The following is a 57,671-nucleotide window of genomic DNA, read 5'->3' as shown; positions in this document are numbered from 1 at the left end:
TGGAAGTCTGCTTCTTAAACTCAATCAGGAACTTGATATGACCTTGGTGGTTGTGACTCACAACTTAGAGCTTGCTTCAAGCATGAACCTCAACTACGAACTTAAAGCAGGTAAACTAAATGCTTTATAAAAAAAACTTACATGCATTGGCTACAGGCGTAATCAGTCTTTTTATTTTTACAGCATTCGTGCTGATTCTTCCAGGCAAATCCTCAGCTTCTGACAGTGTCGCAGTTCTCCCTTTTGAAATCAATGCTCCGTCTGATTTTGACTACCTTGATACCGGGCTTCCCACCATGCTTATGAATGCTTTGTCTGATCGGGGAATTAATACAGCTGATTTTGAGCGTCTTACAAGTATCATTGCCAGAGATGAAATCAGACATCTTGATATTCAGTCTTCAGCAAGGCTGGCTCTAACCGTGGAAAGCAGATATGCTGTCTATGGGAGCTTCAGCCTGGTGGATGAGTTTATCAGCTTAGATGCGCGACTTGTTGACGGGTTTGGCGAAAAGGAGACAGTACCATTTTATATTGTCAAGCAGGGGGTGATCAATATCCTGCCTGCTGTGGAGGATCTGGCTGATCGGATCCAGCAGGAGCTGATCAGGGAGGATCGCATAGCCTCCATTGATGTTCAGGGCGTCAGGACACTTGATCCGGATGTTATATTGATCCGGCTCAGGGTGCAGGAAGGAGATATTTTTGATCCCGCAATCCTTAATGACGAGCTGAGAAGGATCTTTGAGCTTGGATATTTCGATGATGTCCGATTTGAGGTCAATGATACTCCTCAAGGCAAAGAACTGATGATTATCGTGGAAGAAAAACCTCTTATTCAAAATATTAATATTCAGGGTGCAGAAAAAATTAGAGAAAAGGATGTGCGGGAAGCTCTGACTACAAGAACAGGGTCTGTGGTAAATCCGGGGATAATCAGTCAGGACCTGGCCAGGATCAGGGAGCTTTATCGAGGTAAGGGCTATTACAACGCCAGCGTGGATTATGTTGTAGCTTCTGTTGATGATCGAAGAGCCAACCTCAATATTCGTATTGACGAAGGTAACCGCCTGTTTATTCAGGGCATCGAAATACTGGGCGCAGAAAATATCAGTCAGCGTGAATTGCGCAAAGAAATGGCCACCAAGAGGCGCGGCCCGTTTTCATGGCTAACCGGACGCGGCGTATTGCGCGAAGAGTTGTTAGACCGAGATGCGGCTGCCATTGAAGCTCACTATGCCAACCAGGGCTTTATTGATGCCAGGGTTGGACAACCTCAAGTTGATTTTCAGGAAGACGGCATATACCTTACTTTTTTTGTGGAAGAAGGCCCCAGATACAGAACAGGTGAAGTCCACTTTGCAGGAGACCTCCTGGTCAGCATTGATGAGCTGTTTGAGGTTATTCAAATGGATGATCTTTCAGCGAGTGAAGATTATTTCAACCGCTCCATCATGCGTGAAGACATGAACAGTCTTGCTGATTTTTATACTGACTTCGGCTATGCGTTTGCTGACGCTGATGTGGAGATGGATATTGATCGGGAAAACAGGCTGGTCAATGTTACATATTATTTGGAAAAAAATCGCAAGATATATATTCGCAGAGTCAGCATAGAAGGCAACCACAGAACAAGAGACAACGTTATCCGCAGAGAAATGCGGCTTTCAGACGGAGATCTATTCAGCGGAACGCATTTGCGCCGTTCCAATGAAAGGCTGAATCGGTTAGACTTTTTTGAATCAGTAGAGATTGAACCAGTGCAGACTGCCAGCCCGGATGAAATTGATCTTGTGGTCAGGGTCCAGGAGCAGCCAACCGGCATTCTCTCCGCCGGTGCCGGCTACTCATCCTATGACCGTATTTTTTTCACAGGCATGATTCAGCAGCGCAACCTTTTTGGAAAGGCCTATGACTTAAGTTTTTCAGGGTCATTTGGCAGAAGGACGACCAGCTTTGATCTCGGGTTCTGGAATCCTTACTTCAGGGACAGCAACCTTGGGCTGGGAACAAATCTATACTGGATTGATGATGAATTTTTTACTTATGACAAGGAGACCAGGGGCGGCAGGTTGCGTTTTTCATACCCCCTTGGAGAATATACAACATTGTTCTGGCATTACCGGTTAGACAAGTATACTATCAGTAACCTGTCCAGCAGAGCACACCGGGATATAGTTGATCTTGAAGGCGATAACTGGTCCAGTGCTGCTTATGTCGCAGCCACACGGGATACTACTGACCGGCGCATCAACCCAACCAGAGGTACGATCAACACACTTTCTGCTGAATATGCAGGCGGTATTATTGGTGGAGATGATAATTTTATCAAATATGTCTACAGAACAGATTATTACCGTCCTCTTTTCTGGCGGACTGTATTTCACTGGAGGGCTCAGGCTGGCTATATTATGAAAAATACCAGTGAGGACATACCAAACTTTGAACTCTTTGCCCTTGGTGGAATCAATAGTGTGCGTGGTTATTCTGCCAGAAAGATTGCTCCAAGATATGAAGACAATGAGGTAAAAGGCGGAGATAAACACTTTTTTACCAACTTTGAAATCATCTTCCCACTTAACGAAGAACTGGGGCTCATGGGAGTGACTTTCTTTGATGCAGGTGAAGTCTGGGATAAAGGTGAGAAAGTAGACTTTGATCTTTATAAAAGCATTGGGGCTGGAATACGCTGGTATTCACCATTAGGGCCTTTAAGGGTTGAGTATGGTTACGGTCTGGACAGACTTTATGGCAAAAGAGAAAGTAAGGTTGAGTTCAGTATGGGGCATATTTTTTAGGGTGAAAACTGAAGACTGAAGGCTGAAGGCTGGAGGCTGAAGGCTGAAGGTGGAAAACGCAGAACATCTGGTTTTCATGTTATTGATGGCAGGGATTAAAGAATAAGACACTAAATTCTCAATGTACGAGGAGTATTAACAGATGAGAAAAACAATCATTATTTTATCAGCCATGCTGCTTCTGTTTTGTAATGCTGCGGCAGCAGAAAAGTTTGCATATGTGGAAGTGCAAAGAGTGCTTGAAACATCCAAGCCGGGTGAAGAAGCTCTAAATAAGCTGTCCAAAAGGTTTGAGGATATGCGGGCAGAGCTTGACCAGGAGCGGGCAAAGCTTGAAGAAATGCGTGAAGAAATGGAAAAACAAAGTCTGGTGCTTAGTCAGGACGCTCAGGAGGACCTTGAAACCGAGCTTCGCCGCAAAGTAAGAGAGTTCCAGGAAATGTTTCAGGGTTACCAGGCAAGAATGCAGCAGGAAGAGCAGGCACTGTCGGATCCCATCATAGATTTGCTCTTTGATGTCATAAATGAATACGGTGCAGCCAACAACTATACTATGATTTTTGATGCTCAGGGCAGCGGCATCATTTATGCCAGTGATGCCTTAAATTTGACCGATACTCTTATTGAAGAGCTGAATAAAGCCTGGGAAGCAAAAAATTAAGGTTCAACAATGCTGCTATCTGAAATCGCATCTCAATTAGGCTTGGAGCTGACAGGCCAGGATATGGAGATTAAAGGGGTCAGCACTCTGGAAGAGGCAGGCCCGGATCAGATTTCTTTTCTGGCCAACCCCAAATATATCCCCATGCTCAAGACTACTCGGGCAGGTTGCGTACTGGTTGAACCTGAACACGCTCACAAAGTAAAGATTGCCTTGATCAGCCAGAATCCTTATCTGGATTTCGCAAGAGTTATGCAGATATTTGCCGTACCCCAGGGCTTTGCTCAGGATGCCAGAGATGCTGCCTGTATACATCCGTCTGCTAATATTCATGCTTCAGCAAATATTCATCCCATGGCTTTTATTGGTTCCGGGGCGAGTATTGGCTCAGGTACGCTTGTTTTTCCTTTTGTGTACATTGGCGAGAATGTTTCTGTGGGCAGCGATTGTGTGATTTATCCCAACGTAAGTATAATGGCAGGATGCTCCATTGGAGACAGGGTTATAGTTCATTCCGGAGCTGTTATTGGCTCTGACGGTTTTGGATTTGTGGAAACACCCCAGGGCAGAAAAAAAATACCTCAGCTTGGTAATGTTGTTATTGAAAATGATGTAGAGATAGGGGCCAACACCACTATTGACAGAGCAACTCTTGGCAGAACAGTTATTGGACAGGGGGTGAAAATTGATAACCTTGTGCAGGTGGCGCACAATGTCCAGGTGGGTGAGCATAGCGTTCTGGTCTCTCAGGTTGGCATCTCAGGAAGCTCCATACTGGAAGATCACGTTATCTTAGGGGGCCAGGCAGGTGTTGCTGGGCACCTGAAAATTGGTCGAAAGTCCCGTGTTGCTGCCAAGTCCGGGGTGGGCAAGGATATTCCCCCGGAAACAGATTGTGGAGGGATACCGGCCATGAATCATACCACTTTTTTAAAAAATGCCGTGCTAATGCCCAAACTTCCTCAGGCATTTAAGCGCATTAAACAGTTAGAAAATCAGATGAAGGCTATGCAGGAACAACTCAAACAAGGAGAAAGCAAGTGAAGCCTCCAGTGCAGGGAGAGATTGTAAGTAAGGATATACTGGACCTTTTGCCCCACCGCTATCCTTTTTTGCTGGTGGACAGGGTGCTTGACTTTGAGCCTTTTAAATTTATCAGGGCCGTAAAAAATATAACCTTGAACGAACCTCATTTTCAGGGGCACTTCCCCATGTATCCGGTTATGCCTGGTGTTCTTATCCTGGAATCCATGGCCCAAACCGGCGGGATTATGGTCATAAAAAGCATCAAGGATAAAATGGATGGTAAAATTTTTCTTTTTGCCGGTCTGGATAAAGTCAGATTTCGACGTCCTGTGTTTCCAGGCGATCAGTTGATAATCGAAGTGGAGTACGGACAGCACAAAATGAATTTATGGAAAATGGAGGCTAAAGCCTTTGTTGAAGATAAAGTGGCTGCTCAAGGTATATTTTCAGCAGCAATTGTTGACAGGGAAGATGGCTGATGGGAAGTCATATTCATCCAACAGCCATTATTGATCCAGATTGCAGGCTGGGTGATAACGTTGATATTGGACCGTACGTTATTATTGAAGGCAACACCATGCTGGGTGATGGAACCCGGGTGGATGCTTTTGCCCAAATTAAAAATTATACTTCTCTGGGAAAAAACAATCATATTTACTCCTATGCCTGTATTGGAGAGGGGCCCCAGGATATAAAATATCAGGGTGAAGAAACCTGGCTTAAAATCGGGGATAACAACAAAATTCGGGAGTACAGCACTCTAAACCGCGGTACCCCCGGGGGTACGGGAGTCACCACCATAGGTTCCAATTGTTTTCTGATGGCTTACTGCCACGTCGCCCATGATTGTGTTCTTGAAGACCACGTTATCATGGCCAATGGGGCTACGCTGGCCGGTCATGTTCATCTCGGCCGCAATGCGGTTATTGGCGGGTTATGCGCTGTACATCAGTTTGTGCGTATCGGTGAATTTGCATTTATAGGTGGAAAAAGCGGAGTTGCCCAGGACGTACCTCCTTATATTCTTGCTGCAGGCGAACGTGCCAGAACTTATGGACCCAACCTTATCGGCATGCGCAGGGCAGGGTTTCATCGCAAGGAAATAGCAGCGATAAAAAAGGCCTTTCATATCATCTGGGCCAACGGCGCAAAGAGATCAGAAGCTCTTGAAAAAATTCGACAGGAGTGCTCGGGATTTCAAGCTATAGACAAGTTCGTGCAATTTATTGAATCAACTTCACGCGGTATTATCTCAAAGGAGCGTTCTGAGGAAAATAATGCCGAAGGATAATACTCTTGGCATTGTAGCAGGAGGAGGGCAATTTCCATTTATTGTTGCAAAAGGTGCTCTTGACAAGGGGATGCGGGTGGCCGTTATCGGGTTTGATAATGATACAGATCCGGCCATCAGTGAACTTGCTCATGCCATGAAATGGATTAAGCTGGGACAGCTTGGCAGACTTATATCCTTTATGCGTGATCAGCATGTGCGGGAAATAGTTTTTGCCGGACCTGTAAACAAGCCAAGAGCCCTGAGCCTGCGTCCTGATATGAAAGCACTCAAGCTGCTATTCAAATTATCCAGCCGCAATGACAACGCTCTACTCACAGCAGTCATCAATGAACTGGAGGCAGAAGGATTCAAAGTTGTTTCCGCTCTGCAATATACCCCGCAACTGCAAGCACCCGCCGGCAACCTCACTAAGCGCAAGCCTGATGATAGAGAGTGGGAGGATATTCATTTTGGATGGCCCATTGTTAGACAGATTGGAGCCTTAGACATCGGACAGTGCATTGTGGTCAGAGAAAAAGCCGTAATAGCGGTGGAGGCCATTGAGGGCACAGACGCGACCATACTGCGTGCAGGATCATTGATAAAAGAAGGTTTCACTGTAATCAAAACATTCAAGCCTGATCAGGATAATCGCATTGACCTGCCTGCCATGGGGCTCGCAACCATTGAAACCATGATAAAGGCAGGTGCGCGCTGTCTGGCCTATGAAGCTGGTAAGAGTCTTTTTTTTGATCGTGATAAGGCTGCAAGGCTGGCTGATAAGCATAAAATTACAATAGTGGGACTTGCTGAGGATTTCAAGCCATTATGACGTTGGCATCATGGTATATGGTTTTCGGGAATATCAGGAACAGGTGTATCTTCTCGTGATTGCGCACTGTCAGGATTATTGCCCTGCTGCCATTTTGAATTTGAAGTCTGAAGCAAAGCCCTTTTGGTCCAGAACTGGCATTTAAGCAGTTCTTTTTTCAGCAGGTTCAGTTCTTCATGTAACTTGTCTTCCAACTGCTTTTGCTGCTGATCAAGCATTGTCAGCCTCTTTTCCATGGCATCAAGTCGTTCATGGAAATTTTTTTCAGAAAGGTTATTTCTGGCTTTCTGCTGCTGACGCCATACAATCTGCAATCCTTTTTTTAATTTGCTGTAACCTTCACGCATCTGCATAATTTCCAGGCGTATTCCTCTTTCCAACTGCAGGCTTCTGGACATCCTGTCCAGAGCACCGGCCTGTGTGGACAAAATATTCTGGTACATGCTCGTCGACATGTTGGAATTCGAGGGAACTGGCAGATTATCTGACCCTTGCTGAAAGACATTTGCGGATTTATGTGGATATTTGCTGGACAGCATGTGCTCAATGTGCTGGCGAGGTACTTTTTGACGCATTGCCTGTGCAATATCCTGAAAGATTTGCAAAGATTCAGGTTTGAAGCGCTTCATTCTGCCTGATCCTACAGAGGGCAAAAAATGTTCGTACTGGTCTCGGTAATAACGAATGTTGCTTTCAGGGAGTTTAAGTCTTCGCGCAATTTCTTTTATGGACAAAAGCTCATGTGACATAAAAATATCCGTATATGATCAATGATTATAAAATACTGCCGACTTTCTGGAACATTGACAGCTCAGCTCTGTTGGAAATCTATTCTGAGAAAAAAATCTTTACTTGCCACAATTTGTAATTAGATTTATCCTTGAAAGCAATGTTAATGTACGGTGACCTTTTAAAATATTTGGAACACTATAAGGCCTATGCATTAAGGATGGGGGATGGCTGTCACGTGTATCTCCTGCCTCAAAACAAGATTTTGGAGGTTACCTGATTATTGCCTGAGTAGGTTCTGGAGTGCCTGCCACTATTTTCTTTAAAATGGGATAGACTGGCACACATATTTAACAGTAAAAAACTACCCTTCAGACCAGGGAGGTAGAAATGTCAATAGCAGTAAGTGCTGGAGCCATGAGTTCTTTTGGGTTGTCCCAGAATATAACTGCTCATAATGTGGCCAATATCAACACTGACGAGTTCAAGTCTCAACGGTTAGATCTTGAAACCGGACCTCAGGGTCAAGGGGTGCGACCGGCTCAGATAGTTGAAGATCAAAGCATGGGTCCTCTTGTGCAGCGTCAGCAGGCTGTAGAAAATGAACAGGGGCTAATGGTACAGCAGGAAGTTGCGGTTGAGGCCAGCAATACAGATCTGGCAAGAGAAATTACCGGGATGATCCGTGATGAACGGGCTTTTGAAAGCAATGCGCAAGCAATCCGTTCGCAGGAAAATCTAATAGGCGTTTTTCTTGATAAGACAGTCTGACTTCCGCACCCTGTCTTACGACTTCTGCCCCCTGACTTCTGACTTCTGACTTCTGATGTCTGTTCTCTGATCTCTGACTTCTGACCTCAAACCTCTGCCCTAATCGGCATCTTTTCATGGTCTGTAGCTATCCGGATCAATATCAAGCCTTTTGACGATCTTCTGTAAAGCCACCCTGCTCAGGCCTGCTGTCTTGGCCGCCTGAGAAATATTGCCGTTGGTCCTGGAAAAAACTTCCCGCACATAACTTTCAGTAAACTCGTTTATTACTCTGTTCTTTGCATCAGAATACAATTCAGGCCCATACTCTAAGCAGACCACCGAACCTGGACTCTTAGAATGTTCCTTGTTGTCCACTGCATTTAAGGTATCTATATTTATTTCCGGACCGGAAGAAAAAACAACCATCCTGCGGATGAAATTTTGCAGTTCACGAACATTACCCGGCCAGTCACGCCGGGAAAGAGCTTCCATGACATCTCCAGACAGTTTTTTGGGTTCCCCTCCAAGTTCTGAAGCCACCTGGCGATTAAAATGATGCACAATCAGAGGGATATCTTCTTTAATCTCCCGCAATGAAGGTGTAGAGACTGTGACAACATTGAGTCTGTAAAAAAGATCCTCTCTGAAACTCTTTTCCCTGATTTTTTCTTCAAGGTCCTGGTTGGTTGTAGACAGGATGCGGACATCAACCCTGATGTTTTTGCTGCTTCCGAGAGGTCTGACTTCCTGCTCCTGCAGAGCACGCAAAAGTTTGGTCTGGATACTCACAGGAATATCGGCAATCTCATCAAGCAGCAGACTGGAACGGTCTGCCTCAATAAAAAGACCTTTATGATCCTTGAGGGCACCGGTAAATGAGCCTTTTTTATGGCCAAACAGTTCACTTTCCAGAAGATGCTCAGGAATGGCCGGACAGTTAATAGTAACAAGAGGTTTATGTTTTCTTTTACTCAGCCCGTGGATGGCTCTGGCCACAAGCTCCTTTCCCGTACCAGATTCTCCCCGGATAAGAACAGAATAATCTGTCTGAGCCAGTGATTGAATGGTCTCATATAACCTCTGCATGGGCTGACTTTGTCCCACAAAATCTTCAAACACTGACTGTTGGGAGATTTGCTGCTTGAGGCACATATTTTCACGGATTAAAGAATTTCTTTCAATACCTTTCTTAATATTTCTTACCAGGTCGGGTATGTCAAAAGGTTTGGTAATAAAATCATATGCTCCCATTTTGATGGCCTGTACAGCGATTTCAATACTGCCGTAAGCGGTCATCATAATCACAGTAGATCCTGGATCAACCTGCAAAACACGTTCAAGAAGCTCAATGCCATCCATTTCCGGCATGCGCACGTCCATTAAAATAAGATCCATGGTATTATGACGTACATACTCCAGAGAGCTGACAGGATTGGAGAAAACTGTGACGTTGCATTGTTTCAGCTCATAGGGAAGGATTCTCTTCAAACCTTCAAGCATATCCTTTTCATCATCAACTATCATTATTTTCATATTAATTACCGTCGGGTTAGCGCTGTGTGTTAACCTTGCTGCAGCCTGTCTGAATGAATCTGTTAATTACCGGCAACAGGCATGATTATTGTAAACTCAGTCCACTCAGATGGTTGACTGCTGACATATATTTCCCCACCATGATCCTGAATGATGCCATAGCTTACAGATAAACCCAGACCTGTGCTCTCCCCTGTCTTTTTGGTACTGAAAAATGGATCAAAAATCTTTTTTCTGATCTCAGGGTCCATCCCCTGACCGCTGTCACGAACGGTCAATCTCACTTGAGATGATTCATTTTCAAACCTGGAATGGATGGATATAGTCCCATTTTTCTGGATTGCCTGACATGCATTCATAACAAGGTTTACAAAAACCTGCTTGATTTTATTTTCGTCAAAATTTACATGGGGCATATCTGGCTCAAGATTAAGCGATACATCAATTTTCTGCTTCTTGAACTGATGCCTGAACATCTGAATAACGTCCTCAATGGTATGATTTATTGATGCAAATGCCTTGGTGCTTTCCTGGCCTCTGGAAAACTGCAGCAGGTCTGTAACTATTTGTTTGCAGTTAAGAGTTTGTTTTTCAATTATGTTCAGATCTTTAAGTCCCTGAGGGAAGTCTGCAAGCTGTCTTTTGAGCAGATCAATATAGCACAATATAATGCCGAGAGGGTTGTTTATCTCATGAGCAACTCCTGCAGCCAGCTGACCCATAGCCACAAGTTTTTCAGTATGTTGAATCCTGCTTTCTACTTTTTTCTGGTCTGTGATATCTCTTGCATAGCGAATTATACTTTCCAACTCGCCGTTCTCGTCTAAGACAGGATAGAAGTGCACGAGATATATTTCTCCTGTTCCGCATCGTGACTCGCTGACATAAGGTTCTTTAGTCTGGACAACCTTGTTCAAGCCACAATGCGGGCAGGCGGTCTTGAGTCCGGAGTGTGCCTCATAGCACGGTATATCGTAAACGTCTTCCGGCTCAACCTTAAACTTGTCAATATATCCTTTATTAACCATTTTGATGCGGAAGTTTTTATCCATGAGTATGACCAGGTCAGTAATGCCGTCAAAAACCGACTGCAACAGTTCTTTGCTTTGGATAAGTTTCTGCAGTCCATTGAGACTTTCCACGGCAATGCCCATTTGCCGGCCAATGGACAGTAGCAATTCTTTTTGCTCAGGTAATATTTCCGCATAATTCACTCGAACAAAACTCATAATTCCCAGAACCTTGCCTCTGCAATAGAGAGGAACATTCAAGCAGTGACCATACCCGGCAGCTTTGAAGCTGTGCATGTTTCCTTTCAGAGCGCTACAGACTGATTTTTTCATGTTGCTGCTGGCGGAGCTTAAGTCAATGGACTTCAATTCTCTGTCAGGCTGTAAGCATTGAACATGCACAGGCAAGTCCTGGGCTTGCTGTTGAAACTTCAGCCGCAGGTTTCCAGTAGATTCATCAAGAAGGTAAATACCAACCCCCCTGGCCGGCATCATTTTCAAGATCTGACCCAGTGCGCCAGGCCAGATGTCAGCAAGTCCTCTAGCCTGAGTGGTCAACTCAGCAATACTGTTTAATGTATACAATTCCTTATTTCTTATGATCACCTTCTCTTTGAGTAGCTCTTCAGATTTCTTCAAAGCACTCGTCCTGTCCTCTACTTTAAGTTCCAAATTCTGTGCATACTTTTTTAATTCTTCACGGGTGTGCTTAAGGTGAGAGGCCATGGACTGGGCAGCGGCGGATAGAACTTCAATCTCATCATTTGAGTCCTGGTCATCAAAAATTTCAGGCAGGCTGTCATCATCAACCTCTTCTCTAAAAATATTAAGTACTCCACGTATATTACTGACAACTGTCCAGTTGAAATAAACAATGAGAGTCAGATAAAAAAGAGATACACCAAAAAAAACTACAAGAAAGACTGAGGTTGCCTTTTCCTGTATGGCTGCCAGCGCACTCTGCACGGGTATGCCTACAGCGATGACTCCTGCCAGTTCCCCTGGATAATGTCCAAATCCTCTTTCAGTTCCATAAAGGCTTAAAAGTTCTGCAGGAGCGTCTTCCGGGCTTCCATGGCAACTCATGCAGGAATGTTCAAAGTATACTGGCTTAAAGCGCATGTAAAAGGCATCCCCCTTGTTTTCCAGCAGACCCTGCCAGTTTTTCTGATTCTGATTATCCTGAAAGTATGCCAGCATGCCCCTTTCCATGGCATTTGCTTCTGAATCTGGATTGCGGGCATTGATGGAAACACGGCGATAGCTGTGTTCAGGAAGGTTGCGCTTCAGATTGTCCATGACAGCCCTGCCCACATAAGACGTAGACATGGCCTCAAGCATGAAAAAGTCTTCTCCAAATCTTTCAATCATTTTGGGCCTGAGCTCATCCCTGATATACATCCTGCTGGCTTCAATGGAAGCCATGACCAATTCAGTTTTGGAGTAGGCAGAATCTTCAAGCAGGCTCTTTTCTCTGTAGTAAATTACAAACGCGCTTACAAAACAGACCAGAAGCAGTATCAGGCCTGTACCAACGAGAAAGCGCGAACGAAACCCCATGGACAGCTTGAAAAATTTAGAATTTCTGCTCTCACTCCTTAATTCAGTGGTTGACGACGTGTTTTTGTATTCCTGCACTGCAGCCTCCTTCCCATGAAGTGTAGCTCCGAGTTTGCACCATTGCAAATAAAAGTTTACATTTGTCGCTGATTTTCATATTTTTACAATTAATCGCTTGCAAGTAACTTCTAAACTTCAGACAATTGGCTTAAAATCGTTTTGGAGAAAAACATGAAAGATTACCTGCCCTTGAATGATAAAGATTTTGAAATGATTCTGGAAAAGGCCAGAGTTCCTGAACATTCAGTGAGGTTTATGGCTGCAATGTCTGGAGGCCAACCCTTCCTCGAAGGTCCGTACCTTTTTTTTCATGCTGAAGACTGGCTTCTCGCTGTCGGATATCCCATTCAAGACCCTGAAAGTTCATACTGCCCTGATGAATTTGACAAGGCTTTGATCAAAGCCAGGCGCAAGGCAAAAGCCCAGGCTTGCTGGGCCATTTGTCCCAGCCTGCCGGAAAGAATCCAGGAATTCCTTGTTGATAAGGATCAATTTTATACTCTGACTGTTGGTGAATCTGTCCCCTCCAAGCTTTCAAGGCTTTGTGAAAAAGGTGCTGCACAGCTGACCTTTGAAACAGGCAAAGAGTTTACTTCTGCTCATCGTCGTTTATGGGCTGAATTTACTGGCCGGGTTCCGCTTAAACCCAATGTTCGTGAGCTTTATGCACGAACTGAAGATGTGCTTGCAAAATGTCCCAGCCTAATGCTCCTCAACGCCTGGGACCAGCAGGGCAATCTTTCTGCCTGCCTGCTTCTCGATACTGGCCCTAAAGATTTTGTAAGTTACCTTTTGGGGGCGCATTCCAAAGAATACTATCTTCCTTATGCTTCTGACATGCTTTTTGGAGAAATGATCAAGCTTAGTGCTGAATATAATAAAAAGTATATTCATCTTGGGCTTGGAGTTAATGAGGGAATAACCAGGTTTAAAACCAAGTGGGGAGGCCAGCCTGACCTTTCCTATGAGATGGCAGAATGGACTGAGCCAGCAAATTTTACTGATGATTTAAGCGACATGATGCGCAGCGTGGCCCAGATGCCGCATGTGAGCATGACCAGGGAGCAATTCTGGGATTCACTGCCTCCTCAGCGCCCTTTTACACTTGTCTGGGAACTGGAAAAGGACGGACGAAAATCATGGATTGGCGGAACAGCTCATTTCTTTTGCTATAGCTTTGCTTCTTCGTTAAGCAGACTTTTTGAAAAGGTTGATACTGTAATTTTTGAAGGGCCATTAGACCAGGACAGTCTGGACGGGGTAGCCCAGACAGGAAAGTCCCCTGACCAGGATTCTCCTCGATTAATTAAATTTATGACTCCTGATGAAATAAAAAAACTGGACCGGGTGGTCTGCGGCCCCCGGGGTTTCTGGGCCAGAATGCTGGGCACGGAAGACCCGAACCCTGCTGATGCTGGCTATTATCTCGCAGATACCAGACACTGGTTTGCCTTTTTTTCCCTGTGGACCCATTTTTTGCGCCGCCATGACTGGAAACAGTCAGTTGATCTCGAGGCCTGGCATGTGGCTCACGAAATGGGCAAGGAAGTACTTAGTATGGAAACTATCAAAGAACAGCTTGAAACCTTAGAAAGCATTCCAGTAGAAAGAATTACTGATTTTTTCCGGCAATGCGGGCACTGGAAAAAATATATCAACAAAAATATGAAAGCCTATCTCAAAGGCGACCTGGATGCCATGATGGGAACCAGTGTTGAATTTCCTTCCAGGACAGACACAGTCATTGATCGGAGGGATAAGGTGTTCTTAGAGCGGATGCTTCCACATATCAGAAATGGCAGGTGCGCTGTTTTTGTAGGGTCTGCACACATGTTTAATCTGCAGGGTATGCTGTCGCAGGCTGGATTTAAAGTCACCAAGCTTAAAAAGGTCTGATGATGGTACCGGACAAGCATAGCCAGGCTTCGGCATGGGCAGTCGTACCCGAACAACTGACCTGCTATGTGCGCTCAACGACCCAGGCTGTCCCTGTCCGCTTTAAATCCTGCCTGGCTTATGAAGCAGCAGACAACCTCATACTAATCGGCTACCCTTTGCAAGATCCCCTTAATCACCAGGCGGTTCAGGATTCCCTGACCATGGCCATGAAAAGCACCAGAGCTGACAAAATTACTCTGTTGGCCGCCTGCAGACTCGGCCGGGATGTTGTACCCGACGGCTGGGTTTTGGAAAACGCAGAACAATCAGAGGCAGCATCAATGCAGGATGAGTTCCTGACCCTGTCCTTTCCCTGTGGTACATTGCCTCAAAAGGTGCGTAATATGATTCGAAGAGCAGCCCGCGAGGTGAGCATACGCCAGGCTTCGAATCTGGAAAAAGATCATATTAATCTTGTTCAGTTATATCTTAAGCACAGAATTTTAGACTCAGGCACAAGGCTGATTTTTCGAAATTTAGAAAGATACACTGAAGAATGTCCAGGATCGCTGGTGGTATCAGCCTGGACCGCTGACAAAAAGCTGGCCGGTTTTTCCATTGGAGATTTTACAGGACTGGAAACAGCCTTTTATATGTTTTCTTTTCGCGACCCGGATGCAGCGCCACCCGGTACAGCTGATCTGCTGTTACATGAACTGCTGGCAGAAGGAGCAAAGCGGGGGCACAGGCGAATGAATCTGGGGCTAAGCGTAAATCCGGCCATTGCTTTTTTTAAAAAGAAGTGGAAGGCACAGGCCTTTCTGCCATATGTGGAAACCACCTGGATCCGCCAGAAACGCGGCAGGCTTTCTAAGCTCTGGCAGCGGATTACATCATAGCTCGACAATTGAGACTGAAGGATTTAGAAGTGGATTGATCCATCCATTTTCAAGACACCCCTTACCTCCCCGGCCTTCTCAACCAGCCTCCCCGGTTCCTTGTACTTCCCGCCCATCCAGCGCGATCAGGTTACGTTCGGCCTTGCTGAAAATCATCCCCAACTCGTGCAAGGACATCCCGGCCCGGCCCTTGTACTTCTCGCTGTAGCCCTTGACCCGGATCTGCTCCAGGGCCGGATTGCCTTTGATTTCCGCGGCCTGGACCAGCTTGATCTCCATCACAAAGATCCTGTTCTCCAGGATAACGGTCAGATCGGCCTGGCCCTTGTTGGTTACATCCTCAGGGATGATCCGCGCATCCAGTGAGGCGAAAAAGGCATACAGCACCGATGCATACCAGCCCTCGCAGTCCAACAGGTCCGTGTTGGTAAAGTTGCGGTAAGGAATCGCCGCGAAAAGGCGGTGGATGATGTCACGAAGGGCAGGAAGGTCTGCGTCGAGCAGAGCCTGGCGGACATGATCCTTGATGTAGAATTTTTCTGCGGCCAACTGGGTATATCCGCTGATCAGGGAATTGTTCAGAGCCAGACGTACTTCCCTGTTGGGCACGCGGAGCACGTATCGCTGCTCCCCATATCGTTCCAGGTTCTCCGCGATGGTCAGATACCCGGCCTGGAAGAGCAGGGTTTCCGGGGTCAGGGTGTCCACGTCAAAGGAATTAAGGATCTCCTCGCCTACCTCGATGCCTTCCAGATTCGGCAGAAAGTAGCGCTTTTGCTGGAACAGCCTGATTAGAAAGCTTGGGCTGCCGGTCTCGAACCAGTAGTTGCGATAGGCCTTGCCCTTCTGCAGAAACAACAGCACGTCAAAGGGATTGTAGACCGGCTCGCCCAGCCATTGATAGCCGTTGTACCACTGGCGGAAGTGTTCAAGATCCACATCTGACAAGTGATCGGCAAAGCAGGTCTCCAGCTCCTGCTGGGTGTAACCGCAGATGGTGGCGAAGCGGGAGTCAATGGTCAGATCTTCCAGGTTGTTCAAGTCGCTGAACAGGCTGACCTTGGAAAACTTGCTCACCCCGGTCATGAAGATGCACTGGATGTGCCCATCCTGGGGCTTGAGCGCAGAATACAGATCCTGCAATTCTTCGCGCATCTCCCGGGCCGTGTCCGGATGCTCCAGATTGTCCAGAATGGGCTTGTCGTACTCGTCGATGAGCACCACGGCCCGCCTGCCGGTTTGCTCATGGGTCAGGCGGATCAGTTCGGCAAAGCGGCCGGAATTGCTCTTAAACTGCAGCTCTACGCCAAGGCGCTGCTGATTAACAATCAAGAGCTCGTCGATTTTTTCCTGAAGTGAGTCCATGCCCCGCAGCCGGCCTTCTCCAAAATCAAGCTTGATTACCGGGTGAACTGCGTCCCAGTCCCATTTGTCGTGGATGTACAGTCCTTGAAAAAGTTTTTCGTTGCCCTCGAACAGTTCCTTGAGCGTGTCCAGGAAAAGGCTCTTGCCGAAGCGCCGGGGGCGGGAAAGAAAGTAGCGGCCCTGTTTGAGGACCAAACGATGGACGTGTTCGGTCTTGTCCACATAGACGTAACCGCCTGTGCGGATGGAGGAGAAGGTATTTATGCCCACGGGCAGGTGTAACATGGCGGAGGCTCCTTTGATAATATAGAAAATGGAGTTCAAAACCCGGCGGATTCGATTAACTGGATATTAACTGCCACAATTTATGCGGATGGACAAGGAAAACTGAATGGGGGAAGGGTTTCGAAGTCCGGTACATTTTGAAAATGGATATACATATTTGATCATTCCCGCTCACCTCAAAATCAACAGACCTCGGATGCCGGTATAGTTATAGTAGGGGGAACAAAGGAAAACCATCGTTTTTTTCGGTTGCGGGCTAAGCCAACATTAGTTAATAAGATAAACACCATCCATTTTGTTGACACGCTTAAAGTTTTACTCAGGCAAAGTTAAGTTAGAGATAAAAATGGACTTATAATGCTGAAGGCGGAAGGTTTAATATATTACCATGTCTGAAAGTTTTCAAAAAAATCAACAGATCATCCTGGATTATGAACGCAAATTTGCTTCAGAGCTTGCAGTGAAGGTTGTGGAAAAGCCGGCACTGACCATTTGGCGCATTATCATGCCTTTGCTTCTAATTTATCATGCTGTAAAGCTCAAGGAGTATAAACAGGATATCAGCATTTTCACTCAGGGAGTAATGAAGTCAAAGCTGCTGGCTCTTGGATCAGCATACAATGAACTTCGTTCCAACCTCCCGAGCCATGATTATCTACATTCCTTAGAGGTGGGGGAAGACAGCACCACCCCCAACATGAAACTATTCATCACTCGCCAGAAAGCAGAAGTGGAGCTAATTAAAAGTCATTATAAAAAGCTTTTGAAAAGTTCCGGCACTGACTATGAAAGTCTTTTGAGGAATGTATATAAAAATCGTGGTCAATACAGAAATTATCTGCTTAAACTTGAAAAGACTGAACAGGATATTCAGGACAGTATTTTGAAAATCCATCATCCAGGCTCAGTAGCAAGGGAAATGTCCCTTTCAATGCAGTTGGCCCTTAAGGAAATGCGAAAAGAGGAAATCAAAAGAGTTTTCGGATAACCTGCAAAGGCCAGTTCTATTCTGCCGGTGTTGCAGCTCTAATGCTGGCTGTACCCACAACCCAAAAAAGATATTTTTAACCGCCCGTTCGAAGACTCACTCAAGACGCAAAGGGCGCAAAGGAAGAAAGAAGTTTTTTCATTTGCCGGGGGACGGCAAATGAAAAGGCTGCCTTTTTAAAAACCGATGCCCGGTTTTCAAAAATATATTTTCTTTATTGTCTTTAAATTCTAGTCTTTAGCGTTTTTGCGGTTAAAATTTTCTTGTATTTTTTACAAGATTGAGTCGTTAAGTTACTAACTCCTTCTTTTGGGACAGTTCTGACAGATCCTAGCCGGTCTTCCCAGCTTCAGTCCTTCGCGAAAACTTGTGTAACCCTTGCACCTCCAGATAACCGGAAGAAGCTCATTGTTGATATTTCCAAATACGTTTCTGGAGTAGGGCTCAGGTTGACCCTGGCGTGCAAAATCAGCTTTGTCCACGGGGACATTGGCGTAAACGCAGGGTGAGACATCTCCTTGGGCAGATACGAAAAGGGCGTGTTCAACGTTTTCCGAGCAGACAAGTCCGTCCTGGACTGAGGATGAAAAAACCGGAGTATGAATGGTCTGTCCCTTTTCTTTTGCCTGCTCCTTCAGTCTGCTGAATATGGACTCCAACTCTCTGATTTCATTTTCGTTTTCTGGGGATAGAACTTCGGATGACAATTCTACTCCAGGCTCAAAATCCAGCACGCTGACTACTGCCTGGTCAACGCCTTTGGAATGCATTAGTTCCGGCAGTTTTTCCAGATCATCCAGGCCAGAGCGCAACAGCATGTAAGCAATATGCACAACTGGCCTTGTGTGTTCTCCTTTTTCCTTAATCCGCTTAGCGAGATCAAGTTTTTCCATGACCTTTTCAAACGGAGCTCCAGCTCTAACCGGATCATTAGTTGCGGCTGTAGTTCCTGCGAGAGAGAAGGCAAGAATATCAAGACCTGATTCAATCAGCTTTTCTAACAAGCTCTCTCTGAGGAGGATGCCATTAGTTGTAACTCCCACTGTACAACCGGCTTCCTTAGCCAGTCTGACCATTTCAGGGAAATCCTTATGTAAAAGCGGTTCACCCCAACCCTGAAGATAGGCTAAGTCAGTCTTTTGAAGAGCAGGCAGCAGCGCCTTAAAAGTTTCCATTGGCATGGAGCGGTCTTTCCATTGTTTATGATATACAGTTCGCGGACAATAAGAGCATAATGCGTTGCACCGCGATGTCACCTCGATCTGCATCCAGTCCTTGGAATCATACAGCACTTTATGCTCCCACCACGAACGGAGTTTGCCCGGTTTTTTGGATTTTTTATTTTTCATCTATCCCCTCCTGGCTCAAAATATGAATCGGTTTTTAATTGTAAAAAAATGAGGCATCTGGATCTTGATACCTGGCTGCAGTTTAGGAACGCCAGTTTCTAATGCCGGCTGCGCCCGCTACCCAATTTAAACAAGGTTGCAATCCACCAGGGTTAACTGTATATTCATTGCGAAACCAAGGAGTTGCACCTATGCCTTTAAACCTACAGGAAAAATTTGATGCCATTCATGCTCAGGAAGAGCAATTCGCCTACAGGCTGGCCAAAGATGTAGTCAAAAAGCCGGAAGCTTCAGCCTGGATGATCCTCGTGCCCATACTTTTCGTACACCATGTCATGAAAATCGGAGATTACAAAGAAGGGGTGCGCTCCTTTGCTAAAAATATCCTGAGCAGCAAAGAAAAAGCTTTGAAACTGGCGCATCTCGAATTGCAATCAGGAACAGCCCAGTCTGGATCATCTCAGGACTATTTCTCAGATGTCAAGCTTGACACCCACGAGGAAAAGGCACTGGCCGAAAAGCAGGTCAAGATAATTCAATATCTTCAGCAGCACTACCTGACAATGCTCAGACAGTCAGGAAGCACATTTGAAGAGCTCATAAGGAACGCTTACAAGACTCAAGGAGAATATAGACGCTTTCTGAATAATCTAACTGAGCTTGAGAAGGATGCTAATCAGTACCTGGTAGATAATTTTCAGAAAGATGAAGAGTATAAGATACTGCTTAGAAAAATTGAAGAGCAGACTGAAGCTTTGCGGGAAGAAGAACTTTCTTTTTTCTTTAATAATGAAAAATAGGAGTTACAAGAAATTGTTATCAGTTATCAGTTATCAGTTGATAGTTAATAGTTAATAGTTGAAGAATAAAAGCCTTCACTCACTACCTTACCCTGATAACCAATAACCAATAACCAATAACCAATAACAGATAACAGATAACCAATAACAGATAACTGGTTTGTGGGACACAGTCCGCTTTAGAATATTTCCCTCAGGTACCTTTCGCGAACCTTTCTGACAGCTTTTTGCCTTTTATGTGTTTCTTGACCAACATCACCATCAGTCAAATCTTGATGCAATTGTTCATTAATTTCATTTTCCAGCCTATCAAGCTCTTGTAGAAACTGCCGGTAGTCATCAAGTTGGCTGTAGGCTTTGATAGCCATGGCTGCATGATTTTTTTCCCCGGTATTGAAAAGCAGAAGGTAATGATCAAACATTTTTTCCAACAGGTCGCTTAAAAGCTCATAAACCCTGCCGGATTCCATTTTCAATTCATGGAGCCAGAAATCTCTGAACTGGCTCTGCATTTTTTGTCTTGACTGATTTTCTTCACCAGTTTCAGCGCACATATAAGCTCCATCTAAGGCAATCATTTTGAAGCGCATATGCTGCTCAGTAAACTTGCGGGTTTCTTTTTTTCGAGCCAAATACTCAAATAAAAACTTAAACGGAATGAGCAGGTGCCACCATGGATGATCACGCGTGGCCCGCATAAGGTAAACCACTCGGGCAGCGAATCTTTCCTCCTCTGAAATCAAGGCCTTGTATTGCGCTTTGAGAATTTTGGACTTTGCAGCATTCATAATAACTGGACAGTATTTTTTTGTTTGACCGAGCAGCGACATTTTTCAGTCAGAAAGCGGACCGACTCTTTTGCCGATCTTTTCCAGCCGCATGCATGCTGCTTTTGATCGGCAAAAGGGCCTGTCCTGAGGAGGTTGACATTATTCCATCTTTCTTGACAAAAACCTGTCGCTGCAGGGTCAATCTTCGCTGGTATTGTTGCCTCTTTTTAAGGCACCGCGCATAAAATCTGTAGCCTCAGCTACTTCATCAATAATATCCCAGTACCATCCACCTACATAAATATCTTTTTCCTGCAGCACTTGAATTACTTCACTTTTACCGGTTATTCTTTCAATATTGGATAAAAAACCGATAAAACCTATTATGATCAGGATTCCCAAAATGAGGCGGACTATTCTTTTCTGTAAAGAAGCCGGGGGCCCCAAGCCCCCGGCTGACTGTTTGTGTGACAATTGATGCTCCACTAATGGTGGTTACAGTCCCATAGCCATCAGACGGTCAGTAATATCTCTGAAAATGACCATGAACATAATGTACGCTACAAGAGCTGTGAGTATCAGGTTGAAGCCCTGACCGCATACATAAAGGATCAATGGCTTGCCGCCGCGCAGAGGTTCTTTAAGTTCGCGGTAGTTAATGCTCAGACCAATGCTTACAAAAGCTATGGCGAAGAACCAGCCGCGGAAACCATTTGCCCAGGCCAGAATGCCATTGTTGATCATGGCGTAGGACCATGCTTCACCTGCTGTTTCTGCGAGAACGGATATGAGAATTGAAGCAAAGATAAAGCCAAGGATGAACTTAGGGAAGCGGTACCAGATTTCATACAATGCACCAGCTGCGGTGAACTTAACAGGAGCAGCTCCAGCAGCACAGGCACGGTCCGGCTCAACTTTGAGGCACCAGTATGCCGCAACTCCAAATGCCATAACACCAATCATAACATTCTGGATCATCTTAATAGTAGCAGCTACATACATGGCTTCAGGCCCAATGAGCTCTCCAGCGGCAACAACAGATCCGGTGTTGTCAACTGTACCACCAATCCAGGCACCAGCCCATACCGGATGCATTCCTACCCAGTTGGCGAAAGCTGGGATGGCAAAAATCATGACCACAACAAATACCATTGACATACCAATGGCGAGAGTCAGTTCTTCTTTTTTTGCTCTGGAAGCTGCAGCAGCAGCAATGGCTGCGGACACACCGGAAACACTCATATCAGAGGATACAGTGATGTTTAGCTGTTTGGAAGGAACCTTGATTACTTTCTGACCAAACCAGTAAGTACCTATTAGAACTATGGGAGTGACCACCCAGGTTACAAATATACCTGCAGGTCCAATCATTAGAATAAGTCCGAACATTACACTGGCACCGAGCAGGACAAGGCCTGTCTTGATAAAGTATTCTGTCTGGGCCGCAGTTTTAAGAAATTTGGGCGTGCCTACGGTATTTGATATGAGCATGCCCAGTACAATTCCCCATAGAACATACGAAAATCCATAAGCTCTTACAGTTGTCTGGTTGGCTATAACATATGAAAGTACAGCCAGTCCGAAAACTATAGGAAAGCCAATGAAAAACTCTTTCAGGTTAAGGCCCATGAATTTTCCGCCTATGGCAAAGATAAGGGCTGTTATAACCATAAGAGCCAGCAGGCCGGGAATTCTGTTAAAGGACTGGGTATTAGCCGCGCTGCGTGCACTGGAAAAGCTATCTCTTGCAGAGCGCCATTCACCAAGCAGCAGTCTGGCTTCAGCGTTGAGTTGAGTATTCTGAAAGTTTTCAGCACGGGCCAGATCTTCAGCTGCCTGGGCTCTGGCTCTTGCATCTTCTAACCTTTCCCTGGCCTGCTCCAGTCGATCCGCGTTGGCAGCCCTGATTTCAGCTGCTGCCTGCTCAGTACGAAATATGGAGTCAAGCGGATTGCTGGACCAGCGCGCAGGGGTGGCCAGAAAACCGTGAACGGTTTTGAGAAGACCATCTTCACTGCGTGCTCTGACCGAGTTATAAGCGGATTCAGCTTCAGTATACGCTATGGTTCGGAATCCAGCCATTTCCTGCTCCTGCTCCATGATTTCCTGATACTGATACATGCTGTCCACGTCAGGACTTGCGGCAGTAGCAGCCATCCAGGCAAAGATAATGATAAGAGCGCCAAGCCAGATAGCCCACCAGTCCTCAGATTTGTACATCTGCGTGACCATGCTGACTTTGGTTTCTGTTACAACATTGGCATTAGGGTTTTCAGCCATAAAAAAAACCTCCTGATTTGTTTAGAATTTAAGTTTTATATAAGTATCATTTAATTTAAGGGGAATGCAGGCAGTGTGTCTTGCAAAAATCAAGATAACTGAAAAAACACTGTTTTTTTCAAAGCCAAATGCAAGGGCGCTAATACTTCATCAAGTCAACTTAAGCAAAAACCAGACCGAAAAGGTTATAAAAGGTGGTTTCAATAAAAAAAGAAGTTTTATCAGCATGTTATGTGGAGGTGTTTGTTTTGAGCAACTGATGTTTTCAATGCTTTGTGCTTTGCATTGCTAACTTGGGTTTGCGGCGGATTGGAAACTCTGGTTTTCATGTGGCTGAGACCCAGCTGGCACCTTTAGACACCCTCTGCCTGGGTAAGCTTCTTCTTACAAGTAAATAGAATCATATGTGTAATAAATTCAGAGCATTACGGTTTTACGATACAGATTGCTTCGGTCGCTTAGGCTCCCTCGCAATGACAGGTTTTCAGCAACTACATCCCTGACAGCTCAGGTGTCATTGCGAGCGAGTCTTCGAGCGCGGCAATCTCTAACGTTTTGAGGCTTTTACACCTCTTTTTTTGTAGCTCCAGCAACATTTTGAAGAAGTGGCTGGAGCCGCAAGAACTAAACGTCCCCAGGCTGGAGCTTGGGAACGAGGGGTATAAGTTACTCACACGTTCGGTCTCGGGCCGCCCGGGTGAGGAGCTTACAAGTAACTGGAATCGTTTTGGTAATAAAATCAAGCTGTTACGGTTTTCACATTTTTACGATTTTTGCTTATGAATGATGCACATTTGCCAGAAAAGTTCCGTCAAAGATGGGAACTTTGCGCCAGGCACAGGGACTGTCCCTCGCTGTGTAGATTTTTTCATCAAAGCAAATTTCCTTCAAGAACCAATGCAGCATCAATCTGTTTTATAGTACCTCGCGGGGACTGTCCCAATTTCCAGAAAAGTGACAGACTCTTAAAGTTACTCACACGTTCGGTCTCGGGCCACCCGGGTGAGGAGCTTCTCAATTATTTTTGCTTTCATGGATTCTGCCATATGTCTTGCAAGTTCTTGAGGCTATTGATAATATAGCTTAAAAAATATTGCACGCAGCTGTGATTTTAATTGCGAAGCTTTACCAAAAGGTGTAGTAAGACAAGAAAAAAGTAATGGTTTGCCTGATTGTCTTTGTCTGTTGCACAGAATTGATCAGTTCATGTACTTTTTTCCGGAATAAATCAAAAAATTAAATCAGCATACTATAACAACAGGAGGGAAATTATGTCCACACTTATCCGAATCAACACAAAGAAAAAAAAGATCGTTTCTTCAGATTTGCCCGATGATTATGCAGGTCTTGGAGGCAGAGCACTTACTTCAAGGGTGGTGCGCAGGGAAGTGCCACCTACCTGTCATCCTTTAAGCGCCCAGAACAAGCTGGTAATCGCTCCCGGACTGCTTACAGGCACCACAGCGGCCAATACCGGCAGGCTGTCAGTTGGTGGTAAATCACCCTTGACCGGAACTATTAAAGAGTCCAATGCGGGAGGATCATTTTCTCAGAAACTTGCCAAGCTCGACATTACTGGGATTATCATAGAAGACAAACCAGAGCCGGGAACTCCTTTTCAGGTTCTTGTTATTGATAAGCTCGGAACCAGATTTGATCAGATGCCTGAATTAGACGGTCTTGGAACTTATGAAACTTCAGCCAAGCTTTTCGAAAAATATGGGTCAAAAGTAGGCATTATGGTCATTGGTCCTGCAGGTGAAAATACTCGGCTGGCTTCATCCATTCAGTTTACAGATCCCAAGGGCAATCCCAGTCGAGCAGCCGGAAGAGGCGGGCTTGGAGCACTGATGGGTTCCAAAAAAATCAAGGCCATTGTGGTTGACGCTGAAGGCTCCAAAGCGCCTGAACCTGTTGACAAAGAGGCTTTTAAAGCTGCAGCCAAAAGATGGGCCGAGATTCTGGTCAAGCATCCTGTTACAGGTCAGGGGCTGCCATCTTTCGGAACATCAATTCTAATAAACGTTATTAATGAAGCTGGAACATTACCCACCAAAAACTTCAGAGAAGGAAGGTTTGACAAGGCTGCAGAGATTGGTGGAGAAAAAATGGTGGAGCTTATAAATAAGAGAAAAGGTGTGGCCAAGGAAGGCTGTCATGCCGGATGTATCATTCAATGTTCTCAGAAGTATTGTGATGAAAAAGGTGAATACCTCACTTCCGGATTCGAGTATGAAACTGTATGGGCCTTTGGATCCAACCTGTTGATCAGTAATCTTGATGACATTGCGCAGTTAGACCGTCTTTGTGATGATCTTGGCTTGGATACCATTGAAACAGGCACCACAATTGCCATGGCCATGGAAGCTGGAATTGTACCATGGGGCGACGGACCTGGAGCTATTGAACTTCTTAAACGTGTTTATGATCCTAAAGACTATCTCGGGGCCATCATTGGTAATGGTACTTCTTTTACTGCTGAAGCCTTTGGTGTGGACCGGGTGCCAGTGGTCAAGAAACAGTCCCTGCCAGCCTATGATCCCAGAGCTGCCAAGGGTGTGGGCGTAACCTATGCCACCAGTCCCATGGGAGCTGACCATACCGCAGGATATGCCATCTGTCAGAATATCCTCAAGGTGGGTGGAGATATTGATCCTCTGGGTAAGGAAGGTAATGTCGAGGTTTCCAAAAATCTCCAAATAGCCACTGCAGCTGTAGATGCTACTGGATTCTGTCTGTTTGTAGCCTTTGCTGTTCTTGATACTGATGATGCATTGGACACCATTGCCAAACTCATCAGCTCAAGATACGGCATTGAATTTACAGCAGATGATATTGGAAAGACAGGTATTGAAATCCTCAAGGATGAATTTTCTTTTAATCGTGATGCAGGTTTTACAGCTGTTCACGATCAGTTGCCTGATTTTTTTCTCAATGAATTTTTTCCTCCTCATAATCAATTATGGGACTTTTCAGTGGAAGAGATGCAAAAGGCTAAAGTGGAGATCTAATAATCACAGTAAGGGCCTGCTTCCAGCAGGCCCTCTTTTGATTACTTAAATTACAGGTGGAATAAGTCATGAACATAGAGGTCAAGTGTTATGCCACTTTGTCTCAGTATGAGCCTGATCAAGGCTCTCTTGAGATGCAGCCCGGAGCCACCCTTGGTGATGTGCTCCGAACACTGTCCATTCCTTCTGCAGATGTAAAAATTATGTTTATAAATGGCCATCATAGTCCTCTTGATAAGCCCTTGCAGGACAATGATCGTGTAGGTATTTTTCCTGCCATTGGGGGAGGTTGATTGAGTCCCCAGTCATTTGTTGATGAACTCAAAAGTTCAAGTCAGGATCATGAAAAGTTTGCCTTTGCCTGGGTTTCCACCTCAAACCTTATTTCCCTCTCTCAAAAGCATGATTACTCAATATCTGATGCCCAACAGCTGTGCCTGAGCAACAAAATTCTGCCTCGGAGATATATCAAAAATTTTCCTACCATTGATCTGAAACAGCAACTTGCACTTGCCAGTTCGAAGGTACTTCTGGTGGGGCTTGGTGGGCTTGGGGGATATATTCTTGAAATTTTAGGACGTACAGGTGTTGGCAGCTTTTTTTTAGCAGATGGAGATGTTTTTGAAGAAAGCAATTTCAACCGGCAACTTCTAGGATATGACTCCAAATCAGGAGTGTCCAAGGCAGAAGCTGCCGCTGAAAGGCTGACCCGCATCAATCCTCTTTGCACATTTGAGATAGTTAACAAATTTCTGATCAAAGAAGATCTGCCAGGTCTTGTTCCAAAAGTAGATATTGTGATCGATGCTTTGGGAGGAATTGAATTCAGGCCTGACTTGTTAGAGGCAACGGGAAATGCCGGTCTGCCTCTTGTGACAGGTTTTGTGGCCGGTTCAACCGGCCTGGCTGCCACTGTTCTGCCCGGCGGCAAAAGCCCGGCAGCCTTCTGGCAGGGCAGCAATGATCAGGGAGCGGAAATCAAGCTGGGCAACATAGCCTGCACTGTGGTGACTATTGCCACTATCCAGGCACAGGAGGCTTTGAATCTGCTTACAGGCAAACCAGCACGACTGATTGACAAAGTGATTTTAACTGATCTTGACTCCTTGACCTTTGAGCAGCTTGAATTGTAATGTTTATGTAACCCGGTTATTTGTTATCTGTTATTTGTTAATTGTTATCAGGGTAAGGCAGAGAACTCAGGCTTTTGTTCTCCAACAATTAACAAATAACTAATAACAATTAACTGACAACTGATAACAATTTCTTGTTTTTTGCTACAGAATTGAAAAGGTAAGTAACTCATAATAAGGTAAAATATTAGCCATAATCATGACAAAAACAAACATACATTCCATTGTCCTGGCTTCGGGTAATCAGGGTAAAATCAGGGAGATCAAACAAATCTTGAATAAGGCTCTCCCGGGCATTGAGGTGAAAGGATTAAAAGATTTTCCATCAATCGGAGATATTCCTGAGACTGGCAAAACTTTCCAGGAAAATGCACTGATTAAGGCCAGAACCGTAATGAAAGAAACAGGACTGATTTCCATAGCAGATGATTCAGGTCTTGTTGTCCCTGCACTGGGTGGTGATCCCGGAGTCTATTCAGCGAGATATGCTGGTGAAAATGCCACAGACCAGGATAATAACGACAAGTTACTGCAGGCCATGGCAAACCTTGATGGGGACCAACGTCAGGCATCGTTTGTTTGCGTTATGGCTGCGGTGATGCCTGATGGCAGGGAGATGACAGTTCAGGGCGAATGGAAAGGTCTAATTGCCTTGACTGAAAAGGGTGATAACGGATTCGGGTATGATCCCTTATTTTATGATCCCGAGCTTGGCCTGCACTCTGCGCAAATGAAACCCGAACTGAAAAACAGTCGAAGTCACAGAGGAAAAGCCCTTGACAAGCTGGCTTCCAAATGGCGGGATTTTGTTCAGAGTTGAGAATACTTTCCAGGGAAGCAATACGCATTTCTGAAAACTTTGTATCTGTTTAGCGCTTTTAAGGAATGCAGGGGACAGGCACTCCGGGACCCACTTGAGCATCAATTTGTGCTCGAAATGAATTATTTTTGGGACAAGTGGATCCCGGAAGAGCCAGTCCCCCTCCGGGCTGTATGCCTCCGGGCAGGAAGCCATGCCACATCCAAAGCGCTAAACAGATACAAAACTTTAAATTTGAGTTGTAAGTCATAGCTATTTTGGGCTTAAATCCGATTGTGACGGCTTGGTACGTGAACTGTCCCTGGCTTCGGGACTGTCTCTCAGTTGACTTTTCAGAAACGTGTAATGCTTTCTTGCCAGTGCATATTTTTACTGAATGGGGGTAGCTGATTATGTGTGGAATAATAGCATATACAGGACACAGGCCGTCCGTGCCTGTGTTGATTCAAGGTTTGAAAAGTCTGGAGTATCGCGGGTACGACTCAGCAGGCCTGTCTTTTGTGCACATGAACAAACTGCACCTTTTCAGGGCTTCCGGGAAACTTGAGGCTTTGGAGTCCAAGCTGGATACTGGTGCAGTTATACATGCCACATCTGGAATAGGGCATACCCGCTGGGCTACCCACGGCCTGCCCAATGAAATCAATGCCCACCCTCATCTTGATCATAATTCAGATCTGGCCCTTGTTCACAACGGAATAATTGAAAATTTCCAGGAGCTTAAAGCTGAATTTGCAGATTGCGGCTTAGCTTTTCGTTCTGAAACCGATACTGAAGTTCTGGTTTGTCTCATCGCCAAAGGTATGGAACGGCATGGAGATATGCGGCAGGCTATTTCCTGGGCATTGAGACAGGTAGAAGGATCATTTGCCTTTGCACTGATATCCAGGTCAAATCCCGGAACTATCTGGGCAGCGCGTCGCTCCAGTCCCCTGATCTTTGGTCAGGGAACTGGTGAAAATTTTGTTGCTTCAGATATTCCTGCTTTCCTGCCCTTTACGAGAGAAGTAGTCTTTCTCGAAGATGATGAACTGGTGGAAATGACCTCCAATGAATGGCGAATTTTTAATTCTTTGACCTTAGAGCCTGTAACTAAAAAAGTACAAACCATAGCCTGGGATGTTCAGGCAGCCCAGAAGGGTGGATACAGGCACTTTATGCTCAAGGAAATTTTTGAGCAGCCTCAGGTCATCGCTGACTGCCTTGCCGGGCGCGTTGATCGCGAAACAAAAGGTGTTGTTTTAAAGGAACTTGAGAGCCTGCAAGTCCCCAAAAGGCTGCATATTATTGCCTGCGGTACATCTTATCATGCTGGACTATGGGGCAAATACGTCATGGAAAGCCTGGCTGGAATTCCTGTTGATGTTGAAATAGCATCGGAGTTCAGATATAAACCCTTGATCCATGATCCATCAAAAATTTATCTGTTCATCAGTCAGTCAGGAGAAACTGCAGATACTCTGGCCGCACTGTACCTTGTCAAAAAGCAGGGTGGAATAACCCTTGGACTTTGCAATGTTCTGGGCTCGAGTCTGGCACGGGAAGCTCATCATGTAGTCTATACCCAGGCCGGTCCAGAAATAAGTGTTGCGTCCACAAAGGCCATGTGCAGCCAACTGGCGCTCATTTTTCTCATAACTTTATACTGGGCCCGTCATAACCTGAGTCTGGACAGCAAGGCCATTGAAGAAGCTGTATGCGCATTTGAAGACCTGCCGGATATGCTGAGCAAGACACTGGAGCATACCCGGAACACTGCTACCAGAATATGTAAGTCCTATTCAGAAGTTAGAAGTTTTTTCTTTCTTGGAAGAGGGCTTTATTTTCCATTGGCTCTGGAGGGTGCATTAAAGCTCAAGGAAATATCCTATATTCATGCGGAAGGTTATGCTGCTGGAGAGCTTAAACATGGTCCTATAGCATTGATAGAACCGGACCTGCCTACCTTTGCTCTTGCTCTTAAAGATGATTTGTTAGGTAAGGTAAAATCTAATCTTAAAGAAATTCAGGCCAGAAAAGGAAAGATTATTGCCTTGACCCAGCCAGGATCAGAATTAGATGTTAATGATGTTTGGGAAATTCCAGTGACATGGGGGCCACTTAATTCTTTTTTTGTACTGCCTGCTCTGCAGCTTTTTGCTTATGAAACTGCCGTGTATCTCGGCAAAGATGTAGATCAGCCCCGTAATTTAGCCAAAAGTGTAACCGTAGAGTGATTATGATAAAAAGATTATTCATTTTCAGTTTTCTGGTATTCATCATCCTGCTCCTTACTCCTTTACCTTGCATTGCTTCAAGTTTTGACAGGGGAGTGAGGGAGTTCAACGCTTTAAAAAATAATGAAAATCGTGCCCAGTACCGTTCCCACTGGTTAGATATAGCGGATATTTTTCAAAAATACTATCAGAGCAACCAGAAAGGAACAAGGGCTCCGGATGCCCTTTTCTATCTCGGACGAACCTATGAAGAGCTGGGCAAGCGCTCCTTTCTCAGAGCTGATCTTGAAAAGGCAGAAGATTACTATACCCGGGTCGCCAGCAAATATTCCTCTCACCCGAGAGGGGCGGAAGCTCAACTTAGAAAATCAGGCATATATCTCAACCACTACAATGACAGGGCGCAGGCCTACATAGAATATCTGCGTGTGGTGTATAATTTTTCCAATGAAGAAATGCGGGCCAAAGCCCAGAAAGAACTGAAAAAGCTTGATGAGGCCAATCTGGAGAAAATCCGCCAGGCCAGGGGTGAATCATTCACGCCACCTGTAGAAACTCCTGCTCCTTCCCTTGAAACCAGAGATATTTCTGAAGAAGAACTGGATGATTCGGATTTTGAGCAGGCTCTCCTGCCAGTCACGCCGCCTTCCATTGCTTCAAACTTGCCTGCAGCGTCCGGAAATGGTGCGCATTTAGTCCGTATCAGGCACTGGAGTAATGATGAGTATACCCGTGTGGTCCTGGACCTTGATGAACAGGCGGAATTCTATCACAAACTTCTAAAACCTGATCCTGACTTAGGCACTTCGCATCGTCTTTTCATAGACTTGGACCAGACAAGGATTACAGAAGACACCCCGAGAGAAGAAAATGTGGCTGACGGCATTTTGCGTCGCATACGTTCAGCTCAGTATACGCAAGATAAATCCAGAGTGGTTCTTGATATTCAGGATCTGGACAATTTCCGCGTGTTTGCTCTGGAAAATCCTTTTCGGATTGTGGTGGATGTATATGCACCTGAAAAAACAGCTGTAGCAGCGCAGCCAGTTCAGCGTGATACTCCGGCTCAGGTCAGGATTGATCCTGATGCCAAAGACCTGACTGCTCAAAGCCTTATTGAGCAGCTTGGGCTTAAAGTCAGAACTATTATGATTGATCCCGGTCATGGCGGCAAAGATCCTGGTGCAGTACATCGGGGAGTGTTGGAAAAAGATGTGGTATTACGCATGGCCAAAATACTCGGAGAACAACTCAAATCCCAGGGGTTTGAGGTGCTTTATACCAGAACCACAGATGTGTTTGTGCCCTTGGAAGAACGAACAGCCATGGCCAACTCCCAGAATGTAGACCTGTTCATTTCTGTACATGCCAATGCCCACCGCAGCAACAATATAAGAGGTTTTGAGGTGTACTACCTGAACTTTGCCCAAAGCCAGGATGCCATGCGAGTGGCAGCCCGGGAGAATGCTGTCTCTACACAGAAGATTTCTGATCTGCAATATATCCTGACAGACCTGATGCTCAGTTCCAAGATAAATGAATCCAGAGATTTGGCCAACAAAATTCACGAGGTGACAATCAACCATGTCCGTTCAAGGTTTTCCCAGGTAGCTGATAACGGGGTCAGACAGGCTCCTTTTTATGTTCTCATGGGGGCCAGAATGCCAGCTATTTTACTGGAAATTGGCTATATGACCAATGAACAGGACATGCGTCTTATCCAGTCTGAAGACTTTCTAAAGCATATGGCAGGAGGATTGACCCGGGGTGTAATTGCCTACAGGGATAAGATCGAGCAGTTTGCCAGGCTTGAGTAAAAAAATGAACCTGGCCAAATCTACCAGATCAAGATTGAATCTTCCTGGCCCATTTGTTGATTTTTCCTGTCGACTCTACAAGGATAGTCTTCAGTACAGATCTCACTGGTAGAAAATCAGCCCTCAGCTTTGAATCCCTCCAAGTTTATCTCCATCCCAGGATGCCTTGTCTTCCTCGGGCTCCACGTGGATTGTGACCTGGGAGTTTGGCAACTTATCTTCCACATCCTTTTCAATCAGACAGCATATGTGATGCCCTTCTTTAATTGTCTTGTGGCCAGGCAGGAGCAGATGAAAATCAATAAACCTTCTTGAACCTGATTTGCGTGATCTGAGACCATGATACTCCGCGTGCTCGCCAGCGTGCTTTTTAATGCTTTCTTCCACAGTAATTATTTCGTCTTCTGGCAGCGCCGCATCCATCAGACCTTTTAGAGACCTTTTTATCAGACTGAACCCGGACCTTGTAATATTAAGGGCAACCACAATGGCTATTATGGAGTCCAGTATTATCCAGTCAGGCCTGATCATGATAATGGTTATTCCAAGAATAACCCCGGCAGATGTCCAGACATCAGCCATAAGGTGTTTTGCGTCACCTTCAAGGGTAATGGAATCAAAATGTGCAGCAGCCTTGAGCATAACTCTAGCCACTATAAGGTTAATTATTCCTGCAACAAGAGATATTCCAATGCCCCAGGCCAGATTCTCAAGAGGTACAGGATTAAGCAGTCGGCCTGCGGCTGAATACACTATGCCGCACGCAGCGACCAGGATAAGCCCTCCTTCCAGGCCCCCGGCAAAATACTCTGCCTTGTCATGACCGTATGCATGATCTTTGTCCGCTGGCCTGTAAGCGATGGTCAGGGCGATGACTGCGACAATGCTTGCGGCAACATTAACAAACGTTTCCATGGCATCGGATAAAAGTCCGACGGAACCTGTTATCCAGAATGCGCTGAACTTCAGGCTCAGGGTGAGCAGGGAGGCAAGTACTGAAAGCAATGCAAAATTTCGGGGCATATGCTTAAGCTCCAGGAAAGTATTGACATTAAAGTGTTAATCTGAAATATAAATAATCAGCCAAAACACGCACTGATTAGGTTATCAAAAGTTAATGGAACTATTATGTCAAAATCTTGGGTAAAGTCAAAATATTCAGAATTTGTCAGGGATGTGCTTCGCGATTTTTGCCAGGTAAGTCAACGTCTGTCTACAGAGTTTACCCGTTACGACCAGACCGGACAGATCAGCTTTGACTTTTTTAGAGATCTGCTTGGCGAAGAGATGAACAAGGGGCAGCTATGGAGACTTAAGGACACAGCTCATATTTTATTCAGGTCCACCGAAGAGTCTGACAGGACAGGCCTGTATCTTGACTGGTGCATAGGTTATATTTTTCACGAAAGCATGAAGCTCAGAGAGGATGCCTATCAGCAGGAAAACTACCGTCCCTGGTTTGAAATGACGTATGACAATCCTAACCTGCCTCCTGAAGAGAAGTTGATCAGCAAGGAATTGTTCACAGTTCTTGAGCAGACCAATGAAAGTATAGACCGCGAAATTTCTAGAATAAGATTTATTCTTTTTCATTGTCGGCGCTTGTTTGCCATGTTCCTGCCTGCCCATCAGGATAACCCGCTTTTGGCAAGGTTTCTCTTTTCACAGGAAAAACTGGTTCGGGAGGTTTTCAAATCTTCATTTGCTGAGCTGATTTCAGAAATATACCATGATGAACCGCACAAGCTTTACATGCTTGCCGCTCAAAGCCTTGAACAGGGAGGATGGCTTGAGGAATCAGCCGCTGCAAGGAGTATGATATAGCTTGACTTTTTTGCAGATGCATGTTTATATTCTCTCTGTAAAGTAATAGATTAGACCATTGGATATGGCACGCGGACAGGCTTTTCCAAAGCTCAATATGTCTTTGGGGTCCAGACCGGGAATCCATCGAAATTTATTTTTTTCAACCAGGAACGAAGAATCAGGCTAACTGAGCTGTCAAGTTACGAAAATATATTGGAAAAAAATTCGTGTAACAGTTTAGCCATTTGCATGTGGCAGGGGGACTGGCTCTCCCAGCCCTTGTTTTACTAAGTCTGTGTTTTACATCAACAAAAAACAAGGGCTGGGGTGCCTGTCCCCTGCTTTCCTTAGAAAAAAGCTAAACTATTACCAATTCGTGCATTTTCAAATATATTAACTTTTTGTATGGAGGAAGGAATGAAACGCTACATTATACTTACATTGCTTTTGCTGGCTCTAATCAGCTTCGGCTGCGCCAAGAAGCCGGCACCGCCTGAGCCTGCACCACCCCAGATTGAGGCCAAGGTTGAGCCACCTGCTCCTGCCCCAGAGCCTGCCCCAGCAGCTCCTCCGCCACCAACGGCGCGAGAACTTTATGAGCGCAATTATGCCATGCTTCCGTCAACACATACTGTTGTGAGGGGGGAATGTCTCTGGTGGATCGCCGAGTACCGACAGATTTATAACGATCCTTTCATGTGGCCTCTTATATATAAGGCCAACCGTGATCAAATCAGAAATCCTGATCTTATTTATCCAGGCCAGGTTTTTCAGATTCCGAGAGAATTTCAAATGAATGCACTCAAAGAGAACCGCCGTATGGCTGGTGCCCCAAGGCCATATCTTCCTCCCCAGTCTGCCAATCTGCCGGCAGACATCAGGGCTGAGCTTGGCTGGAGCTTTTAGCTTGATGACTTTATAGATGCAGCAGCTTCGGTTATCTTACCGGGGCTGTTGCACCCGCCCAAATCATTCCTTCTCACTTTCAATTTACTTTAATAACACCTGCCTGCAGTCTGATTCCAAAGTGCCAGGCATAAGAGTCTTGTTTCAAGAAGTCTTGATATTTTAACACCTCTATGCTATGTATTTACCATAATCGAATTATAATCAGGAGGATTTATGTTTGACTCACTATTTCATAAAAACCCGGCCAGATCTAAATACAGGATCGATGATGTTGACAACCCGGAGCTTCTAAGGGAAATCTACCCTTACAACAATATATGCAGGGTTGCCTTTGACGACTCTTTTATCATGCCCAGGCCTCCCGAAGAAATATTTATTACTGATACCACCTTCAGGGACGGTCAGCAGGCACGGCCTCCTTTTACGGTCAAGCAAATTGCTGATATCTACGAACTTATGCATAAGCTTGCCGGACGCAGCGGACTGATCCGGCAAAGTGAGTTTTTTCTATACTCGGATAAGGATAAGAAAGCAGTCCATGCGTGTCGTGATAAAGGCTACAAATACCCTGAAATTACAGGATGGATAAGAGCCAACAAGGATGACCTCAAACTGGTCAAGGATATGGAACTTCCTGAAACCGGAATGCTGACTTCGGTTTCTGACTACCACATTTTTTTGAAGCTCGGCAAGAGCCGTGCTCAAGCTGCCAGAGATTATCTGGAACTGGTGGAAGCTGCCCTTGACTGGGATATTATCCCAAGATGTCATTTTGAAGATATCACCAGAGCAGATATCTATGGCTTCTGCATCCCGCTCGCCCAGAAAATGATGGAACTCTCCAAGCAAAAAGGATTGCCGGTCAAAATCAGGCTCTGCGATACAATGGGCTTTGGAGTTCCCTATCCGGGTGCTTCTCTGCCGCGCAGTGTATCAAAAATAGTTCGCACCTTCACTGATGAAGCTCAGGTCCCAAGCGAGTGGCTTGAATGGCATGGTCATAATGATTTTCATAAAGGGTTCATTAATGCCACTACAGCCTGGATATACGGATGTTCAGGTGTCAATGCCACCTTGTTCGGTTTTGGAGAAAGAACCGGAAATGCTCCCCTGGAAGCATTGGTGGTGGAATACATATCTCTGACAGGTGATGATGACGCCGCTTATACACCGGCTATAACTGAGCTCGCCAGGTACTTTCAGAAAAACCTTCATGTGGATATACCGCCCAACTATCCTTTTGCCGGTAGAGATTTTAACGCCACCAGTGCAGGCATCCATGTAGACGGTCTTCTTAAAAATCAGGAAATATACAATATATTTGATACAGCAAAAGTGCTGCACAGGGATGTTCCCATTATCATCACAGATAAAACAGGGCGTGCCGGAGTGGCCTACTGGATTAACCATAACCTGAATATTTCAGAAGACCAGCATGTTGATAAGCGTCATCCTGCTGTAGGCAAAATCTATGACAAGATCATGCGATCATATGAAAAGGGTAGAACAACCAACTACTCGCATGAAGAAATGCAGAAGCTTGTGCGCAGATTTATTCCTGATCTGTTTATGTCTGACTTTGACCAGCTTAAAGCCCTGGCCAAAAAGGTGCTGACCAACATAATGAAGGAGCTTGCAGACAATCCAGGCATGGACACCATGGACAAATCCAGAATCGATGCATCTCTAAAGGGATTTTTAAGAGAATACCCTTTTATTCAGTATATGTACGTAACTGACTTAAATGGCTGCTTGCTAACCTGGAATGTTAGTGATATTGGGGATTTATCCAAGTACAAACAGGTAGAAGCAGGAACTGATCTTTCTGATCGGGAATGGTTTATCAAACCTGTAAAAACAGGAAAGCTATATATTACAGATTTTTATAAATCATTTTTTACCGGCAAACTGTGCCTCACTGCTTCAACCCCAATCTTTACTGCGGAGGATGAGATTGTGGGTGTGCTTGGGGCGGATATCAGGTTCGATGAACTTGTTAAAATCCAGGAAGGTTTGGCCGATGATCAGGAAATGTTTCATGAAGAGTAACTGGGCATAAGGATAACAGAAAACAACTGGGCACTGCATTTATACTTATGAGCGTTTAACCAGGGCTTAGTTGACAAGAAAAAAACATACAGGTGGATTCTGTATCCAGCAGGCAATAAAAATAAAGCGGCAGGATGCAGATTTCACCTTGAGTAAATATCATTTTTTTACCAAGGAGAACATTATGCATAAGTTTTTTTACCTGCTGGTTATCATTATGTTGTTGACCGGCTGCAACACCATGCGCTCCAGCCCGGCCAGTGACAACTTTCAAGAAAGAGAGACTTTTGAGGAAGATACTTCAGATGTGCAGCCTGCAACACACAGGTATTTTGATTTTGAAGACATCCCTATTCCCAAGGGGATGAATCTTAACACAAAAGACTCAATTCTTTTTGAGTCTCAGGATATCAAGGCCGGAATGCTGACATTTTCTGGCAGGGTGGACAGCGAATCGCTATTCAACTATCTGCAGGTGGCGATGCAGAATGAAGGCTGGAGGCTGCTCAGTTACATCAAATATGGCAGTTATATCATGACCTTTGACAAAGGCGATCGATTGTGCACCATGCGTATCATTGAAAGGTCGTTCAGCTCTGAACTGCAGCTTTGGATTTCTCCCAAGCTTAATGCGAGCTATTAGGAGACTATTCAGGACAGAAAATGCTCCAGCATCATTATCCGGTATTCAAAATTTTCAGAGGTAAACGAGTCCATTTTGGACTTACCGGCAGTGTGGCAGCTTATAAAATTCTGGAACTGCTGCGTCTGCTGAAGAAATCTCATATTGATGCTGGAGCGACCCTCACCAATTCTGCAGCCTCTTTTGTCACGCCTTTAAGTCTTCAGGCCTTAGGAGCGGATCCCGTGTATTCAGGCTCTGAATATGACCAGGCTGATATATTTTCTCATCTTTCTCCAGGCCGGACAGCTCATTCTTTTTTTGTAGCGCCTGCCACAGCAAACATAATCAGCAAGGCTGCCTGTGGACTGGGCGATGATCTTCTCTCAACACAGCTTCTAGCCTGGAAGGGAGCAGCTTACTTTTGCCCTGCCATGAATCCTGCCATGTGGGACAACAGCGCAGTTGTTCATAATATTGATGTTTTGATCAAAAGAGGTCATACTATTATTATGCCCCATGAAGGTTCGGTTGCCTGCGGACAGACCGGGACCGGGCGACTGGCTCCAGTAGCTGATTTATATTATCATGTGCTCAGGTCTCTCGGTGCAAACGACCTTGAAGGACAGAAGGTTCTGATTACAGCCGGACCTACTCATGAGTATTATGATCTGGTTCGTTTTTTAAGCAATCCATCATCCGGAAAAATGGGGCTGGCCATAGCTCTGGCCTGCTGGATAAGAGGCGCTCAAGTCTATTTTGTTCACGGTCCCATGGCCCCTGTTTCCGGATTGCCCGGATTTGAGCCCATAGCTGTAACCACAGCTATGGGAATGTTTGATGCCTGTTCATCTCTATGGCACAAATGTGACAAAGGAATTTTCAGTGCTGCAGTCTCTGATTTTGCACCTGTACCATGTCCTGATGCAAAATTTAAAAAACATGGCATAAAAAGCGTTTGCTGGGAAATGAACTCCAATCCTGATATTCTGGCTGAGATGTCATCTCGGAAAACCAGTCATCAGACAATTGCAGGATTTGCTGCTGAAGCAGACCACTTAGAAGAAAATGCCCACCTTAAGCTCAGAAACAAGCAGCTTGATATTATCGTCGCCAATCATGTGCAACCCCTGCAGACTCCCTTTGGCAGTAATGACAACAAGGTATTTGTAATGGATAAGCATGGTCGCCGGGAGACCTGGCCAAAACTTTCCAAGGCAGAAGTAGCCTGGAGGTTGATAGATTGGTTCAGCCTGATTTAAGTTTTTATCAATCGTTTTTGCGTGCTCACGGCATAAAATACATACTTGGTGCCAGGCCCATGCCCATGTCCAGTTTAAAGCAACCTGTAAAAAAACCAGTTGCTGCTCAACCTCCAGTTCAACCTGAAGTGTCATTGCAACCAACTGACCCTCCAAAGCCCACATTTAACACAGACATACCTGCTGCATTGTTGCCTTATAAGAGGCCTGCCTATTCCCTCTGGTCATATTATGAACTGTCTTTAGATATTGAACAGGGATTTACAAATTCCAGAGGAGCATTACTTAATAATATCATAAAAAGTCTAGGCTGGCCGCAAAAAGATTATACTTTCTGGCCACTTTCCAGCTTAGAGCAGGAAAAACAATTTTCTGACAGGGCAATTTTTTTCAAGGGGCTGTCCCTTATCAAACCGGCTTATGTTTTTATATTCGGAGCACCGGCCTATAACATATTATTCAAAAACAAGGATTTTTCATACGGAGTTCATACTTTGGATGAGCATGTGGTTGTTGCTTTACCTGACCTTAACTCTCTGCTTCCCGACAACAGAATTCTTAAGGGGCTGACCTGGAATATTCTCAAACAGTTTTCATCACAAAGGTATTAACCTTTTGTAATAGTTCAAACCTCAGGATGTGTCATGAGGCCAGGCTTTTCCGGGACCTGATTGCCATATAAATGACACGTTCAAAACATCGGTTACTGCTCAAGTAGGGCCCGGAGTGCCTGACCCTGCTTTCCTGAAAACAGGGCTAAACTTTTGCAGGTTCTGAATTTATTTCCGGTCTGTTTTTCATAAATGTGTAATTCTTTCCAAATACTCAAAGGATGATCATGAAGAAATATATTATTATGCTCATGGCTTCAGTTTTTTTGCTGCTGACCTGGTCCTTATCTGCTGAAACCAACAGACACAGGATACTTACAGTCAACATTGACGGTCCAATTACTCCTGCCCAGGAGGAGTTGCTTGATAACGCATTAAGAATGGCCTCAGAAGAAGGTTTTATCAATCTTATTGTGGAACTGGATACTCCTGGCGGGCTTGCTGAGTCCATGCGGAATATGGTCAAACTCATCTTGAATGCAGATGTTCCTGTTACGGTATGGGTTACCCCGGATGGTGCAAGGGCTGCTTCAGCAGGCGTATTTCTTGTAGCTGCCTCGGATCTGGCAGTCATGAGTCCGCAATCCACCATAGGTTCTGCTTCACCAGTAGATATTTCAGGGCAGGAAGCAGAAGACACCATGGCCAAAAAAATTGTCAATGATCTTTTAAGCCTGATCAGGTCCGTGGCCCAGGAGCGAGGTAGAAATGTTGACTGGTATGAAGCAGCTGTGCTGGAAAGCGCAAACCTCGACGCTGCAGAAGCTCTTCAGCTCAAGGTTATTGACCTTATAGCAGGATCTCAGCACGATTTACTGTCTCAAATGGGCAAGAGAGGCGTGACATTTCAAGGTGAGGATATTTATTTTGAGCCTGCAGACGTAGAAATCGTTGAGTTTGAGCCGGGGCTGAAGTACAAGATACTTTCATGGCTTCTACATCCGCAGATTGCTTACCTGCTTTTTCTGGCAGGCATGGTCGGTCTTTTTTTTGAATTTTCCAATCCAGGAGCGGTATTTCCCGGTGTGGTGGGGGCGGTATGTCTGGTAGTGGGACTTTATTCATTGTCAGTCCTGCCAACTAATGTTACTGGTATCTTATTGCTTGTTCTGGGGTTTATTTTCGTTCTCATTGAGGTTAATGTCCCAACATTCGGCTTGCTTACTACGGCCGCATTGGTTAGTTTTTTCTTTGGGTCATTGTTTTTATTTGACTCAGGATATCCATTTTTTCAGTTACCGACTATGACAATTATTCCCGTAATATCCATAATGACAGTGGTGCTCCTGTTGCTGGCCTATCTTATAGGGAAGTCGCAGCTTGCCCCCAAAACAAGTACGTCCGGCATTACCCAGGATATTGTCAAGATTATCAACTGGAAGGGCAGGGAAGGACAGGTCAGGGTGCGCGGAGAGATATGGAAGGCTCGCTCGGACGAGCCTGTTGAGCTTGAGCCGGGACAGGAAGTGAATATAGACAGAATTGAAGGAATGACCATACATATTAAGACTTAAATTTTTTTCAGGAGGTTTACATGCTGACTTATGCCTTACCGATTATTATTCTGGTAGTTCTATTTCTTATGAACGCTATCAGGATCCTCAATGAGTACGAAAGAGCTGTGGTTTTTCGATTGGGACGTTTTTTAAGCGTCAAGGGCCCCGGACTCATCATACTCATTCCTATTCTTGATAAAATGGTCCGAACCCAGCTGCGTATTGTAACCCTGGATGTTCCTCACCAGGAGGTTATTACTCAGGATAACGTCAGCATCAAGGTAAATGCTGTTGTTTACTACAGAGTTGTTTCTCCTCAGAGCGCCATCCTTGAGATTGAAGATTTTCACTTTGCAACTTCCCAGCTTTCACAGACAACACTAAGAAGTGTATGCGGTGCAGCCGAGCTTGACGAAATTCTTTCTCAACGCGACAAGTTGAATTCAAAGATCCAGTCCATTCTCGATGAACAGACTGACGCATGGGGTATCAAGGTAACCTCTGTTGAACTAAAATACATTGATCTTCCACAGGAAATGCAAAGAGCCATGGCCCGTCAGGCAGAAGCAGAAAGAGAAAGACGAGCCAAGGTCATTGCTGCTGAAGGTGAATTCCAGGCTGCTGACAAGCTTTCAGATGCTGCCAAGATCATTTCTGATCACCCGGCCGCTTTGCAGCTAAGATACTTGCAAACCATGCTGCAGATGACTTCTCAGGCCAGTAATTCTACTGTAATTCCAATACCCATTGACATGTTTAGCGCCCTTAAGAGTGTTGTAAGCGCTCATTCCGGGATGACTAAGCAAGATTCCTCGCCTGAAAAGGCTTAGCTAATCTCAAGAGACAGGCGGGATGGTACTGCGATGGATTTCAAGAATGTAAAAAAAGAACTTGAAAAGGTATATGAAGACATTTCCCATCAGATCGACAACAACAAGATGCCTGAGCTTAAACCCCTGCAGGAGTTTACCAGGCTCGCGAGACTCATGCCCATGCTGGCTGATGACGAGTGGATTGGCGAGGCCGAGGATTTTTCACACCTTGCCACTCAACTCCTGCAAGCAGCAAGGCATGAAGACTTTGGCACTGTAGTCCAGCTCATGGACTCCCTAAATGATGCCATGCAATTTTGCCATAAAACATTCAGATAAATATCGGGCAGCCTGCGCAACAGGTTGCCCTTTCCTTTTTTGTATCTGTTTAGCGCTTTTAAGGAAAGCAGGGGACAGGCACTCCGGGACCCACTTGAACATCATTTTGTGCTTAAAATATCTTCTTTTTGGGACAAGTGGGTCCCGGAAGAGCCAGTCCCCCTCCGGGCTGTATGCCTCCGGGCAGGAAGCCATGCCACATGCAAAGCGCTAAACAGATACCCTTTTTTAAACAGGCTGTCTGCTCAAAGTTAGTGTTTTTGAGTAATAGCTACGATAAGAGCATGATTGAAGCCTGATAACATGTAAATTACAGGCACTGCCTGTGCACAAATCAAAACCAAGGGAGAAACAAATGCATATCTTTGCCGATGGATTGACCACACTTTCGTTTTCCAACAACAACCTGCGCATCAACCTGTATCAGAATGGACCCAATGAAACGCAAAACGAAGTCGGATCTCTTATAATACCTATCAATCAGGCAGCAAGCTTTATCAATTCCATGGCCAGCGGGCTGACAGATCTAAATGAACAACTTAAGGCCCAGTCCCAGGAAACACAGGGTACACCGCAATAATCTATTAACTTTTGCCAGTCAGTTATCAGTTTTCCGGTTACAATCGTAGCACTACAGAGACATTGAGTTATGAACTGCATTGGCCACCGGGGACAGGCACTTTTGCCGACCTAAAACCGCAAAACAGCCGGACTGTTTTGCAACAAAAGTGCCAGTCCCTGTGCCACATTCCTAAGCCTGAAATATGCTTTTATCTCTCAAGCCAGACTTCAGGCTTAAAATAATGGGGGGCTGTGATGAACAAAAAGCCGTAAGATTTCGTCACCTGTATTGTGTAATCCGTGCTCTGCTGTGGCTGGCACATATATATAGTCACCGGCGCTTACTTCTATCCACTCCTGGTTGATATAGGCCCTGGCAGTGCCTGAAACAACGTAAATAGAGTCTATTTGCAAGTCATGGGTATGGATGGGTGCCTTGACTCCTGGGTCAACCTGTAATTCTGATACACTGACTGCTTCAGAATCAGTGCTTTTAATAAGAATTGCGATCTTTACCCCTGCAAATTTGGGATGGTCTTTATACTCTCTTGATGTAATCCCGCAATGAATAGCCTTCATAATTCTCTCTCCTTTGATAATGACTTTGCAGCGAATTTATATATTTTTAGTAATGTTTAGCCTGTTTAAGGAAAGTGGTAAAGCGACCCCAGGGGGCCACTTGAGTTATAACATATGCCTCTAAAGTGTTCTTTGTGAGGCAAACAGGCTTTAGAATCTGACCTGGTTCACACCAAAGGTTTAATTTTTAGATTTATTTATTTTTGCTGGATTTGACAATGGGTGGACGTGAGTGCTGCTGCAGAAATTTGTCATGGACAGGGAAATTGGGCTGATTTTCATGAATTAAGCACTGGGTCGGGCAGACTTGAACGCAGATACCGCAATAAACACAGGCCATGGGATCAAGCTCCCATTGTCCGCTTTTCTTGTCCACCGCAATGCAGCTTGATGGACATTTCTTAGCGCATATGGAGCAGAGGATACACTCATCAATATTAATACCTATCCGTCCTCTGGCCTTGGGAAATGGCTCTCTTTTAACTCGCGGGTAGTCGCGGGTAGCCTTTTTGCGCGTAAAATTTTTGAAAATTTCCGAAGTAAAATTAAGCATAAATATCCCTATCGTTCAGTACAGCTGACACATGGGTCAATAGACATGAGTACTACAGGAGCCGAAGCCAGGTCCTGGCCGGGCAGCATCTTCATTAATGCCGGCGTGTTGGCAAAAGTAGGAGTTCTTATGCGCAACCTGTCGAGATATTTGGAACCATTGGCCAGAACATAATGTATCAGTTCACCTCGCGGCTGCTCTGTTCTGCCCATGGCCTCGCCTTTGGGATTCCCCTTGACCTTGACTGAGACTTCGCCTTCAGGAAGCTTTGAGATGGCTTTACGGACCAGTTCAATACACTGCAATACTTCTCTGAAACGAACTTTGGTTCTGGCGAAGCAGTCACCTTCAGTTTCCACCACAGGCTCAAAGTCCAGCTCACCATAGGCTGCATAGCCGGTCTGTCTTGCGTCCTGAGCCACGCCACTGGCTCTAAGCATGGGACCTACACATCCAAGTTCATATGCTTCATCTTTTGTCAGAACTGCTATTCCTCTGGTTCTTTTCTGGACTGAATAGTCTTCAAAAAAGACCTTTTGTAATTTAAGCAGGTCCTGCTCAACCTGCTGGACTACATCAAGGATTTGTGTCAGCTGATCCTGTTCCAGATCATATCTTGTGCCTCCGATAATGTTTACGGAAATAATGACCCTGTTGCCTGCAGTAGACTCCTGAATATCCATGATTTTTTCCCGAATTTTCCAGCACTGCATAAAAAGGCTTTCAAAGCCAAAGGCATCAGCGAAAAGGCCCATCCAGAGCAGGTGGCTGTGGGCTCTGTGCAGTTCAGACCAGATTACACGTAAATACCTGGCTCGGGGAGGCACCTCAAGTTCGTACATTTCTTCCATGGCCTGGATATAGGTTAAAGCCTGAATGCAGCTGCATATTCCGCAGACTCTTTCCACCACCTGGACCATCTGTTTGAAATCTTTTTTGGAAACCAGAGTCTCTAAACCCCGGTGCACATAACCAAAACCTGGAACTACATCAGTGATTATTTCGTCTTCCACAGTCAGTTTAAGGTGAATCGGTTCAGGCAGAACAGGGTGTTGAGGGCCAAAAGGAATGATTGTCCGTCCCATTTACTGCTCCTTTTCGGTTCCAGGTTTGTCCTGAACCTTGATTTGCCCATAAGGCAAAGTTCTTACTTCTTCCTGGACAAACATATGCCCCTGGTAATCTATTATCAGATCCTTAAACTGCACATTGTAGAAATCCTGGATTTCATTTTCAGCAAGAAAAGCTGCGAAATAAATACTGGAGATGCTTTGAAGGGGCGCGTCTCTAAGCTCTCGCAGGCGAACTCCCCGGGTTTCAAGGTTGTGATCAAAAGAGTATATCAGTTCCAGTTCATGGCCGTAGTCAAGAGCAGTTATGGCCATGAAACGATATCCATTTTTCTTGAATTCCTGAACATGACTCAGTAGGTCACTCAATGATATGGTTTCATAATTTTTTAAAGTCATGTGTATATATTCTTGTTAGTTAAGAGTTAGCATTTTTAAACATTTTTACTGCCTGAAGCGCACCGTCAATTATGGATTCTGGTTTTGGTGGACAGCCTGGCACATAAATATCCACTGGAATTATTTTATCAGCGCCCCCCAGAACATTGTAGCATTCGCGGAAGATGCCGCCACTATTGGAGCATGAACCTATGCTTACAACCACCCTGGGTGCAGGCATTTGATTGTAGACATTGGCCAATACGTGCTTGTTGCGATGGTTTACAGTTCCTGTAACCAGAAAAATATCTGCGTGTTTGGGGTTACCGACATTGATTATTCCAAAACGCTCCATATCATAAACAGGGGTCAGGCAGGCCCAGGTTTCTATATCGCAGCCATTGCAGCTGCCGCAGTCAAGATGAACCATCCATGGAGAACCGACCCTGGAAGTAAGGGTCAATTTATTTATAAACTTTTTGAACATGGTCATGAAAGTAATTTCTCCGATTGAGGTCCGAGGTCTGAGTCTGAAGTCCAAAGTCTAAAGTCCAAGGTCCAAAGTCCAAAGTCTAAAGTCCAAAGTCTTGAGCTTCATTCTCCTGCTTCTTCCTTCTTCCTTCAGCCTTCTTTTTTCAGCTTTCCCAAAAATTTATCATTGCGTGAAAAACTTGCAGCTCATCATTACGAATAAGTGTGAAGTTTCAATATAATCACATTAAATACTTAGAATAAAAACATAGTTGATGATGATCATGCCCAGTCCGGCAGGCCATACATATGCTACCATCCATCTCCATGTGGAACGGGCAGTAATGTTGTCAATTACAATTTCAGCAAAGTATGTCAGAAACAGGAGAATAGCCATGCCTGCCAGACTTGTGGACCAGAAGAGGCTGAATACAGCCAGAATAAAGACAATTTCATACCAGTGAGCGATTTCTACAAAAGCGAGTTGAGGGCCTGAATAATCGGTTAAAGAGCCCTTGACGATTTCCTGATGTCCGTGATGTGAGGCTGAAATATCAAATGGTGATTTTCGCAACTTTATAGTCAACGCAAAGCCCAGTGCTATATAAATCAGGGGCAGATTAAAGAGCAAAGGCTGATCCCAGGTTTGAATGTAAGATACACTGAAGCTTCCGGTGACCAGGAAGAATCCTGCGAAGCTCAACAGGATCAGAGGTTCGTAGGTTAGAACCTGTATAAGTTCTCTTTGGGCGCCTATCTGGGAAAACGGTGAAGGTGCAGACATTGCTCCCAGGACAAAAGCAACTGCTCCAATGGTTAGAATGAAAAAAATCAGCAAAAGATCTGAGCCGAGAAAGAAAAGAAATACAGTAGTCATGGCTGAAATTAGATACACCATGACACATATCCTTTGTCTGGAATTGACAGCCATGCATTCTTTGCCAAGGAGCTTAATAATATCGAGAAAAGGCTGGTATATTGGAGGGCCCACCCGTCCCTGAAACCAGGCTGTAAATTTGCGGTCGATTCCGCTGATCAGAGCCCCTGCAAAAGGTGCCAGAATTACAGCTGTCAGGGCCAGGAGCAGATTGGACAGAGTAATCATAATGAAGCCGCCAGAAGTAAAATTATAAATCCTGATGCAGCAATATTAACAGCAAGGCTGACTCGCTGCTCGGGTAAAATTGTCTGAAGATAATAGTTGCCTGAAACAAAAGGAACAAATGTGCCTAAGGGATCATAAAAGCCTGGAATTCCATTCCGGGTCTGATTCAGCCCGGAGTAGTATGGAGTTGCGTCTGGCTTGCGGCTATCTTTGTCAGCCTTAGAAAAGTAGCGAAGAAGCAGGAAGCTGATAATGAGAAAAACAGGGTACGCAATAAAAGCCCCGGCATGACTGAAAAGCAGGTCAGTCTGGTAGAAAGGTCCCTGATGAGCAAATACAGTTTCTGTAAGAGGTATGGCCATATATTTGTATACGATCAACACTCCTATGCTCAGTATTATTCCCAGTATACCCAATGCAGTCAGGGGCCACTCTATAAATCTGGATTCACTGCTCATGGTTTGAGCTGGTTTTGCAGTGTTAATAAGCAGGCCTGCCCACCTGGTCCAGTAAATAACAGTAAAGGCACTGCCAAGTGCCAGCATGACAACAATGACCGGTAATTGTGCTGCCGCGTGCACAGCCATCCATTTGCTGACAAGAGCCCCAAAAGGAGGCAAAAACATGGATATCATGCCGAGCACCAGCAGTATGGAAATTCTTGGGTGTTGAGCCATAAGCCCCCACATGTGTTCGATACTTTTACTGCCTGTTATTTGTTCAATCCTGCCAACACCCATAAAAAGCAAGCCTTTGGCCACAGCATGAAAGATAATAAGCAGGATTGCAGCACTGTATGCTTGAGGGGTTCCTATGCCCGCACAGGCAATGATCAGTCCAAGGGTGCCTATGGTGGAGTATGCAAGGATTTTTTTGGCGTTGGACTGAGTAACAGCCAGGATTGATGTGCACAAAAAGGTTAGTGCTCCAAGGATGGTCAGGTAAATTGCAAGGGAAGAACCATGGTAAACAGGAGCAAGTTTAAGAATCAGAAATACTCCTGCATTGACCATTGTTGATGAGTGCAGCAGGGCAGAAACCGGTGCAGGGGCAACCATTGCTCCTGTCAGCCAGGATTGAAATGGCAGTTGCGCAGACTTGGTCAATGCTGCGATACACAATAAAGCAACAGGCAAATAAAGGACTTCATGAGAAGCAAGGGCGATCAGGCTGTTGATTTCAAGAGGCATCGCCTGCAGGTGCAGTAAGTAAATGGCCCAGATAAAACAGACTCCACCCAAAAGGTTTATCCACAAAGCCCGCAAAGCGCTGGTAATGGCTTCGTCTGTTCTGTTATGAGCGATCAGCACAAAAGAGCAAAGAGTTGTCAGTTCCCAGAAAAAGAACATCCACAGCAAATTATTGCTTAAAACCAGCCCATTCATAGCTCCTAAGAAGAAAATCAGAAAAAAAAGAAAGATCCCGGTCTGCAAGGGGGGTTGATCATGTTTGTCGGAGTGAACACGCATATACTCAAGGGCGTATAATATGATGAGAGAGCCAACAAAACAGACAATGAGAACAAGAATTAGACTGAGCTGGTCTGCAGCTATGGAAGCTTCAAAAAACTGGTTTTTCTGTTTTGAAGCTTTTATCAGGGTTAAAGGAATAAGCTGCAGAATGACAAGTATGATCGACAGTTTATGCCTGAAAAGCAGGGCAATGGTTAGAATGATTCCCAACAGGATGAAGTCTGCCCAGGATAAAAGAGTGTGCCAGTCAGCATGGGTCGTTGCTGGTTCTAATGAAAATGGACCATTGGCAAGAAGTGCCAGTGAGGCAACAGCAATAACAAGGCAAAACCCGCCTGTTAGAGAACGTTGCAGGAGAGTGTTGTTTATAAAGCCGGTCAGGGCCATAAACATGGGCAACAAAATAAGAAGAGCTGTCAGGGAATCGATGTTCATATTGATTTAACCTGGACAATGCAGGTTCAGTAATAGTTAGTTTTAAACTGTAAACAATTCGTGTTTTTTGCTATAGCAAAGAATATTTTTTTGTATGAAAAGTCGCTAATGGTGCTGAATTTATTTTCCTAATTCTTTTCGGACCAGTGATCAGACAAGCAGGGTTGTAATACCGTGAGTCAATTAATTAACTAAATTGCCATGACATGTAAAGTGCTCGAGTAAAGTCTAACGCGGGTTGTACCTGCAACCCAAAAAAAATATTTTAACCGCCCGTTCGAAGACTCACTCAAGACGCAAAGGGCGCAAAGGAAGAAAGAAGTTTTTTCATTTGCCGGGGAACGGCAAATGAAAAGGCAGCCTTTTTTGAAAACTGAAGCCCGGTTTTCAAAAATATATCTTTCTTATTGTCTTGAACTTTGAGTCCTTTGCCTGCCCAGTTGATTTGCTCGAAGAGCAAGCCCGAAGGGCATTCAACCGGGGCGCCTGCGGTTCAAATGTACTTGTTTTATGAAAGGGTTTCAGGAGTAAGTTACTTAACTTCAGCTCAGGTACTTTTACACAGCCCGTCTGGATGAACTTCCTGGACGGGCTTACTCATGTGTACGGTTATTGCTGTAACGTTATTTTTTCCGCATGTCTTCAATTATCTGTTTTAGCTCGGCAGCAAGAGAAGCGAGTTCTGAAATGGCCTTGGCTGAGTGATTCATGGCTTCACTGGTTTCAGAAGATATACGGTTTATGTCGTCAACACTCTTGTGGATCTCTTCGCTGGCTACTGACTGCTCCTCAGAAGCTGAGGCTATGGATCGGATCTGGTCATAAGATGTTTCAACAAGATTAACTATTTGACGCAGCTGTTTTCCTGATTCATTAGCCTGCCTTGTAGCCCCTTTTACTGACTCAACTGTCTCATCCACGCTGCCCACGTTCTTTCCAACTTCTTCTTGAATGGCAAAGATGTACCTTCCTACTTCATTGGTAGCGTTCATGGTTTTCTCTGCCAGCTTGCGAACCTCGTCGGCAACAACTGCAAATCCACGTCCGGCATCACCTGCCCTGGCTGCTTCAATAGCTGCATTCAAGGCCAGCAGGTTGGTCTGGTCAGCTATATCTTCAATAACAGTCATAATTTTGCCAATACCTTCAGCCTGCTCGCCCAAAGCACTGATCTGCTTTTTAAGACTTAAAGCGTTACGCTGCACATCAGCTATAGCTTTGACCGCGCTCTGGACTGTGCTGGCTCCAGATTCTGCGGTTTTCTTGACCTGCTCAGATGCCTCTGCAGCTCTGGAAGCATTTTTAGCTACCTCCATGACAGTAGCATTCATTTGCTCCATGGAAGTGGCAGTGCTGGCTGCCATATCTCTTTGCTGCTCAGACCCTCGACTGGCCTGCTCAACCTGGGCGGACAATTCAGCAGAAGCTGTTGAAACTTGCTCAGCCACACGGTCAGCCTTGACCGCAGATGCTTCAATCATGCTGTTTTTGGATTCGATCTGGACTTGCTGGTTTTTCAAGTCGGTCAAATCGGTGTAGAGAACAAAGGCACCGATGAGCTGCTGATCGAGATCATAAAGAGGAGCAGCATCAACCTTGATAACTTTTTTCTCCCCGCGGTTGTTAGTGATCTCAATCTCCCGGTCAAGGGAAGGCTCTCTGGTTTTTAAGACCTTAGTGGTAATGGTTTCACGATCATCGCCATAGACCATTAGTGATGGGGGTTTGCCCATAAATTTTGCACCATCCTCGTGTCCAAGAAGGTCCAGAACTGACTTGTTGGTAAAGGAGATGTTGCCATTGGTATCGCATACAAAACAAGGTGTGGTCATACTGCCCAGGATGCCTTTGGAAAATCCAAGTTCTTTTTTAAGGTTGCCCACCATCACCCCAAGATGCTGGGACAGGCTTCCGAGTTCGTCTGTTTTGTCAGAACTGAAAGTTGCTGAAAAATCTCCCTGGGCAATCTTTTGTGTAGCCTGATCAATGTTAATTATGGGGTTGAATATCTGTCTGCGCATAAAGGCGTATACGCTGATGATAAGCACAATAATTCCAGCCAGGATCATCAGAGCAGTATAAGCAGCGTTTTCCTGCATTCTGGCAATTGTGCCACTTACATCCTGGACTACCACCATGGTGCCCAGAATAGGCTGTGACCAGCCGTGACAATGATAGCATGCTGGTTCATTGGGCACGGAACTGACAGTAGCAAAAACATTTTTGCCATGGAGACTGAAAAAACCACTGTTATTCATATCTCTCGCCAAGGCCTGGCGGACCATCAGGCGTATTTCATCATGTTCCATGATTTCATTAAAATCCCTGCGTATGGAACTGTCTTCAGTACTGTAGGTAATATTACCGCGAAAGTCTGTAAGGTAGGCTGTAGTTGTCTCATATCTTCTGGCAAGGGAAGCAAATTCCTCCCGTGTACCTGCATCGTCACCAACAACCATGGGGCGCTCGATGGTAGCTTTGAGCAACTCTGTAAAACGTGATACATCCTCTGAAAGCTGGTCTTCTGTCAGGTTTTTCTGCCAGAAAAGCATGACCAGAATGATCATGGTAAATATGCCAAGTGAAATCAGGGAGATGCTTATGCCGATTTTATAGCCGATACTGCTGTAAATTTTTTGTAACATCAGATAGCCTCCGGTTAGTGAGCGCCACTGTATATAAGGGGCCTGAACCCGAATGCTTCATTACGCTCTTCGGTATGACAGGTCAGGCAGTCTTCAATAATGGGCAGTCTTTCAATGGCACCCGGGTAGCCACCGGTATCCACATGCTCTCTGCCTGGTCCGTGACAGGTTTCACAGCCTACATCAGAAAGTTCAGGCGTAGCTTCATAAGAGATAAAACCGCCCTGGTTGTACCCTGTGGTATGACAACCGTAACACTCCCTTAACTCCTCTTCAGTCAGTTTGGGAGCCATTACAGATATGCTATCCCATGAATTGGCCTTGTGGGAGTAAGCAATAAAGTTGTCATATTCATAGTAGTGACAACTGCCACAGGTTTCGGACCCAACATACTGCCCGGAAGCCTGAGCCTGATATGCCCATGCACCTGCATACAATAAAACAGCAAAAAAAGATAAGATACTAACATTTCTTAACATTATTCCCCCTCCAAAAATAATGTTTTGCAGCTCCCCCTCTTTACGCAGAGCTAAGGTTTAATTGTTCCTTGTGATCGCATTCACATAGTCTGGAAAGATTGTCAACCTTACATATAGAATTTGTAAATACAGGCTCATTTTTTATATTTTTAGACGTTATTAGCAAAGTAACATTACAGCCATTGCGTGTAGCGTTTACTGGCGCTTCCGGTGCTGCCTTTTCATGTTCAGTTCCCAGGCAAATGAAAAAACTTCTTTCATCCTTTGCGCCCTTTGCCTGCCCGGCCTGCCCCGTAAACTTTCTTCCAGTTTACTGGGGTTAAACAACGCTGAAAGCGTTCCTGTGCAGCAGGGTTTAACTGGGCGTTTTGAGTGAGCCTTCGAACGGGCGGCTAAAATATCTCATTTTTTTGGACAAGTGGGTCCTGGAAGAGTCAGTCCCCTCCGGGCTGTATGCCTCCGGGCAGGAAGCCATACCACATGCAAAGCGCTAAACAGATATAAAAAAGCAAGAAAGTTTTTTAAACCTTGAAAGAACAAAAATGCCCAGGAACCTTATCCTTCAGCCTTCAGCCTTCAGCCTTCAGCCTGAAAAGTTCGCTTACGCCCCAACTTAAAGATCCTTGTATAAATTGGGTTGTGTGCACAGCCCGCATTAAAGAATACAATCGTGTAATTTCAGATACTTGACAGAGAATAAAATGATATTATTAAAGAAGAAAATCTAAAAAATGACGGAGGTGACAGCCATGGTAATTGATTTCAGCAGTTTTTATAATTTGCCAAGGCAATTGGACAGGTTTTTTGATGAGGCCTGGAGGCCTTCAATGATCAGCCAGAGAAGAAACGCCTATCCTCCAGTAAATATCAGTGAGGATAAGTCCAACATTTATGTATTTTCTGAAGTACCAGGTGTGGACATTGAGGACGTTGATATTACTCTGAGTGATGGAAGCTTAGTTATTAAGGGCAATAGAAAGCACGGGACCGGCAATTATTACAGACAGGAAAGGCCTGCCGGTCTGTTTCAGAGGATCGTAAATCTCAACGTCCCTATACAGGCAGATGGCGTTAAGGCCAGAATGAAGGATGGTGTGCTTGAAATAACCATGCCCAAGGCTGATGAGGCTATTCCCAGGAAAATCAGTATAAAAGCTGAATAAGGAGGTGGTGATATGAGCGGAGAAGTAAAAAAGAATTCCGGCAGCTTACCCCGATTTTCTCCTAATACGGACATTATTGAAAAAGAAGACGGTTTTCACATATATATGGATATGCCTGGAGTTCAAAAGGAAGATCTTGTTATTGACCTGAAGGAGAATGATCTGGCAATCAGCGCCAGAGCAGTGTATCCGAGAATGGAAAAGGTGAGCAATGTTCATCTTGAGTTTGGTGATTGTGAGTATTCCAGGAGTTTCACCATCTCAGACGTAGTGGATAGAGAAAACATTAAAGCTACTTTGAAAAATGGTGTACTGGAAATGTTCTTGCCCAAGGCGGCCAAAGCCAAACCCAGGAAGATTGAAATTGAAGTAGCACAAGATTAAATGGCTCACGAATAAAAATTGACACTTAATGCCGGCGCTGGAATGTTGATCCATTAATCTGGTGAAAAATTTTCCGGCGCCGATTAAGCAGGATGTATTTACTGGAGGTGATGGTATGATGCTTGAAAAATGGTTACCCTCAACAAGGAGCAAGTCTGTAGCCCGCAACACCCCAAGAGAGGAAATGTTAGACTTTTTTGAAGATATGTGGGACAGACCGTTTAGAGGTTATGGAGACTTTTCCAAGGGTTTCACTCCATCAGTAGAAGTCAGTGAAAAGGATGATGAAGTTATTGTAAAAGCTGAGATGCCAGGGCTGGAGCCATCAGAAATTGACCTGAGTGTTGAAAATAACAACCTGGTATTAAGGGGTGAGAAAAAAAGAGAGCATAAAGAAGAAAAGGAAAACTTCGTACACATGGAATGTTCTTATGGCAGTTTTGAAAGAGTCGTTCCCTTGCGGGTCGAGGTAGACAGAGACAATGTAGCAGCAAGCTACAAAAATGGAGTGCTCGTGGTCAGATTACCCAAGTCTGAACTGAACAGATCCAGAAAAATTGCAATTGAATCTTAAGATCGGGTTTAGAGATGTGGCTGATGATTTATCATTAAGAGCTGCGTAGAAATAAAAAAGGCCGGGAAATCCCGGCCTTTTTTGTTTCAGTTATTGTAATCTGGTGGTATAAAGTCTTATCGCGGGCCGCTTGGTAAAACGCAAATAAAATCATGCCTGCAAACAGGAAATCATGCTGTTATTTTTTGAACATGGAACCAATATCGGTAATTTTTCCTCCACCCTTGCCTGAAAGATTGTTCAGGTTTTTGAGGTCGCCGGCGGATGAGATGGTCAAGTTGCTGGATGCTTCCAGGTATTTGCTCTTGAGATCTTCAGGAACATTCTTGTAAGTATAGAGGATGTGCTTTCCTTCAATTTCCCCGGTCAGCTCATTATCTATGGGGTAGCCAAAAGGCAAAAGCACCATCTGAACTCCTCCCTGCTGGGTAGGAACCATTTGCAATGTGGCCAGGTCTGTCATTTTTTGTGCACTTTCATCCCATTTTCCCAAGACCATGTCACCTGTGACGATTTTTACCAGTCTGATATCATAAGCCATGTGTTTGCTCCTTTTTGTCTGTTTAACTGAAGTTTCCAGTATATCAAAACTCTTGAACTTAATGACTGATTCATATACTGTCAAGAAATCGAGAGGAGATTTGGACTATATAGTTTCCATCCGGAAAGTCTTTCTTTCCGGATGCTGAAGCTATTGGTTTTTTTTCGGGAACGAGGAGTTTTTTCTTTTGGCAAGAAAATCAAGCAATTGTGAGGAGACGTAGCTTAATACGTTGACGAATAATTGTGCAGATTGACGCCGATAGAAGGAAAAAGAACCGTTTCCGGATGAAAACTATATAGCTGGACTGCCTTTATTAGTCAGGGCGTTAATTGCCGGAGGACCTGATGAACAGTCTTGATATTTTTTTTGTAGTAGTGCTGGGTTTTTTTGTATTCAGAGGGATATTCAGGGGGCTGATTCTTGAAATATCTTCCATAGCCGGACTGATAGCCGGGTTTATGATGGCTAACCGGTATTATATGGATCTGGAGCCGGTAGCGAGCCGTGTTATCAGCACCGTGGAGTGGGCTCAGGTTGCTGCCTATCTTGGTATATTCATAACTACCATGTTTGTGGTAGCCATTGTATCTATGGCTCTCAAGAGATTTTTGCAGATGATAATGCTGGGATGGCTGGACCGTATAGGAGGTGGATGTCTTGGCCTTGTCAAAGCAGGACTGGTTTGCACACTGACATTTATGCTTCTGACCATTTTTTTACCTAAAGATGACCAGTTGCTTGCGTCATCAGATATTGCTCCCTATATCCAGACGCTCAGCAAAACACTTTCTGAACATCTTCCAGAAGAGCTAAAGCAGAAATTCAGAGTAAAGGCCCAGGATGCAGCTTCTATTCTGGACAGGCCTCAACGTTGAAACAAGGTGGACAAATGAATCAGGAAAGCGGATACGACAAGATAATGCGAGTGATCACTACTTTGCTTGGGCCGGATGGATGTCCATGGGACAGGGAGCAGACACCAGGTACTTTATGCGACTACCTGACAGAAGAAACATTTGAGCTCATTAGTGCCATTCGTTCTAAAAATATAGAAGAAATAAAAGAGGAAATGGGCGATGTTTTTTTTCTTCTGTTTTTTATTGCCAGGTTTTATGAATCAGATTTTACCCTGGATGATGTGTGGGTTAAAAGTGCAGATAAAATGATTGCCCGACATCCACATGTATTTGAGGATGAAAAATTCAACACCCGTGATGAGCTCATGCGCAACTGGGAAAAGGTAAAGAAACAGGAAAAAGCGGACAGGGATAATTCGGTTTTTTCTTCTATTCCCAGAAACCTGCCTCCACTTTTAATGGCTTACCGGCTCAATTCCAAGGCATCTCGAATAGGTTTCACATGGGGAAGTGATCAGGAAGTTCTTTTGAAGCTTCAGGAAGAGTGGCAGGAACTTGAAGATGCTTTAAACAGTAAAGAACCTAGTCAGGCTGAACAGGAGTTTGGTGACTATCTTTTTGCTCTTGTGGAATATGGGCGAAGAAAAAAAATTAAGGCCAATGCAGCTTTGTCCGTTACCAATGCAAAATTCATGGACAGGGTGGGCAAAATGGAGAAGCTGGCCTTGAAAAAAGGGTTGGAAACTACTGAAATGAGCATGGAGGAACTGGATGCGCTCTGGGATGAGGTTAAGAAGGCTGAAGGTTAAGAAGGCTGAAGGTTAAGAAGGCTGAAGGTGGAAGGCTGAAGACTGAAGACTGAAGGTTGAAGGTTGAAGGGGGAATTCTGAAGGCTGAAGGGAAAAGGAAGAGGCGGGGCAACAGGTAAAAAATTTGAGGGACTAACCAGGTTGAATATAGCCCTTAATGGCCTGGTAAACTCCTTCTAAGTCGTGAGGGCCGGTGTTAATGATGATGGCATCACGGGCCGGTTTCAATGGAGCTATGGGTCTGTTGCGGTCCTGCTCATCTCTTTGCCTGATCAAGGTCAGGATTGAATCATAATCCGCCTTAGTGCCTGAGCGTTCAAGCTGTTTTTTTCTTCTATCCGCCCTGATTTCAGCCGAAGCGTCAAGAAAAAATTTGTATTGAGCATCAGGAAAAACTACGCTCCCCATATCCCTGCCTTCAGCCACCAGCGATACTTTCCTGCCAATATTTTGCTGAGCCTGTTTCAAAAATGTCCGCACCTCTTTTATCTGTCCCACTTTTGACGCCATCATTCCTGCTTCTTCCGTGCGAATTTCTGCCCCAAGTTCCCTGCCGTTCAAGATAACCTGGCTGTTCCAACCGGTACCGGACAGTCCAAAGGTCATATTGAGAATTAAGTGCTCAATTTGCTTCTGATCCGGGTTCTCATTTTCCAGGCTCATCATCCAGCCAACAGCTCTGAACATGGCTCCAGTATCAAGGTAGGCTATTTTCAGGCTGTGAGCGATTTTTGCGGCCAAAGTCGATTTCCCGACCCCTGCAGGACCATCTATGGTAACAATAAAAGGCCTGATACTCACGAAAGTATTTCCTTCATGGCAGTAACAAGAGACTGATTTTCCCTTTCTGTGCCAATGCTGATTCTCAAGAGATCCGGCAAACCATAGCTCTTAAGTGGTCTGATGATTATGCCCCGACTTAGAAGTTCTTCAAACACCTTTTCGGCGCTGACAGGCGGTTTCAGCATTATGAAGTTGGCCTGAGAAGGGTAGACCCGACAGTTGAGTTTTTTCAGTTCCTGATTAAGTTTTTTTCTTCCTTTATCAATTATAGCAAGAGTCATGTCTTGAAATGTGGTATCCTGGAGGGCAGCGATTCCAGCTTTTTCAGCAAGTATGTTTACGCTGAAAGGCAAGCGCACTCTGCGCAGATAGTCGGCCAGAACTGGTGACAAGATTCCGTATCCCAGTCGCAAACCGGCCAGTCCGTACATTTTGGAGAATGTTCTAAGTACTGCTATCTGCTTATTTTTAAAAGGCAGTTCAGCGCAACTATATTGGGAAAAGGGAGTTGCAAAATCAATATAGGCTTCATCAATTACCAGGAAGCAGGTTGGTGGCAAATGGGCCGCAAAGTGGTCAATATCATCCTTAGTAGCAGCAAATCCGGACGGGTTGTCGGGATTGGTCAGAAAGACAAGCCTGGTATTGTGATCAATCAGTTTCAAAAGAGCGTCAAAGTCAAATGTGAAGTCAGGGTTGAGTGCTGTTTGTCTGAATTCAACCCCGCAGAGTCTGGCCTGCAGTTTGTAGATGCTGAAGCATGGTTCAAAAGCAACAATATTATTCTGGCCGGGTGCTGCTGTGATCCTGATGAGCAGGTCGATAATCTCGTCTGATCCATTACCGCAGAAAATGGCTGCCGGATCAATATCGAGATATCTGCCAATGCCGTTACATAGTTCAGGATTGTTGGCTGCAGGATACCTGAAGGACTGTACAGCATAGTTTTTAATTATCTCCTGCACAAAAGGCGACAAGCCCAGAGGGTTTTCATTGCTGGCCATTTTAATAATATTGTTCAAGCCGTACTTTTGTTTAATTTCATCAATGCCGAGTC

At 45.0% G+C, this 57,671-nt stretch carries 54 protein-coding genes (2 of these 54 cut by a window edge); 33 read left to right on the top strand and 21 right to left on the bottom strand.

Annotation, left to right across the window (positions count from 1 at the left end; translation table 11 throughout):
- The 7 genes from LZ23_RS01520 to LZ23_RS01490 all read left to right on the top strand — a co-directional run.
- Positions 1–130: the 3' portion of an ABC transporter ATP-binding protein gene (locus tag LZ23_RS01520; RefSeq protein ID WP_045210958.1), read on the top strand. Its footprint begins 575 nt before the window's first position; the window shows 130 of its 705 coding nt (coding positions 576–705); its start codon lies beyond the left edge, outside the window; its stop codon occupies positions 128–130.
- Positions 120–2,798, top strand: a complete 2,679-nt coding sequence (gene bamA / locus LZ23_RS01515; protein ID WP_052507021.1) for an outer membrane protein assembly factor BamA — start codon at positions 120–122, stop codon at positions 2,796–2,798. The genes LZ23_RS01520 and bamA overlap by 11 nt, the downstream gene beginning before the upstream one ends.
- 142 nt (positions 2,799–2,940) lie before the next feature.
- A complete protein-coding gene (locus LZ23_RS01510) occupies positions 2,941–3,459 on the top strand; it encodes an OmpH/Skp family outer membrane protein (RefSeq protein WP_045210956.1) in 519 nt (172 codons plus the stop codon).
- 9 nt (positions 3,460–3,468) lie between these two features.
- The gene (lpxD, locus tag LZ23_RS01505) at positions 3,469–4,503 is read left to right on the top strand and encodes a UDP-3-O-(3-hydroxymyristoyl)glucosamine N-acyltransferase (RefSeq protein ID WP_045210955.1); all 1,035 of its coding nucleotides are present in this window, start codon (positions 3,469–3,471) and stop codon (positions 4,501–4,503) included.
- On the top strand, positions 4,500–4,964 hold the full coding sequence (fabZ, locus tag LZ23_RS01500; protein WP_232300353.1) for a 3-hydroxyacyl-ACP dehydratase FabZ: 465 nt from the start codon (positions 4,500–4,502) through the stop codon (positions 4,962–4,964). The genes lpxD and fabZ overlap by 4 nt, the downstream gene beginning before the upstream one ends.
- Entirely contained in the window at positions 4,964–5,776 is an 813-nt protein-coding gene (lpxA, locus tag LZ23_RS01495; RefSeq protein WP_045210953.1) for an acyl-ACP--UDP-N-acetylglucosamine O-acyltransferase, read from the top strand. Before fabZ ends, lpxA begins: the two co-directional genes overlap by 1 nt.
- Positions 5,763–6,590, top strand: coding sequence for an LpxI family protein (locus tag LZ23_RS01490; RefSeq protein WP_045210951.1), 828 nt, complete (start codon positions 5,763–5,765; stop codon positions 6,588–6,590). Before lpxA ends, LZ23_RS01490 begins: the two co-directional genes overlap by 14 nt.
- An 8-nt stretch (positions 6,591–6,598) precedes the next feature.
- Here LZ23_RS01490 and LZ23_RS22105 read toward each other — a convergent pair whose 3' ends face one another.
- Positions 6,599–7,339: a MerR family transcriptional regulator gene (locus LZ23_RS22105; protein WP_052507020.1), complete on the bottom strand. Its 741-nt coding sequence runs from the start codon at positions 7,337–7,339 to the stop codon at positions 6,599–6,601.
- 370 nt (positions 7,340–7,709) lie between these two features.
- Here LZ23_RS22105 and LZ23_RS01480 point away from each other — a divergent pair, with 370 nt between their 5' ends.
- On the top strand, positions 7,710–8,090 hold the full coding sequence (locus LZ23_RS01480; protein WP_045210950.1) for a flagellar basal body rod C-terminal domain-containing protein: 381 nt from the start codon (positions 7,710–7,712) through the stop codon (positions 8,088–8,090).
- A gap of 114 nt (positions 8,091–8,204) precedes the next feature.
- On the opposite strand, the gene LZ23_RS01475 is transcribed toward LZ23_RS01480, so the two are convergent.
- Positions 8,205–9,605 carry a sigma-54-dependent transcriptional regulator gene (locus tag LZ23_RS01475; protein ID WP_045210948.1) on the bottom strand — a complete coding sequence of 467 codons (1,401 nt, stop codon included), beginning with the start codon at positions 9,603–9,605 and terminating at the stop codon, positions 8,205–8,207.
- Positions 9,606–9,667: 62 nt separating this feature from the next.
- Positions 9,668–12,253 (bottom strand): c-type heme family protein, encoded by a 2,586-nt coding sequence (locus LZ23_RS22100; protein WP_052507019.1) that lies wholly within the window; start codon positions 12,251–12,253, stop codon positions 9,668–9,670.
- A gap of 153 nt (positions 12,254–12,406) precedes the next feature.
- On the opposite strand from LZ23_RS22100, the gene LZ23_RS01465 reads away from it, so the two are divergent.
- Both LZ23_RS01465 and LZ23_RS01460 read left to right on the top strand, forming a co-directional pair.
- Positions 12,407–14,131 carry a TraB/GumN family protein gene (locus LZ23_RS01465; protein WP_232300351.1) on the top strand — a complete coding sequence of 575 codons (1,725 nt, stop codon included), beginning with the start codon at positions 12,407–12,409 and terminating at the stop codon, positions 14,129–14,131.
- Entirely contained in the window at positions 14,131–15,012 is an 882-nt protein-coding gene (locus tag LZ23_RS01460; protein WP_045210947.1) for a GNAT family N-acetyltransferase, read from the top strand. Before LZ23_RS01465 ends, LZ23_RS01460 begins: the two co-directional genes overlap by 1 nt.
- 78 nt (positions 15,013–15,090) lie before the next feature.
- On the opposite strand, the gene LZ23_RS01455 is transcribed toward LZ23_RS01460, so the two are convergent.
- Positions 15,091–16,662: an ATP-binding protein gene (locus tag LZ23_RS01455; protein ID WP_045210945.1), complete on the bottom strand. Its 1,572-nt coding sequence runs from the start codon at positions 16,660–16,662 to the stop codon at positions 15,091–15,093.
- 388 nt (positions 16,663–17,050) lie between these two features.
- Here LZ23_RS01455 and LZ23_RS01450 point away from each other — a divergent pair, with 388 nt between their 5' ends.
- Positions 17,051–17,650, top strand: coding sequence for an NF038143 family protein (locus tag LZ23_RS01450; RefSeq protein ID WP_045210944.1), 600 nt, complete (start codon positions 17,051–17,053; stop codon positions 17,648–17,650).
- A gap of 296 nt (positions 17,651–17,946) precedes the next feature.
- Here LZ23_RS01450 and LZ23_RS01445 read toward each other — a convergent pair whose 3' ends face one another.
- Positions 17,947–18,999 (bottom strand): radical SAM protein, encoded by a 1,053-nt coding sequence (locus LZ23_RS01445; protein WP_052507017.1) that lies wholly within the window; start codon positions 18,997–18,999, stop codon positions 17,947–17,949.
- 191 nt (positions 19,000–19,190) lie between these two features.
- On the opposite strand from LZ23_RS01445, the gene LZ23_RS01440 reads away from it, so the two are divergent.
- Positions 19,191–19,799, top strand: a complete 609-nt coding sequence (locus tag LZ23_RS01440; RefSeq protein WP_045210942.1) for an NF038143 family protein — start codon at positions 19,191–19,193, stop codon at positions 19,797–19,799.
- A gap of 179 nt (positions 19,800–19,978) precedes the next feature.
- Here LZ23_RS01440 and LZ23_RS01435 read toward each other — a convergent pair whose 3' ends face one another.
- The 3 genes from LZ23_RS01435 to LZ23_RS01425 all read right to left on the bottom strand — a co-directional run bounded on the left by LZ23_RS01435 (position 19,979) and on the right by LZ23_RS01425 (position 22,849).
- On the bottom strand, positions 19,979–20,587 hold the full coding sequence (locus LZ23_RS01435; protein ID WP_157493071.1) for an NF038143 family protein: 609 nt from the start codon (positions 20,585–20,587) through the stop codon (positions 19,979–19,981).
- Positions 20,588–20,767: 180 nt separating this feature from the next.
- Entirely contained in the window at positions 20,768–21,043 is a 276-nt protein-coding gene (locus LZ23_RS01430; RefSeq protein ID WP_045210940.1) for a hypothetical protein, read from the bottom strand.
- A gap of 21 nt (positions 21,044–21,064) precedes the next feature.
- On the bottom strand, positions 21,065–22,849 hold the full coding sequence (locus LZ23_RS01425) for a YeiH family protein (protein WP_045210938.1): 1,785 nt from the start codon (positions 22,847–22,849) through the stop codon (positions 21,065–21,067).
- Between the two features lie 1,271 nt (positions 22,850–24,120).
- Between LZ23_RS01425 and LZ23_RS01415 the strand changes: the two genes are divergently transcribed.
- The 6 genes from LZ23_RS01415 to LZ23_RS01390 all read left to right on the top strand — a co-directional run bounded on the left by LZ23_RS01415 (position 24,121) and on the right by LZ23_RS01390 (position 31,846).
- Positions 24,121–25,860 (top strand): aldehyde ferredoxin oxidoreductase family protein, encoded by a 1,740-nt coding sequence (locus LZ23_RS01415; protein WP_045210935.1) that lies wholly within the window; start codon positions 24,121–24,123, stop codon positions 25,858–25,860.
- A 68-nt stretch (positions 25,861–25,928) separates the two neighbouring features.
- The gene (locus LZ23_RS01410; protein WP_045210933.1) at positions 25,929–26,153 is read left to right on the top strand and encodes a MoaD/ThiS family protein; all 225 of its coding nucleotides are present in this window, start codon (positions 25,929–25,931) and stop codon (positions 26,151–26,153) included.
- Positions 26,154–26,993 carry a HesA/MoeB/ThiF family protein gene (locus LZ23_RS01405; protein WP_052507016.1) on the top strand — a complete coding sequence of 280 codons (840 nt, stop codon included), beginning with the start codon at positions 26,154–26,156 and terminating at the stop codon, positions 26,991–26,993.
- 199 nt (positions 26,994–27,192) lie between these two features.
- A complete protein-coding gene (locus tag LZ23_RS01400) occupies positions 27,193–27,813 on the top strand; it encodes an XTP/dITP diphosphatase (protein ID WP_045210931.1) in 621 nt (206 codons plus the stop codon).
- A 392-nt stretch (positions 27,814–28,205) separates the two neighbouring features.
- On the top strand, positions 28,206–30,029 hold the full coding sequence (gene glmS / locus LZ23_RS01395) for a glutamine--fructose-6-phosphate transaminase (isomerizing) (protein ID WP_045210930.1): 1,824 nt from the start codon (positions 28,206–28,208) through the stop codon (positions 30,027–30,029).
- A gap of 2 nt (positions 30,030–30,031) precedes the next feature.
- Positions 30,032–31,846, top strand: a complete 1,815-nt coding sequence (locus LZ23_RS01390; protein ID WP_052507015.1) for an N-acetylmuramoyl-L-alanine amidase — start codon at positions 30,032–30,034, stop codon at positions 31,844–31,846.
- A 123-nt stretch (positions 31,847–31,969) separates the two neighbouring features.
- On the opposite strand, the gene LZ23_RS01385 is transcribed toward LZ23_RS01390, so the two are convergent.
- Entirely contained in the window at positions 31,970–32,869 is a 900-nt protein-coding gene (locus LZ23_RS01385) for a cation diffusion facilitator family transporter (protein ID WP_045210928.1), read from the bottom strand.
- A 105-nt stretch (positions 32,870–32,974) separates the two neighbouring features.
- Here LZ23_RS01385 and LZ23_RS01380 point away from each other — a divergent pair, with 105 nt between their 5' ends.
- The 10 genes from LZ23_RS01380 to LZ23_RS01335 all read left to right on the top strand — a co-directional run bounded on the left by LZ23_RS01380 (position 32,975) and on the right by LZ23_RS01335 (position 42,332).
- Entirely contained in the window at positions 32,975–33,670 is a 696-nt protein-coding gene (locus LZ23_RS01380; RefSeq protein ID WP_045210926.1) for a hypothetical protein, read from the top strand.
- Positions 33,671–34,069: 399 nt separating this feature from the next.
- Positions 34,070–34,558, top strand: a complete 489-nt coding sequence (locus LZ23_RS01375; RefSeq protein ID WP_045210925.1) for a LysM peptidoglycan-binding domain-containing protein — start codon at positions 34,070–34,072, stop codon at positions 34,556–34,558.
- 216 nt (positions 34,559–34,774) lie between these two features.
- Positions 34,775–36,610 carry a triose-phosphate isomerase gene (locus LZ23_RS01370; RefSeq protein WP_045210923.1) on the top strand — a complete coding sequence of 612 codons (1,836 nt, stop codon included), beginning with the start codon at positions 34,775–34,777 and terminating at the stop codon, positions 36,608–36,610.
- 184 nt (positions 36,611–36,794) lie between these two features.
- Positions 36,795–37,253, top strand: coding sequence for a hypothetical protein (locus LZ23_RS01365; RefSeq protein WP_045210921.1), 459 nt, complete (start codon positions 36,795–36,797; stop codon positions 37,251–37,253).
- A gap of 20 nt (positions 37,254–37,273) precedes the next feature.
- Positions 37,274–38,494, top strand: coding sequence for a bifunctional phosphopantothenoylcysteine decarboxylase/phosphopantothenate--cysteine ligase CoaBC (coaBC, locus tag LZ23_RS01360; protein WP_045210920.1), 1,221 nt, complete (start codon positions 37,274–37,276; stop codon positions 38,492–38,494).
- Positions 38,476–39,105: a hypothetical protein gene (locus tag LZ23_RS01355; protein WP_045210918.1), complete on the top strand. Its 630-nt coding sequence runs from the start codon at positions 38,476–38,478 to the stop codon at positions 39,103–39,105. Before coaBC ends, LZ23_RS01355 begins: the two co-directional genes overlap by 19 nt.
- A 227-nt stretch (positions 39,106–39,332) precedes the next feature.
- Positions 39,333–40,619, top strand: coding sequence for an NfeD family protein (locus tag LZ23_RS01350; protein WP_045210916.1), 1,287 nt, complete (start codon positions 39,333–39,335; stop codon positions 40,617–40,619).
- Positions 40,620–40,639: 20 nt separating this feature from the next.
- Positions 40,640–41,431 (top strand): slipin family protein, encoded by a 792-nt coding sequence (locus LZ23_RS01345; protein ID WP_045210914.1) that lies wholly within the window; start codon positions 40,640–40,642, stop codon positions 41,429–41,431.
- A 33-nt stretch (positions 41,432–41,464) separates the two neighbouring features.
- Complete coding sequence (locus LZ23_RS01340; protein WP_045210913.1) at positions 41,465–41,752, top strand: GAK system XXXCH domain-containing protein; 288 nt, start codon at positions 41,465–41,467, stop codon at positions 41,750–41,752.
- Between the two features lie 355 nt (positions 41,753–42,107).
- On the top strand, positions 42,108–42,332 hold the full coding sequence (locus LZ23_RS01335; protein ID WP_045210911.1) for a hypothetical protein: 225 nt from the start codon (positions 42,108–42,110) through the stop codon (positions 42,330–42,332).
- A gap of 215 nt (positions 42,333–42,547) precedes the next feature.
- Here the strand turns inward: LZ23_RS01335 and LZ23_RS01330 are convergent, their stop codons facing one another.
- The 9 genes from LZ23_RS01330 to LZ23_RS01290 all read right to left on the bottom strand — a co-directional run bounded on the left by LZ23_RS01330 (position 42,548) and on the right by LZ23_RS01290 (position 51,500).
- Positions 42,548–42,892, bottom strand: coding sequence for a cupin domain-containing protein (locus LZ23_RS01330; RefSeq protein ID WP_045210910.1), 345 nt, complete (start codon positions 42,890–42,892; stop codon positions 42,548–42,550).
- Between the two features lie 193 nt (positions 42,893–43,085).
- On the bottom strand, positions 43,086–43,445 hold the full coding sequence (locus LZ23_RS01325; protein WP_052507014.1) for a 4Fe-4S binding protein: 360 nt from the start codon (positions 43,443–43,445) through the stop codon (positions 43,086–43,088).
- An 8-nt stretch (positions 43,446–43,453) separates the two neighbouring features.
- Positions 43,454–44,530, bottom strand: a complete 1,077-nt coding sequence (locus LZ23_RS01320; protein ID WP_045210906.1) for a hydrogenase large subunit — start codon at positions 44,528–44,530, stop codon at positions 43,454–43,456.
- Positions 44,531–44,914, bottom strand: a complete 384-nt coding sequence (locus LZ23_RS01315) for an NADH-quinone oxidoreductase subunit C (protein ID WP_045210905.1) — start codon at positions 44,912–44,914, stop codon at positions 44,531–44,533.
- A gap of 19 nt (positions 44,915–44,933) precedes the next feature.
- Positions 44,934–45,380, bottom strand: a complete 447-nt coding sequence (locus LZ23_RS01310; RefSeq protein ID WP_157493074.1) for an NADH-quinone oxidoreductase subunit B family protein — start codon at positions 45,378–45,380, stop codon at positions 44,934–44,936.
- 231 nt (positions 45,381–45,611) lie between these two features.
- The gene (locus tag LZ23_RS01305) at positions 45,612–46,460 is read right to left on the bottom strand and encodes a respiratory chain complex I subunit 1 family protein (protein WP_157493073.1); all 849 of its coding nucleotides are present in this window, start codon (positions 46,458–46,460) and stop codon (positions 45,612–45,614) included.
- 5 nt (positions 46,461–46,465) lie between these two features.
- Entirely contained in the window at positions 46,466–48,376 is a 1,911-nt protein-coding gene (locus tag LZ23_RS01300; protein ID WP_045210900.1) for an NADH-quinone oxidoreductase subunit 5 family protein, read from the bottom strand.
- Between the two features lie 623 nt (positions 48,377–48,999).
- Complete coding sequence (locus LZ23_RS01295) at positions 49,000–51,021, bottom strand: methyl-accepting chemotaxis protein (RefSeq protein ID WP_045210899.1); 2,022 nt, start codon at positions 51,019–51,021, stop codon at positions 49,000–49,002.
- A 14-nt stretch (positions 51,022–51,035) separates the two neighbouring features.
- Complete coding sequence (locus LZ23_RS01290) at positions 51,036–51,500, bottom strand: cytochrome c family protein (protein ID WP_052507013.1); 465 nt, start codon at positions 51,498–51,500, stop codon at positions 51,036–51,038.
- Between the two features lie 749 nt (positions 51,501–52,249).
- Between LZ23_RS01290 and LZ23_RS01285 the strand changes: the two genes are divergently transcribed.
- From LZ23_RS01285 to LZ23_RS01275, 3 genes are all read left to right on the top strand, one after another.
- Positions 52,250–52,663, top strand: coding sequence for an Hsp20/alpha crystallin family protein (locus LZ23_RS01285; protein ID WP_045210897.1), 414 nt, complete (start codon positions 52,250–52,252; stop codon positions 52,661–52,663).
- A 12-nt stretch (positions 52,664–52,675) separates the two neighbouring features.
- Complete coding sequence (locus tag LZ23_RS01280) at positions 52,676–53,047, top strand: Hsp20/alpha crystallin family protein (RefSeq protein ID WP_045210895.1); 372 nt, start codon at positions 52,676–52,678, stop codon at positions 53,045–53,047.
- A 115-nt stretch (positions 53,048–53,162) separates the two neighbouring features.
- Positions 53,163–53,621, top strand: a complete 459-nt coding sequence (locus LZ23_RS01275; RefSeq protein ID WP_084590846.1) for an Hsp20/alpha crystallin family protein — start codon at positions 53,163–53,165, stop codon at positions 53,619–53,621.
- Positions 53,622–53,799: 178 nt separating this feature from the next.
- Here the strand turns inward: LZ23_RS01275 and LZ23_RS01270 are convergent, their stop codons facing one another.
- Positions 53,800–54,162 carry a hypothetical protein gene (locus tag LZ23_RS01270; protein WP_045211007.1) on the bottom strand — a complete coding sequence of 121 codons (363 nt, stop codon included), beginning with the start codon at positions 54,160–54,162 and terminating at the stop codon, positions 53,800–53,802.
- A 347-nt stretch (positions 54,163–54,509) separates the two neighbouring features.
- Between LZ23_RS01270 and LZ23_RS01265 the strand changes: the two genes are divergently transcribed.
- Together LZ23_RS01265 and mazG are read left to right on the top strand one after the other, a co-directional pair.
- On the top strand, positions 54,510–55,040 hold the full coding sequence (locus tag LZ23_RS01265) for a CvpA family protein (protein ID WP_045210893.1): 531 nt from the start codon (positions 54,510–54,512) through the stop codon (positions 55,038–55,040).
- Positions 55,041–55,054: 14 nt separating this feature from the next.
- Positions 55,055–55,831: a nucleoside triphosphate pyrophosphohydrolase gene (mazG, locus tag LZ23_RS01260; RefSeq protein ID WP_045210892.1), complete on the top strand. Its 777-nt coding sequence runs from the start codon at positions 55,055–55,057 to the stop codon at positions 55,829–55,831.
- A gap of 132 nt (positions 55,832–55,963) precedes the next feature.
- Here the strand turns inward: mazG and cmk are convergent, their stop codons facing one another.
- Entirely contained in the window at positions 55,964–56,632 is a 669-nt protein-coding gene (gene cmk, locus LZ23_RS01255) for a (d)CMP kinase (RefSeq protein ID WP_045210890.1), read from the bottom strand.
- On the bottom strand, positions 56,629–57,671 hold the 3' portion of the coding sequence (gene hisC / locus LZ23_RS01250) for a histidinol-phosphate transaminase (protein WP_045210888.1). It continues 58 nt past the right edge of the window; only the last 1,043 of its 1,101 coding nucleotides appear in the window; the start codon falls outside the window, past its right edge; the stop codon is at positions 56,629–56,631. The genes cmk and hisC overlap by 4 nt, the downstream gene beginning before the upstream one ends.

Source organism: Desulfonatronovibrio magnus, assembly GCF_000934755.1.
Classification (GTDB): Bacteria; Desulfobacterota; Desulfovibrionia; order Desulfovibrionales; family Desulfonatronovibrionaceae; genus Desulfonatronovibrio; species Desulfonatronovibrio magnus.
Note: the sequence above shows the minus strand (reverse complement) of the source record. Positions and strands in the feature narration are given on the sequence as shown.

Coding starts and splice junctions, on each gene's coding strand:
- LZ23_RS01320 (WP_045210906.1), bottom strand. CDS start 44,530: ATGGGACGGACAATCATTCCTTTTGGCCCTCAACACCCTGTTCTGCCT.
- LZ23_RS01335 (WP_045210911.1), top strand. CDS start 42,108: ATGCATATCTTTGCCGATGGATTGACCACACTTTCGTTTTCCAACAAC.
- LZ23_RS01440 (WP_045210942.1), top strand. CDS start 19,191: ATGCCTTTAAACCTACAGGAAAAATTTGATGCCATTCATGCTCAGGAA.
- LZ23_RS01465 (WP_232300351.1), top strand. CDS start 12,407: ATGAAAGATTACCTGCCCTTGAATGATAAAGATTTTGAAATGATTCTG.
- LZ23_RS01275 (WP_084590846.1), top strand. CDS start 53,163: ATGATGCTTGAAAAATGGTTACCCTCAACAAGGAGCAAGTCTGTAGCC.
- LZ23_RS01380 (WP_045210926.1), top strand. CDS start 32,975: ATGTCAAAATCTTGGGTAAAGTCAAAATATTCAGAATTTGTCAGGGAT.
- LZ23_RS01400 (WP_045210931.1), top strand. CDS start 27,193: ATGACAAAAACAAACATACATTCCATTGTCCTGGCTTCGGGTAATCAG.
- LZ23_RS01375 (WP_045210925.1), top strand. CDS start 34,070: ATGAAACGCTACATTATACTTACATTGCTTTTGCTGGCTCTAATCAGC.
- LZ23_RS01480 (WP_045210950.1), top strand. CDS start 7,710: ATGTCAATAGCAGTAAGTGCTGGAGCCATGAGTTCTTTTGGGTTGTCC.
- LZ23_RS01365 (WP_045210921.1), top strand. CDS start 36,795: ATGCATAAGTTTTTTTACCTGCTGGTTATCATTATGTTGTTGACCGGC.
- LZ23_RS01280 (WP_045210895.1), top strand. CDS start 52,676: ATGAGCGGAGAAGTAAAAAAGAATTCCGGCAGCTTACCCCGATTTTCT.
- LZ23_RS01310 (WP_157493074.1), bottom strand. CDS start 45,380: ATGTTCAAAAAGTTTATAAATAAATTGACCCTTACTTCCAGGGTCGGT.
- LZ23_RS01390 (WP_052507015.1), top strand. CDS start 30,032: ATGATAAAAAGATTATTCATTTTCAGTTTTCTGGTATTCATCATCCTG.
- LZ23_RS01330 (WP_045210910.1), bottom strand. CDS start 42,892: ATGAAGGCTATTCATTGCGGGATTACATCAAGAGAGTATAAAGACCAT.
- LZ23_RS01490 (WP_045210951.1), top strand. CDS start 5,763: ATGCCGAAGGATAATACTCTTGGCATTGTAGCAGGAGGAGGGCAATTT.
- LZ23_RS01265 (WP_045210893.1), top strand. CDS start 54,510: ATGAACAGTCTTGATATTTTTTTTGTAGTAGTGCTGGGTTTTTTTGTA.
- LZ23_RS01290 (WP_052507013.1), bottom strand. CDS start 51,500: ATGTTAAGAAATGTTAGTATCTTATCTTTTTTTGCTGTTTTATTGTAT.
- glmS (WP_045210930.1), top strand. CDS start 28,206: ATGTGTGGAATAATAGCATATACAGGACACAGGCCGTCCGTGCCTGTG.
- bamA (WP_052507021.1), top strand. CDS start 120: ATGCTTTATAAAAAAAACTTACATGCATTGGCTACAGGCGTAATCAGT.
- LZ23_RS01295 (WP_045210899.1), bottom strand. CDS start 51,021: ATGTTACAAAAAATTTACAGCAGTATCGGCTATAAAATCGGCATAAGC.
- LZ23_RS01445 (WP_052507017.1), bottom strand. CDS start 18,999: ATGAAAAATAAAAAATCCAAAAAACCGGGCAAACTCCGTTCGTGGTGG.
- LZ23_RS01345 (WP_045210914.1), top strand. CDS start 40,640: ATGCTGACTTATGCCTTACCGATTATTATTCTGGTAGTTCTATTTCTT.
- LZ23_RS01350 (WP_045210916.1), top strand. CDS start 39,333: ATGAAGAAATATATTATTATGCTCATGGCTTCAGTTTTTTTGCTGCTG.
- LZ23_RS01415 (WP_045210935.1), top strand. CDS start 24,121: ATGTCCACACTTATCCGAATCAACACAAAGAAAAAAAAGATCGTTTCT.
- LZ23_RS01460 (WP_045210947.1), top strand. CDS start 14,131: ATGATGGTACCGGACAAGCATAGCCAGGCTTCGGCATGGGCAGTCGTA.
- LZ23_RS01270 (WP_045211007.1), bottom strand. CDS start 54,162: ATGGCTTATGATATCAGACTGGTAAAAATCGTCACAGGTGACATGGTC.
- LZ23_RS22105 (WP_052507020.1), bottom strand. CDS start 7,339: ATGTCACATGAGCTTTTGTCCATAAAAGAAATTGCGCGAAGACTTAAA.
- LZ23_RS01300 (WP_045210900.1), bottom strand. CDS start 48,376: ATGAACATCGATTCCCTGACAGCTCTTCTTATTTTGTTGCCCATGTTT.
- LZ23_RS01475 (WP_045210948.1), bottom strand. CDS start 9,605: ATGAAAATAATGATAGTTGATGATGAAAAGGATATGCTTGAAGGTTTG.
- LZ23_RS01455 (WP_045210945.1), bottom strand. CDS start 16,662: ATGTTACACCTGCCCGTGGGCATAAATACCTTCTCCTCCATCCGCACA.
- LZ23_RS01510 (WP_045210956.1), top strand. CDS start 2,941: ATGAGAAAAACAATCATTATTTTATCAGCCATGCTGCTTCTGTTTTGT.
- coaBC (WP_045210920.1), top strand. CDS start 37,274: ATGCTCCAGCATCATTATCCGGTATTCAAAATTTTCAGAGGTAAACGA.
- lpxA (WP_045210953.1), top strand. CDS start 4,964: ATGGGAAGTCATATTCATCCAACAGCCATTATTGATCCAGATTGCAGG.
- mazG (WP_045210892.1), top strand. CDS start 55,055: ATGAATCAGGAAAGCGGATACGACAAGATAATGCGAGTGATCACTACT.
- LZ23_RS01325 (WP_052507014.1), bottom strand. CDS start 43,445: ATGCTTAATTTTACTTCGGAAATTTTCAAAAATTTTACGCGCAAAAAG.
- LZ23_RS01315 (WP_045210905.1), bottom strand. CDS start 44,914: ATGACTTTAAAAAATTATGAAACCATATCATTGAGTGACCTACTGAGT.
- LZ23_RS01370 (WP_045210923.1), top strand. CDS start 34,775: ATGTTTGACTCACTATTTCATAAAAACCCGGCCAGATCTAAATACAGG.
- LZ23_RS01435 (WP_157493071.1), bottom strand. CDS start 20,587: ATGAATGCTGCAAAGTCCAAAATTCTCAAAGCGCAATACAAGGCCTTG.
- LZ23_RS01425 (WP_045210938.1), bottom strand. CDS start 22,849: ATGGCTGAAAACCCTAATGCCAATGTTGTAACAGAAACCAAAGTCAGC.
- LZ23_RS01450 (WP_045210944.1), top strand. CDS start 17,051: ATGTCTGAAAGTTTTCAAAAAAATCAACAGATCATCCTGGATTATGAA.
- lpxD (WP_045210955.1), top strand. CDS start 3,469: ATGCTGCTATCTGAAATCGCATCTCAATTAGGCTTGGAGCTGACAGGC.
- LZ23_RS01410 (WP_045210933.1), top strand. CDS start 25,929: ATGAACATAGAGGTCAAGTGTTATGCCACTTTGTCTCAGTATGAGCCT.
- LZ23_RS01285 (WP_045210897.1), top strand. CDS start 52,250: ATGGTAATTGATTTCAGCAGTTTTTATAATTTGCCAAGGCAATTGGAC.
- LZ23_RS01385 (WP_045210928.1), bottom strand. CDS start 32,869: ATGCCCCGAAATTTTGCATTGCTTTCAGTACTTGCCTCCCTGCTCACC.
- LZ23_RS01340 (WP_045210913.1), top strand. CDS start 41,465: ATGGATTTCAAGAATGTAAAAAAAGAACTTGAAAAGGTATATGAAGAC.